Here is a 57,671-nt window from a genome sequence, read left to right as displayed (position 1 = left end):
ATCTGTGTGACTTAATGAGTCGAGCAGTCTGGCAATCAATTGAGCCGCACCAGGACTGGTTCGAATAATCACCATAACTTTGTTGTGTACAATATCGAGTACTAATTGTTTAACCGGGCTTTTTGCGGTGGGCATTCCAAGCTCTGGAGGCAAACAATATACCATGTCGCCGCGCGCATCCCTAGTGCGAACTGCGCCAAATTTGCTGAGCATTCTTGATACTTTGGATTGACTAATATTGTCAAATCCTAGGCTTTTCAATGCACTTACGATTTCTCCCTGCGAACCATAACTCTCAGTATTCAGAATTTCTCGGAAGGCTTTTATTAATTTATCTTGTTTGTTTGTCGTCATTATTTTAATAATTTATTTATTATTCAATTCCTTGCCAGTTTATATTCTGGTACAAGCGCGCTAGAAAGACAATTTTTATCCTTAAATTTTTGTTATCAGACTACAGGATGATTGAGATTTTCGCATAAATCCGCTAATCTTCGCGCTCATTTATCAATCTGTTTCAGGAGAAAACCCTATGAAAGTAGCCGTATTAGGCGCCGCAGGTGGAATTGGCCAAGCTTTGTCGCTATTGCTAAAAACGCAATTGCCAGCAGGTTCTGAGTTATCTTTGTACGACGTAGCACCAGTAGTGCCTGGAGTTGCAGTAGATTTAAGTCATATTCCAACTGATGTGAAAGTTGCGGGTTTTGGTAAAGATGACTTGGCCGCAGCACTTACTGGTTGTGACGTAGTTTTGATTCCTGCTGGTGTGCCAAGAAAACCAGGTATGGATCGTTCGGATTTATTTAACATTAATGCAGGTATCGTTAAAAATTTGATCGATGCGTGTGCTGATAATTGCCCAGAAGCTTGTATAGGTGTGATTACTAACCCGGTTAACACAACTGTTGCGATAGCTGCCGAAGCGCTAAAAGCTAAAGGTGTGTATAACAAAAACAAATTATTTGGCGTGACTACTCTTGATGTCATTCGCTCAGAGACTTTTGTGGCTGAGTTAAAAGGTAAAAGCACGGCAGATGTGCATGTGCCAGTTATTGGTGGCCACTCGGGTACCACAATTTTACCACTGTTATCACAGGTTGAAGGTGTAAGTTTTTCTGATGATGAAATTGCGAGCCTTACCAAGCGCATTCAAAATGCAGGTACTGAAGTCGTTGAAGCGAAGGCTGGTGGAGGCTCTGCAACACTTAGCATGGGACAAGCAGCAGCGCGTTTCTGTTTGTCTCTCGTGAAAGCCTTATCGGGTGAAGAAGTGGTCGAATATACTTATGTGCAAGTTGATGGTTCTGAAGACGCAGCGTTTTTTGCTCATCCAGTGCGTTTAGGCAAAAATGGCGTTGAAGAAATACTCACTTATGGTGAATTAAGTGCATTTGAAGAAAATGCCAAAAACGAAATGTTAGATGGTTTACGCGGTGATATTCAGCTTGGTGTTGAGTTTGTCAATAAGTAGCCCCTTTCAGTTTTACTGTTACGTTTAAAAAAACACCCCTCAAGGGGTGTTTTTTTTTTTGCAAATTTTTACCTATTGCTTGGCCTAATTTTTACCAGAAGCCATTGACTATTTTGCACTCGAATGTGTCAAATCGATGTGTTGTTATTTCTATCTCTGCTGGCTTTTATTAAATCATTGCCTTTTTCATAGTTAGATTTTGCTAAACGATCGTACAAAACAACATTAGCAGTGACGGCTAGGTTCATACTGCTTTGAGTTGGAATATACACAACATGCTCACATTTTTTTATGCATGCCATAGGAATAGACCCATCCTCTGGTCCTAAAATGTAAAATGCTTTTTCTGGATGCGCAAACTCAGGCAAAGGGCAAGCGCCTTCTGTTAGTTCAACAGCGACGCTGACAAAATCTTTCGGGATATTACTAAAAATATCATCAACGGCTGATAGTGGAATTGAATTTCGAAGTTTTTTAGTATCTTCTTGGAAGCCTTTTGCATACTCGTAACGTTTACCGGTATACACTATTTCATCAAGTCCAAAACATGCTGCAGCACGCAGAATGACCGCGACGTTACTGGCAGATTTGGGATTGATAAGTCCTATCTTAGGTGCAGTTACGGCTCGGTCTGCTGACATCATTTGCTTCCTATAAGGCTATTAACCGGTATTGCGCATACCTATGGCAATACCGGTTATTGCTACCATCATGGCTCTTTCTAGCACCGCTTTATCATCGTCTTTATAGGAAGACGCTTCAGCTTTTCTGATGCGATCTAGGAGTTCTATTTGCAAATAATGTAATGGCTGCAAGTAACCTGCTCTAATTTGCATTGAGTTTCTGGCGTTTGGATCATCTTCCATCATGTGTTCATGCCCAGTTATTTGCAACAAGCTTTGCATTGAAGCGCTAAGTTCATTGCGTAAGGCTTCACCAAAGTGAGCCAAAGAATCTGGCACCAAGCGCTTATCGTATGCCTCACTCACTTTAGGGTCAGCCTTTTGGAAAACCATGTCTAACATAGATAAGCGAGAAGCAAAAAATGGCCATTGTTCAATCATTTGTTGCACAGTTTGTTGGTTTTCTGCTGAATTAACCTCGTCGATAGCACGCATAACTCCCAACCATGATGGCAGTACTAGGCGTGTTTGTGCCCAAGCAAATATCCACGGTATGGCCCGCAGGCTTTCAATGCCACCTTTTGGGTTTCTTTTTGCGGGACGACTACCTAGAGGCAATTTACCTAATTCTTGTTCAGGCGTAGCGACTCTAAAATAAGGCACAAAATCAGGGTCTTTGCGCACAGTATGACGGTAGTTATCACGGCCTTTATTGGCCATTTCACCAATTATTTCGCGCCATTGTGGTTTGGGTTCAGGTGGTGGTAAAAGCATCGCTTCTAACACAGCCGTGGTATATAACGACAGGCTTCTTTTGGCTAACTGAGGCATACCAAATTTATAGCGTATGGTTTCGCCTTGTTCAGTGACCCTAAAACCACCATCAAGTGAGCCAGGCGGTTGCGAATGTATGGCAGCTTTAGCAGGTAAACCACCCCGTCCAATAGTGCCGCCTCGGCCGTGGAAAAGTGTTAGTTTTAAGGATTTTTTATCGGTTATTGCAACAAGTGCTTCTTGAGCTTGGTATTGTGCCCAACCAGCAGCAATAGAGCCAGCATCTTTGGCTGAATCTGAATAGCCAATCATCACGTATTGTTGGCCCTGTATGTAATTGAGGTACCAATCAATATTGAGCAGCTTGTCCATTACCTCGGGTGAATTGTTTAAATCGTCCAAGGTTTCAAAAAGCGGTGCAACCGGCATAGGCCAATCAACACCGGCTTCTTGTAATAATAGTTGCACGGCTAATACGTCAGATGCTTCACTTGCCATTGATATTATATAAATACCAAAACCAGCTTGGCTATTATTCGCAATAACATTGCAGGTATCTAGTACTTCTTGTACCTCATCTGAAGGTGTCCAATGTGTAGGAATAAGAGGGCGTTTGGATTGCAATTCCTCTAACAAAAACCTTTGCTTTTTTTCTTCACTCCATTGCGCGTAATCACCCATATCGAGATATTGTGTCAACTCACTTAACACATCGGTGTGGCGCTGGGAGTCTTGTCTGACATCCAACTTCAATAAATTGATGCCAAAACAATGCGAGCGTCGAATAGTATCGAGTAGCGCACCATTTGAGATGACTTTCATACCACAATCGACCAAAGACCGGTAGCAATCGAGCAGGGGTTGTTGAAGTTCGCTATTGCATTGGATCCATTCAGATTCATCACTTCGCCCTTCAAAGGTCAGTTCCAATTTTTGGATAAGCGGCCTCAGTATGGCGCGGTATGGTTCACGCGCATCACCAACAAGTTCTCTTAGGTAATCGTTGCAGTCGTTCATTGACAACTCAATGTAGAGTTTATTCAAATCTTCTAAAAATAGTTTGGCTGCTCTGCGTCTTGCGCGTAACAAAACCTCTTGTGTTACTTTAGCAGTAACAAATGGGTTTCCATCGCGGTCTCCGCCCATCCAAGAACTTATTTGTACTGGTTTTGCATCGTGAGGCAAGTCTTTTGAATAGTTGTGTTGTAAGTAATCTTCAAGATCTCTGAGGAAATCAGGCACAGCTTCCCATAAGGAATTTTCAATCACCGAAAATCCCCAGCGAGCTTCATCAACAGGTGTCGGACGCACAGATCTTATTTCTTCTGTATGCCACGCTTGGCTTATTAAGTCCGCAATGCGTTGTTTTGCGGCACGTGACTCAACATCACTTAGGCCTTTGCCATTCAGTTTTTGTAATTGATTCGCTAATTCTCGGTGTTTGTGAATGTTGGTTCTTCTGGTGACTTCAGTTGGGTGAGCGGTTAAAACTAAGTCAATGTGTAACTTATCTATGGCTTCTAACACGGCGCTTTTGTCTTTAACTGCATCTATATCTAGGTGCAGATTGTTCAATTGGTTATCTAGCGTGGCATTTTGATTAAGTGCAATATTAAATTCTTGTTCAGCGATGTTGGCAAGATTTAAAAACTGTGCAAATGCTCTTGCAATAGTTAATAGTGACTTGTTGTCTAGCTCCGCTAAGCTAGCTGATAATCGCTCTGTACTTTCACTCTCGCCTTTTGAAGAATGTCGCCCGTCGTGTCTAATTTGTTCTATTTTTTCTAACCAATCATTGCCCAGCTCGTCTTTGATGGTTTCACCAAGCGTCGCGCCAAAATATTTAACGTTTTCTTTTAATTGCTCGACCAATGCTTTGTTCATGATAAAAGTTCGCTTTTTTGTAGAGTTGAAGGCCAAAACCAAAGGGTGTTTAAGGACTGTGATATAAGACCAAAGGTTATTTTTACTGACAAGATATAAGGCGTTGTGTCTTATGTCTAACACTTTAATTCTATAAGCTACCATTTCTGATTATAACTTAAGTAAACTACGTGAAGAAACAGTATTTACTGTGTTATGATCATGTTTTTACTATTGAAAATCAAACGGAGAAAATGTGTCTAAAACTTACACAACTACAGAAGAACGCGCTAGTTATGGCATTGGCCACCAAATGGGGCAACAGTTAGCGTCTAATCCATTCGAAGGCTTGGATGTTAGCATAGTGATGGAAGGCGTTAAACACGGATTTGAAGGTGAGGCCCCAAGTGTAAGTAATGATGACTTACGAGCTGCATTTATGGAAATTCAAAGCAGAATGGAAGCGGCCAAGCAAGAACAATCTGCAGGTGTTATTGAAGCTGGAGAAGCTTTCCTTTCAGAGAATGCTAAAAAAGAAAGCGTAACCGTCACTGAGTCGGGTTTACAGTACGAAGTTGTGAATAAAGGCGATGGCGCTACTCCAAGCGCAGAAGCGACTGTGCGTGTGCATTACCATGGTACTTTAATAGACGGCACTGTGTTTGATAGCAGTTATGATCGCGGTGAACCAGCAGAGTTTCCAGTAAATGGCGTGATAAAAGGCTGGACAGAAGCTTTGCAGCTTATGTCTGTAGGCGACAAATTGCGTTTAGTCATTCCACATGATTTAGCTTACGGTGAACGCGGTGCTGGTGGCGCAATTGGGCCATATAACACACTAGTGTTTGATGTCGAATTATTAGATATATTGGGTTAGAGACCCGTTGGTGTTAAGTCAAGCCAGCCAAATCATAGATAAATTCAATGCTAGCATGGGCAAGTTTATTGCCTATGCGACCATTCTAATGGCCATTATCACCTTTGCCATTGTCGTGTTGCGCTATGGATTCAATGTAGGCTGGATTGCTATGCAAGAATCTGTCACTTACTTGCACGCTGCTGTTTTTTTGCTTGGAAGCGCTTTTACTTATCAACAAGATGGTCATGTGCGGGTCGATGTTTTTTATCGGAAAATGTCGGCAACTAAACAAACTTGTTTAAATTTAGCCGGATGCATTCTTTTTATGTTGCCAGTGAGTGCCTACATAAGCCTAATTTGCTGGCATTATGTCGCCGAATCATGGTCAGTTTTTGAGGGGTCTCGAGAAGCCGGTGGCTTGCCTTTTACTTATGTGTTGAAATCATTTTTGTTAGTATTTTCAATTAGCATGTTATTGCAGGCTATTTCTGAAATCATAAAACATACTTTGACCCTAATGAGAAATAACATGCAACAAACAGGTAAACAATAATATGGAGTATTTATCGATATTGTTGTTTGTTGTGGTGTGTGCTGTCCTGCTATTAGGCTATCCGGTTGCACTAACAATGGCGGGTGTGTCGTTGTTGTTTGCTGGAATAGGCATTTTATTTGGAGCCTTTGATGCGAGCGATTTGTTAAGTGCGCCGAGCCGTCTTTTTGGGATTGTAAATAATACTACGTTAATTGCAGTTCCATTGTTTGTTTTGATGGGTGTTGTACTAGAAAAGTCAAAAATAGCAGAAGACCTGCTTGTTACAATGTCAGCGCTAATGGGGCGTTTTAAAACGGGCTTAGGGGTCTCAGTTGTGCTGGTCGGGATGCTGTTGGCGGCGAGCACCGGAATCGTTGGCGCGACTGTTGTTACTATGGGTCTTTTGTCGTTACCTACTATGCTCAATCGTGGATATTCGCCACAGCTTGCCACAGGCACAATATGCGCTACAGGAACCCTTGGCCAAATTATCCCGCCTTCTATTGCCCTTGTATTATTAGGCGATGTGCTTTCTAGTGCTTATCAAAAAGCGCAGCTAGATTTAGGCAATTTCTCTCCCGACAGTATTTCAGTGGGTGACTTATTTGTTGGGGCACTAATACCTGGACTGATATTAGTACTCATGTATTTAGTTTATTTGTTCTTTGTGAGTCGATTTTCGCCGTCCCAAGTACCGACCAAAGGGCAGGAAAATGAACATGCTGATTTATTTCGTTTACTAATTGCTTTACTGCCACCTCTTTTACTAATATTTGCAGTACTCGGCTCCATACTTTTAGGTTTCGCGACACCGACTGAAGCAGCCGGAGTAGGTGCATTAGGCGCGCTATTACTTGCCGCTTTAAAAAAACAGATCAACAAAAAAAATACTGCTTATATTGTTCAAGAAACCACAAAAGTTACGTCTATGGTATTTTTAATACTAATTGGCGCGTCTATATTTTCGTTAGTATTTAGAGGGTTTGGCGGCGAAACCTTGTTAAAGGAGATATTTACCAACCTGCCAGGCGGCGTAGTTACCGCTATGTTAGTGGTGATGTTACTAATATTTTTGCTCGGTTTTATACTCGATTTTATTGAAATAACTTTTGTTGTAGTTCCTATTGTCGCGCCAATTCTTATTATTATGGGAGTTGATCCCGTGTGGTTAGGTATTATGATTGCGGTTAACTTACAAACCTCATTCTTGACACCTCCATTTGGCTTTGCCTTGTTTTATTTACGAGGAGTGGCACCGAAATCGGTAAAAACAGAACAAATATACAAAGGTGTTATTCCCTTTATTGGGATACAGATATTATTATTAGTGATAATGTCAATTTACCCAGAAACGGTCACTTGGTTAGTTGATATAGTTTATCCTTAAAATGTCTATTTATATTATTTTTACGCAAGGAATCATATGATGTTAACGATCAAAAAAATAGCAACGGTCGCACTTTTATCTTTGAGTCTATTAGCATGTAGCGGGGGGACTTCTGATGAACCTAATACTTCTCTGCAATCAACTGAAAAAATTAAATGGAAACTGGTAACCTCTTGGCCTAAAAACTTTCCTGGTTTAGGCCGAGGGCCTGAGACCTTTGCAAAATACGTGAATGAAATGTCAGGAGGGCGCCTAGAGATCACTGTTTATGGTGCGGGAGAGCTAGTGCCTGGTTTCGAGGTGTTTAATGCTGTTTCGAGCGGTAGTGCCCAGATGGGCCATGCAGGGGCTTATTATTGGAAGGGTAAGATACCCGCTGCGCCTATTTTTTCGGCTATTCCATTTGGTATGAATGCGCTCGAAATGAATGCTTGGCTACATCATGGTGGCGGCATTGAGTTATGGCGTGAATTGTACGCGCCTTTTGGCGTTATTCCATTCACTGGTGGAAGCTCGGGTGTGCAAATGGCTGGGTGGTTTAAAAAAGAAATTAACTCAGTCGATGACCTTCAAGGTTTGAAAATGCGTATCCCGGGGCTTGGTGGCGAAGTGCTCAAAGAAGTGGGCGGCTTGCCTATCACGCTAACAGGTGGTGAAATTTTTACTTCTTTGCAAAGTGGGGCAATAGACGCAACAGAATGGGTCGGACCATATAATGACTTAACGTTTGGTCTGCATAAAGCGGCAAACTATTATTATCATAGTGGCTGGCATGAGCCTGGTACGATGCTTGAGTTTACGGTAAACAAAGACGCATACGAAGCATTACCCGATGATTTGCAAAAAATAATCGAAGTCGCGACAAGGGCGGTTAATCAGGACATGCTCGACGAATACACTGCTCGAAATCACAACGCCATGAAACAACTGATTGAAGAACATGGTGTACAGGTAAAACCGTTACCACAAGACGTTTTAATAGCGCTTAAAAAGGCAACTAAAACTATTATCGACAGAGAAATCGCTGACGACCCTGTGTTCGCAAAAATTTATGCCTCGTATGCCGCTTTTTATGAGGACGTAAAAAGTTATCACGCACTTTCTGAAAAAGCTTACTACGAAAATAGGTAAGATATAGGCGCTTTAATAGCTGGACAGATATGTTTAGAGCAGCGGCTTGGTTACAATACAGTGCATATAGACACATTTGGTGCACGATGCACTATAGTTTTAACTAGTTAGGAGTTTACATGGTTATTAAACCAAAAGTTCGGGGGTTTATTTGTACAAATGCGCATCCAGTTGGCTGTGCTCAAAGCGTGAAAAATCAAATTGACTATGTAAAAAAACATGATGGCGTTGGCGTTACTGGCGCTAAAGGCCCCAAAAATGTGTTAGTGATCGGTTCTTCAACAGGGTACGGCTTAGCGTCGCGTATTACGGCTGCTTTTGGTTATGGCGCTAACACACTGGGAGTATGCTTTGAAAAAACACCTAGTGAACGTAAAACTGGCACTGCAGGGTGGTATAATACTGCCGCGTTTCATGAACAGGCTAAACAAGCAGATATGTATGCATATACCATTAATGGTGATGCATTTTCTGATGAAATAAAAACACAAGTCATCGATCAAATAAAAGCAGACATGGGTTCTGTTGATTTGGTGATATACAGTTTGGCTTCACCTAGACGCACCGACCCGGATTCTGGTGAAGTGTTTAAATCGACCTTAAAACCTGTTGGGCAAGCTTATACTACAAAGACCTACGATACCGACAAAGACAAAGTCCACGAAATATCTCTTGAACCAGCAAATGAAGAAGAAATAGCCCATACGGTTAAGGTAATGGGCGGAGAAGATTGGGAACGTTGGCTAACACAACTTAGCGATGCAGGCGTATTAAGTGAAAATTGCCAAACAACAGCTTATACGTATATTGGGAAAGAGCTTACCTGGCCTATATACGGCCAAGCGACCATTGGCAAAGCAAAAGAAGATCTTGATAGAGCTGCTGCCGCAATTATCGAATATGCAAAGACAAAATCTGTAAAAGCAAATGTGTCATCCTTGAAAGCGCTTGTTACACAAGCCAGCAGCGCCATTCCGGTTATGCCTTTATATATATCGTTAATCTACAAAGTAATGAAAGAAGAAGGTACACATGAAGGATGCATTGAGCAAATAGCGGGTTTGTTTAGTGAATGTTTATACGGTGACACGCCAACACAAGACGACATGGCTCGATTCCGTATGGATGGAAAAGAAACTAACGACGCAACACAAGCTAAAATAAAAGCCCTTTGGGACCAGGTAACACAAGAAAACTTTCATTCTTTGAGTGACTATAAAGGATATAATACAGAGTTTTTAAATTTATTTGGCTTTGAAATTCAAGGCGTAGACTATGAAGCCGATGTAGAACCATTGGTGGAGTGGGTTTAGCACTAATTTTGGACGTGTTTACAAAGAGTGGCATATTCTCTTCACAATATTGTGAAGAGAAATACTCTTTTAGTATAATTCCAATAGCCTTTTGTAGTGACTTAATGCTAAAATCGCGCCACAAAATCTAGGATAGAAGTCCTGATTTTGAAGCAGTAGAAAGACAATAAAAAAAATAAAGATTTACATCCCCCCATTATGGAATGTGGAGGGGCAATATACATACGTGTTGTTTTTTATACCTAACTAGATAGGCACCAACTTAGAATTGCATAGTTTTTGCAGGGTTAAATTGGTAACTATTTGAGAGTAGCTAATTGAATATGATTAAAATCAAAAAAGGCTTAGATCTTCCCATTAACGGTGCTCCAGAACAGACCATAGGCGATGCCTTGTCTGCTTCTAAAGTTGCTGTGCTTGGTGAAGAATATGTGGGGATGCGTCCAACGATGCATGTTCAGGTGGGAGACCTAGTTAAAAAAGGTCAATTACTTTTTGAAGACAAGAAAAATCCTGGCGTAAAGTTTGTGGCGCCAGCAGCGGGCGAAGTACTGGAAATTAACCGAGGAGCAAAGCGAGTGCTTCAATCGGTTGTTATTGGTATTAAAGGTGATGATGCCGTTGTTTTCGATAAAATTGATGCAGCAGATATTGATAATGCCGACAGGCAAGCCATAGTCGATACTCTTGTTGAATCTGGTTTGTGGACGGCGATTCGTACAAGGCCATTTAGCAAAGCTCCTGCTATCGACAGCACCCCAAATTCTATTTTTGTGACAGCCATAGACACAAACCCTTTGGCGGTAGATCCACAAATAGTCATAGCACAACGACAAACAGATTTTGCAGCGGGTCTTAAGGTATTAGCTAAGCTAACCGAGGGTAAAGTGTTTGTTTGTAAAGCAAGCGGAGCATCAGTTGAAGCGTCTGGTGAACGAGTTGAGGCTCATGAATTTGCTGGTCCGCATCCTTCTGGTCTAGTTGGCACGCATATTCACCATCTTGATCCTGTTGGTCCACAAAAATCAGTATGGCACGTCAATTACCAAGATTTAATTGCAATTGGCGCGACTATCACTAGCGGCGATTTAGACGTGAGTCGAGTCATTTCTATTGGTGGTCCGGTAGCGCAAAAGCCAATAATTGTAAAAACACAACTAGGTGCTAATACTAACGAACTGGTCAGTGGGCAGTTTGCTGATATTCCAGTACGTGTTATTTCAGGGTCTGTTTTGAACGGCACCAAGGCCTCTGGTCCTCACTCTTACTTAGGACGTTTCCACTTACAAGTTTCGTTAATCGCTGAAGATACAGAGAAAAAGTTCTTGGGTTGGATTACACCGGGCGGTGACAAACATTCGGTCACAAGAGCATATTTAGGCCACCTGAATCCTAAGAGATTATTTAATATGACGTCAACTACCAACGGCTCAGACCGTTCAATGGTGCCGATTGGTAACTATGAGCGAATTATGCCCTTAGATGTTATCCCTACCTTGTTACTGAGAGACTTGTTGTCGGGTGACACAGATGGAGCTCAAACGCTGGGTGCTTTAGAGCTTGACGAAGAAGATTTAGCATTATGTACCTATGTGTGTCCGGGCAAATACGACTACGGCCCGGTATTACGAGAAGCATTAACAACAATAGAGTCGGAGGGTTAAATCATGGGTTTAAAAACCTTCATCGAAAAAATCGAACCAGACTTTGAAGCTGGTGGAAAATACGAAAAGTTCTATGCGCTTTATGAGGCTGCAGCGACGATTTTTTACACACCGGGTAAAGTGAATAAAGCAAATACCCATGTTAAAGACAGTATCGACTTAAAACGCATCATGATTATGGTGTGGATGGCAACTTTCCCAGCAATGTTCTATGGCATGTACAATATAGGCGCACAAGCGCAAGACGCCATAGTAATGGGCTTAGGTACGCTTCCTGATATTTGGCAAGCAGGTTTATTTACTATGCTCGGCGGTACCCTCGACGCCAACACAGGCTGGATGGGTATGATGTTTTATGGGGCATGTTTCTTTGTCCCTATATATGCCACAACGTTTATTGTAGGCGGGTTTTGGGAAGTGTTATTTGCTTCTGTTAGAAAACACGAAATTAATGAAGGGTTTTTTGTTACTTCTGTTTTGTTTGCGTTAACCTTACCGGCAACCATTCCTTTGTGGCAAGTTGCACTAGGTATTACTTTCGGTATTGTAATTGCCAAAGAAATTTTTGGTGGAACCGGGCGTAACTTCTTAAATCCAGCGCTTTCTGGCCGCGCATTTCTTTACTTTGCCTATCCTGCACAAATTTCTGGCGACCAAGTATGGGTTGCAGCAGATGGCTATTCTGGTGCGACTTGGTTAACGCAAGCTGCAAATGGTGTGAAGGATGCTGCTGATTACGTCGCTACTGGCGCGCAACCTGCTGCCACTGAGTTGGTTTACACTTGGGACAAATTTTGGCAAGCCTTTATGGGTAATATTCCAGGCTCTGCGGGTGAAGTATCGACTTTAATGATACTCATTGGCGGCTTGTTCATTATTTACATGCGTATTGCGAGCTGGCGAATTGTTGCTGGTGTAGCGGTAGGCGCAGCTGTCTTTGGATATATGCTAAACATTATCGGTGGGGGTGATTCATCGAACGAAATGCTCAATATGCCTTGGTACTTCCACTTTGTAATAGGTGGTATGGCTTTTGGTATGTTCTTTATGGCAACCGATCCTGTTTCAGCGTCGTTTACCAATCAAGGAAAATGGGCTTACGGTATATTTATTGGCTTTATGACTGTATTTGTTAGAGCCCTTAATCCTGCTTTCCCAGAAGGCATAATGTTAGCTATTTTGTTTGCTAACCTATGGGCGCCGCTATTTGATTATTTTGTAGCGCAAAGCAATATTAAACGGAGACTTGCTCGTGTCGGCTAAAAAAGAAACCCTAGGAAAAACAGTCGGCATAGTAGTTGCCGTTTGTCTTGTGTGTTCAATTGTGGTGTCGGGTGCTGCCGTAGGTTTACGAAGCTTACAGAACACCAACGCCGCATTGGATAAAAAGAGTAATATTCTAAGTGCTGCTGGACTGTTAGGCGAAGCAAGCACAAAAGGTGAGATTACAGAAATATATGACGCTCGCGTTGAAGAAAAATTCATTGAACTTGCCACTGGTCAATATGTTGAGAAGCCTTCAGATGACTTCGATATGTATAAAGCGGCCAAGTCTAAGGAGTTTGGTGTTGCAGTAGAGGGCTCAAATGTTGGCTTTAAACAACGCTCAAGTGTCGCAGCTGTTTACCATATTAAAGATAGCTCAGGCGAAGTTTCACGCATCATACTGCCTGTTCACGGTAGCGGTTTGTGGGATTTGATGTACGGATTCTTAGCCCTTGATAACGACGGCCAAACTATCCGTGAATTGATTTACTATCAACATAAAGAAACGCCTGGATTAGGTGCTGAAATTCTCAACCCTGCTTGGCAAGAAAAGTGGGACGGGAAACAGCTCTTTAAAGATGGTGAAGTGGCTATTTCAGTAGCAAAAAATGTGGGTAACGATAATCAATATGCAGTTGATGCATTATCGGGAGCAACCTTAACTAGCAACGGTGTTGAAAATACACTTGTTTATTGGGCTGGTGAAAATGGTTACGGCGCCTATTTGAAAAATCAATCTTGGAAATCATAGGATACGAACATGGCTGATACTAAAGAAATGAAAAAAGCCCTGTTTGGGCCAATCCTCGATAGCAACCCTATCGCTCTGCACGTGCTAGGTATTTGTTCAGCACTTGCAATTACAACGAAACTTGAAACAGCATTAGTAATGTCACTCGCGTTAACAGCCGTATGTGCATTTTCTAACCTGTTTATATCAATGATACGGAATCAAATACCTTCAAGCGTTAGGATCATTATTCAAATGACCATTATTGCTTCGTTGGTGATTGTTGTAGACCAAATCCTTAAAGCATATTCTTACGAAATATCTAAGCAACTTTCGGTATTTGTGGGTTTAATCATTACAAATTGTATTGTAATGGGTCGAGCAGAAGCATACGCAATGAAGTCGCCACCTTTTATGAGCTTGCTTGACGGTATTGGAAATGGTTTAGGCTATAGCTTTATTCTTATCGTTATTGGAACCGTTAAAGAGTTGTTTGGTTTTGGTACAATTTTAGGATATGAGATTTTACCACTTGTTCAAAACGGTGGTTGGTATACAGGTAATGGTTTACTTATTTTACCTTTTAGCTCATTTATCTTAATTGGCTTAATGATTTGGGGTATCCGAACCATTCGTCCTGAACAAGTCGAACCTAAGGAATAAGACATCATGGAACAATATGTATCATTGCTTATTAGAGCGGTATTTGTTGAAAACATGGCACTCACCTTATTTTTGGGAATGTGTACGTTTTTGGCAGTATCTAAGAAAGTAAAAACGTCAATGGGTTTGGGGGTTGCGGTAATTGTTGTATTGGGTATTTCGGTCCCAGTTAACCAAGTTATTTATACCAGTATATTAGCGCCTGGTGCGTTGGACTGGGCAGGATTTCCAGATGCTGATTTAAGCTTCCTTAGCTTTTTAACCTTTATTGGTGTCATTGCTGCGCTTGTACAAATATTGGAAATGACCTTGGATAAATTTTTTCCAGCGTTGTATAACGCCTTGGGTATTTTCTTACCCTTAATCACTGTTAACTGCGCTATTTTCGGTGGGGTTGCATTTGCTGTTCAACGTGAATACAACTTTACAGAAAGTATTGTCTATGGCATAGGCTCAGGTATGGGTTGGGCTATTGCTATAGTATTATTGGCTGCAGTGAGAGAGAAGTTAAAGTACGCGGATATGCCCGACGGTATACGAGGATTAGGTTCAGTATTTATGATTGCTGGACTAATGGCTCTTGGTTTCCAATCCTTCACAGGTGTATCGCTGTAAAGCGGCGAGGAGAAAATAATGAATCCAGTAGAAATTTATTTAGGCGTTGGGATGTTCATCGCCATTGTATTGATTTTGGTTTTTGTAATCATGTTCGCCAAATCAAAGCTTGTGCCAAGTGGTGATGTTAAAATCATCATCAATGGTGATCCAGAAAATACCATTACTACACAGCCGGGTGGAAAGCTTTTAGGTGCGTTAGCCGATTCTGGTATTTTTGTGTCGTCTGCTTGCGGTGGCGGTGGCTCATGTGGTCAATGTCGCGTTGATATTAAAGACGGTGGTGGTGAAATTCTGCCGACTGAGTTAGACCACATCACTAAACGTGAAGCCAAAGAAGGGTGTCGCTTGTCGTGTCAGGTTGCGATTAAACAAGACATGAATATAGAGTTACCAGAAGAAGTGTTTGGTATCAAGAAGTGGGATTGTGAAGTACTTTCTAATAATAACGAAGCCACTTTTATTAAAGAACTTAAACTCGGCATTCCGGATGGCGAAAGCGTGCCATTCCGTGCTGGCGGTTATATTCAAATTGAAGCACCTGCTCACCATGTTAAATATAGTGAGTTTGATATTCCAGATGAGTATCGTAAGGACTGGGAACACTTCGGATTCTTTGATGTTGAATCAAAAGTAGACGAAGAGACAATTCGTGCGTATTCAATGGCAAATTATCCTGAAGAAGAAGGCATAATTTTGTTGAATGTTCGTATTGCAACGCCTCCGCCCAATAATCTGAGCCTGCCGGCTGGAAAAATGTCTTCATTTATTTGGTCGTTGAAGGCGGGTGATAAGGTGACAATTTCGGGTCCATTTGGTGAGTTTTTTGCAAAAGATACAAATGCAGAAATGGTTTTCGTTGGCGGTGGTGCTGGCATGGCGCCAATGCGTTCGCATATCTTTGATCAATTGCGTCGTATCAAAACCGAGCGTAAAATTACCTTTTGGTATGGAGCCCGCTCTTTAAGAGAGATGTTCTACGTTGAAGATTTTGATATGTTGCAAAAAGAAAATGAAAACTTCAATTGGCATGTTGCTCTTTCTGATCCTCAACCTGAAGATAATTGGGAAGGTGATACTGGCTTTATTCACAATGTGTTGTTGGAAAACTATTTGAAAGACCATCCAGCGCCAGAAGACTGTGAGTTTTACATGTGTGGTCCTCCAATGATGAATGCTGCAGTTATCAATATGCTCAAAGATTTGGGTGTAGAGGATGAAAACATCATGCTTGACGATTTTGGTGGCTAAGCTTAGTCATCTACAAAAAAGGGGCGTTTGCCCCTTTTTTATTATTGTTTAAGATTGAATACATAACACAAGCATAGAGTGTAGCTTATTAGCTAGTTCAACTGAACAAACTGAATGGGAGTATGATGAAACATCTTTATTTATGCTTTTTAGCGGCGTCGGTTTTACTGTTGTCTAGTTGCGACAATGCAGATAAAACAGCCAAACTTGTCACACTAAACGGTTTAACGATGGGAACAACATACGAAGTAAAATATGTTGAACCGGTAGGAAGTCAGGCCCAATTTGGCAGTATGCAATTACACAGTAAAATTGATGAGCTGTTAATTAATATCAATCAACTTATGTCTACTTACATTGCGGACTCAGAGCTTTCTTTATTGAATCAAGCCCCAGCTGATATTACTTTTCCAATATCAGAGCAAACAAATTATGTTATTCAGGAAGCTCAGAAATTAAATGTGTTAAGTGAAGGTATGTTAGATATTACAGTTGGCCCCTTAGTTAATTTGTGGGGATTTGGTCCAAGTGCTAAACCTGAGAAGGTGCCAACATCAGAGCAACTTTCTAAAGTGAGTCAGTTTGTAGGAATAGATAAGTTTCGCCTAGAAAATCGTGGTGTGACCAAATCTCACGAAAATGTTTATATAGATTTGTCGACAATTGCTAAGGGCTACGGTGTTGATGCTATTGCTGAATTACTCGAGTCGTTTGGTATTAATAATTACTTAGTTGAGATTGGTGGTGAGTTACGAGTATCTGGATATAAGTCAGTGGGTCAAGACTGGTTGATAGCCATAGAAAAACCGATTAGCGATAAGCGCGCTGTGCAACGTATAATATCAATTGGAGATGGAGCTTTAGCCTCTTCTGGCGATTACCGGCGGTATTATGAAGAAGATGGTATTCGTTATTCGCATTTAATCGATCCAAAAACCGGCTACCCAATACAACACAAATTGGTTGCAGTAACTGTAGTTAGTGATAAATCGATACATGCCGACGGATTAGCAACTGCTTTAATTGTGATGGGCAAGGAGAAAGGCATGGAATTGGCAAATAAAGAGGGTATAGCCGCGCTATTTATTACGAAAGAAATGAACGAATTTGTCGAATATCAATCGGAAGTTTATGCAAGCAGGGTTAAAACCATTCAATGAAAATACAAACAGGGGAAAATAGGTGAGTACTTTTATTTTAGCCTTCGGGTTTTTTCTATTAATGTCATTCGCTATGGCTATTGGTTACATTCTGCAGAAAAAAAGCATATCGGGCTCGTGTGGTGGTTTAGGTGCTTTAGGTGTTGAAAAGGCTTGCGATTGTCCTGAACCTTGCGATCGTAAAAAGGCCCGCTTAGAAAAAGAAGCGCTGAGAAAAGAAAAATTAAAAGACTGGAAGGATAACCAGATCCTTTAGGAAGTTCCCTTATTTCTCGTTATCTACGGACACTTACCCAGTTAGATCCGCGTAAGTGAAATGCCATTCGTTAAACATTGTTATCTCAGCGGAAGCTGAGATATCCTAAAATAGCCCTTATTAATGGGGAGCCCTCAGTGCCTCCGCAGGAAAGACGATTCCCGCAACCGATAAGTAAGACGATATCCAGAAATAATATTTTTCTTAGATGTCAGCTTTAATTGTTTGTTGCTGAAAGCACTGGATAATTTAATAAAATTAATGAATAATACTGGTTATATATACAGCTTAAGGTGTTTTACTTAGCTAATGCGGAAATTTATTCATGTCGATATGGACGCATTTTATGTGTCTGTTGAAATACGAGATAACCCTATCTTAGCCAATAAGCCTGTTGCGGTGGGTGGTAAATCATCCCAAAGAGGCGTGCTGTCAACTTGTAATTATTTAGCAAGGGAGTTTGGTGTGCGTTCTGCTATGCCTAGCTCACATGCAAAAAGGCTGTGTCCAGACCTGATCATTGTGCCCGGCAGAATGCAGGTTTATCAGGATGTAAGCACTAAAATTAGAGAGATTTTTCAGCGTTACACTCAATTAATCGAACCATTGTCCCTCGATGAGGCCTATTTAGACGTCTCAGATTGCTCCATGTTTGCAGGGTCAGCTACCCTAATCGCCCAAGATATTAGACTTAAGATTCATCAAGAATTGGGGCTGACTGCTTCTGCAGGGATCGCACCTTTAAAGTTTTTAGCAAAAATTGCGTCAGACATGAACAAACCCAACGGGCAGTATTTAGTTAAACCCGATCAAGTTGTGCCTTTTATTGAAAACTTACCATTAAATAAAATACCGGGTGTTGGAAAAGTGACCTTTGCAAAATTAAATGAACTGGGTTGGACCACCGGGAAAGATATCAGAGCCTTGACGGAGGCAAAATTAGCCGATAATTTTGGTAAATTTGGTTTGAGCTTGTGGAAAAAGTGCCAGGGTATTGATAATAGAGGAGTGGAAACCAGCCGGGTGAGAAAGTCAGTCGCAGTTGAACGTACTTTCTCAGAAAATATTGCAAGTTTAAGTGTGCTCGAAGAGTATTTGATAGATAATTTGTATCCGTCGTTGTTAGGTCGTGCTCAAAAACATATTGAAAAGCGACAAATTGATAAACTGGGTGTCAAAATTAAATTTGCAGATTTTAGGCAAACCACGAAAGAGCATAAAAGCCAAACATTGGATAAAGCGGTTTTTTTAAGTTTATTGCAAGAGGCTTGGCAAAGACGTAATAACAAAGATGCTCGCTTATTGGGAATATTTATCGGTTTTACTGATAAAAAAACTGCTTCTGCCCAATTATCTTTAAACTTGGAGTAATATATTAATGTTTAAAAAAGGCTTATATCGTCATTTTAAGGGCGGTAAATACGAAGTGATTGATGTTGTAAAGCATTCAGAAGATGAATCCACCTTGGTCCTTTACAGGCCCTTATATGGTGAAAAAACACTTTGGGTAAGGCCTTATGACATGTTTTTTGAAAAAGTGGAACTAGAATCGGGAACTGTCGAACGATTTTCTTTTGTCTCGACTACCTTATGATTGTTCTAAAAGGTAGCTATTTTGCCAAATAAATTGTCTGCAAAAAAAGTACTTTCAAAAGAAGTGCAACTCATAAAAATCAGTAAGGCACGTTATCGTAGTCATTTAAGATATGTCTTTATTGCTTGTATCGCGCTGTTGGCAATAGGCAGTTTGGTAATTTCTCAAACATTAATAGCGTTTTTTCCTAATGAAGATGGCAGTCATTTTCATTGGAATTTAAGCGGTGTTATGTTGACTAGCATTTTTATTGCTTGGTGTCTGAATAAGAGCAGACAACACCCCTTTATGTTAGAAGTTGTTTATGTATGGGAGCTAAAACAAGCGCTAAATAAGATTACGCGCAAAATGCATAATATAAAGAAATCAGCAAAAAAAGGGGATGTTAATGCCTTAACAGCTTTACAATTTAGCTATGCTGGCTCGCGCCTATTATGGGAATTAGATGACAACGCAATTGTCATGGATGAATTAGCGATAGAACAGTTGGCACTTGATACGTTGATGCAAAAGTACCAACTGAGTATTGACCCCAATAACTACACACAATCCATGCTAGATGCATTTTAACTAGCATGAAGTAGCGTGAAGACTGAAATCCGTAAAGCCTAATCTATAGCATACACCAAATTGCCGTTGACGTAGGTTGCTAGCACTTGGATATCGCGTATTTCAGAGGCTTCGATTTCAAAATAGTCTTTATCTATCACTATAAAATCAGCTTTTTTGCCAACTTCAAGGCTGCCCAGCATGTTTTCTTGAAAAGCGGCATAAGCTGCATCAAGAGTGAATCCTTTTAAGGCCGCTTGTCTTGAGACACGCTCATTTGCAATCCAACCGTCTTTTGGCTGTTTTTGGTCATTTTGTCTAGTGATAGCGGCGTGTAAACCATGAAAAGGGTTCGCAAGTTCCACCGGAAAATCTGAACCAAACGCAATTGGTGTGCCTTGGTTTAAAAACGTTTGCCAAGCATAAGCACCTTTCAAACGCGCTTTACCTATTCTATCTTCGGCCATATTCATATCGCTAGTAGCGTGTGTGGGCTGCATCGAAGGGATGATGCCAAATTCTTCAAAGAGGGGAATGTCTTCAACCGCTATAACCTGGGCATGTTCTATTCTATGTCTTGACTTGTTTTCAGGGAAATTTTCAAAAGTACGTGCAAATTGTTGCAAGGCAAGTCTATTTGCGCGATCGCCGATAGCATGAAAATTCAGCTGAAAATTTGCGCCTATGATCGTGTTAAATAAACTGGGTAGTTTTTCCTCAGCAGTTACTAATAAGCCGCTATTGTCAGGATCGTCAGAGTAGGGTTTAAGCAAGGCGGCGCCTCTACTGCCTAATGCGCCGTCGCCATATGCTTTGACGCTGCGTATACTCAAGGTATTGTTACTATCTTCATAATGTCCATCTTTGAGCATTTGCAATAGCTGAGGATCAGTCGCTGCTAACATTGCGTATATACGCATTGGTATTTGCTCACTTTCAGCTTTATCGATATAAAAGTCACGGATTGTTTTATTTATGCCAGCATCGTGTGCACTGGTGATACCCAAACTGATTAAATGATTCATGGCAGCTAAAAACTGTGCTTCTATAGTTGCTTTATCAGGCTTTGGAATGAGTGAGGTAACTAAGTATTCGGCGTTGTCAATAAGAACGCCAGTCGGCTCGCCAGTGGCGTCTATGATGATCTCGCCTCCAGACGGGGATATTGTTGATTTAGTGATATTTGCGAGGGTTAAAGCCTTTGAATTGACCCAAGCAGCATGACCGTCTATGCGCGACAGGTAGACTGGTACATCTGGAAAAAATTTATCTAACGAGGCCTTGGATGGAAATGATTTACTTGGCCACAATACTTGATTCCAACCTCTCCCTATCACCCATTTAGGAGCAGTATTGTTAGAGGCTTTATATTTACTTACAAAAGCAAGCACTCGCTGAACGGCTTCTTGTTCGCTTTTTGTATTGCGTAAATCCACTTCGAGTAAGTTTGCACCTAATCCTAAAATGTGGCCATGTGCATCGATTAAACCAGGTAAGACTGTTTTTCCTTTTAGATCAACAATATCTATATTTTTACTATGCTCACTTCTTTCATCAATCGATACAATTTTGTCGTCTAAAACCACAAACTGCCTGAAGCGAAGAAGTTCACCACTATCATTTAAGGTGTAGCCATTTGCATTAATATATTTTGTTTTTTCTTGAGCGCTAATTGAAAAACTCAACAGGGCACAAGATAGTAAAAGAAAAGTGAGAGAAGTTGCTTTCATTGTTAACCTATTTATTTGATAAATTATTCAAGTGAGTTTGGCCCAAACTAGGTAATTTAGTTAAGTGATCATGGGCCCACACGTTTTGCATGCTTGTAGCGCTTATATTTCCGCCAGATATTATTACCATAACACGTTGTGGCGAAACTTGGTCATTCAACCACTCTGCGACGGCTTGCATCGTCATGGCACAGGTCGGCTCAATATGCATTTTTAATAGATGATGCAACCATTGAGTCCAATACGCAATGTCTGTTTCATTTACTTCATAAAAACCGTCGAGTTGCTGTAAAATCTCGTAAGTATGATGTCCAACCGATGGTGTTGCTGCGCCATCAGCTAGCGTTTTTGGCGTTTGTTGTAGGCTAATTATGCGGCCATTGCGTAATGATTGGGCTGCATCATTTGCAGCAAGTGGTTCTGCGCCAATCACCTTAATTTGCGGATCAAAATGCTTAGCGCACACATAAGTACCCGATAGTAACCCTCCACCTCCACAAGGCGCAAACACGGCATTTATATTGTCTATACTTTGTAAGGCCTCTAGGCAAGCGGTTCCTTGTCCTGCAATAATGTCCGGATGATTAAAAGGCGGTATCCATACGACATCTTTTTCAGACGCCGCTTCTTGAACAGCAGAATCTGCTTGTAATCGAGTATCAAAAAGTTTCAGTTCAGCACCATAATGCTTTGTCGCGGCAGCCTTAATACTCGAGATATTACTCGTTGCGTAAATAGTAACTGGTATATTGAATTGTTTCGCTGCAAACGCGACCGCCTGCGCATGGTTTCCTGACGAGTTTGCAACTATGTGCTTTGGTAGGCTCTCTTGTTCAGCAAGTTTAGCTAAAAAGTTACTTGCGCCTCTAAGCTTAAATGCACCGGTGGTTTGCATGCATTCGACTTTGAAAAAAATCTCATGGCCCATCCATTTATTTAACAGTTTAGAATGTACGACTTCGGTATGTTTAACGATAGATTTTATACGAGCATGAGCTTGTAAAATATCATTAAATTCAATCATTTATGACGTTTCCTATTTCAGGTTTTCAAAAGACATAATAATAGTTTGGTTTATATTTGAGACATCTAACTCTAGCACAATTTACGCTTTGGATTGCATCTTATGTCAACATGTTCTAGCGTATGTCATTCACCAGCAAAACACTAAGGAATATTTATGGGTTTATTAGACTCTTTAATGGGCAATGCAAGTGAAGCAGATGCCGGCGAAATAAATGAAGAATTGAGTGCTGTTTTAGCAGATAACGAGCAAGTAATGCATGCTTATAAAATGGTACGTGACTTACACGTGTTTACTAACAAACGTCTTATCAATATTGATAAGCAAGGCATGACTGGTAAAAAAGTTGATTATCTAAGTATTCCGTATAAATCGATTACGCAGTTTAATGTGCAAACTGCAGGAAACTTCGATTCAGATTGCGAGCTTAAAATCTGGATTTCGGGTCAGGGTTCACCTATTGAAATCGAAATTAAAAAATCGCTAGCTGCAGATGTGCAAAAAACCCTAGCAAATATGCTTTTCTCCTAACAAATGGCGGCAAAAAAACAATATACAGCAATTGTTTTAGGTGCTTCAGGTTTAGTTGGTAAGGCATTGCTTTATCAACTATGCCAGGATGATAAATATAGTAATATCACTTGTTTGTTGAGATCTCCCTTAGCTCAACGTGACTATCATGATCCACTAAATAAAATACAAGCTATTGTTATTGATTTCGATTACTTACAAGACTACCAAGGCTATTTTACTGTCGATCACGTTTATTGTTGTCTAGGAACGACAATTAAAAAAGCCGGTTCTAAAAAAGCGTTTAGACGTATTGATTTTGAATTTGTCCATGTGGCTGCGCAGCTTGCTAGAGCTCAACGTGCGAGTAGTTTTGTTTGGATATCTTCAGTGGGTGCTAATGCCAAAAGTAATAATTTTTATTTGCGAGTGAAAGGCGAGTTAGAGAATGCGATATTGACTATGCCACAGCTTGACAACGCTGCAGCAGTGAGGCCATCAGTTTTGCTTGGTGATAGAAAAGAGTATCGTCAGGGAGAAGCTATTGCAGCCAATATTCTTAAATTAATATCACCTATTATGCTAGGACCATTGGCAAAATACAGACCTGTTCATGCCCAACAAGTCGCTGCTCAAATGATAAGTTTGCAAGTGTTTAAATAATTAAACATCAAGCAATTGGCGCTATTTGAAGAGAATTTTGCAAAAGGGGCTAAAGAAAAACGTCAAAGTGGTGGATATATAGATATACAGCGGCGCTAGATTTTTTGAAAACACAATCCATTAAACCTAGTTGTCATATTATCAAAGAACAACATTTTCATGTTGAGTAAGCACCAGAGGTAGCTAATGAATACTGTTATTCCAGAAAGCGTGTCAAGCTTGTTTAACAAGGTAAAAGTTGAGCGCTTTTGGTGGGATGGTGTTCAAGTTAATATCCCTTTTCATTGCATCTATGCAACTATTCCGAATCCAGTCCCTAATCACTACACTGAAATAAACGGGATTAAAGTGCCTATCTTAAAATTAGGTACTTATCATGTTCCTATATGGGATCCCATGCACAATGAACTTACTCAAATTCCTAAATACGCCATTGTCTTATCTCATCAAGAGGGCGAAAAATTTGGCTTATACGCCTATCCAGCAGACTGCAAGGATGAAAGCTATTTTTTGAGTTATGACGAGTGGTTTGCACGTCAAAAAGCGGCTTAGTAAGGCCTTTTTTCAAAATAGTGTAAATCACGGCTAGTAATCTCACACAATTTCTGCATAATACCGCCCCCTTAATTTTGCTATCTTCTACATTGGAGTTGTGATTGTTTGCTAGTGAAAACTTAATTGCTGAGTCTTTTGGCGCTATTGCAGTAATCTTCAATTTTATTGGTTATCGCCAACAAGATATCAATCGATACCGACTCATTTCGGCTATAGCTTTGGCATCAATAAGCATCCATTTCTTTTTACTAGGCGCTTTAGCGGCTGGGTATGGGTGTGCTTTGGCTTGTATAAGAAACATCGTTGCCATGCGCTTTAGAGGCAAGAGCATACTCATTTTATTCATATTGGCAAACTTGGGCTTTTTCATTTATGAGTGGTTTTATTTGCAAAGTGCTTGGATTATATTATTTGCCTATACTTCGTCCATGATTTTTACCGTTGGCTCGATTGTGTTGACGAGTGCTTTACGCATTCGGCAATGGTTTATTTTAGCTGAAGTGTTAGGCTTACTTTATGCGGTGTTGGTTGGCAGTATTTTTGGTACGATTTTCAATACAATTAATTTAAGCAGCATTTTTTACACACTGTATAAAGAGAACCGAAAAACCAACAAGGTGTGTTGACATTAATGACTTTTACGTCAAACAAAAAAAGCCACTTATTGAGTGGCTTTTTTTACTAAATAGATAAATGAATTTCCGTTATTTTTTCACTAAAACGGATACGTTAACTATACCCGCTTGTTTTACTTGATCCATTACGTCTACCACAATACCGTGTTCTGTATCTTCGTCGGCTTGTATTGCGGCTGTATCAGTATTATTTTCAGCCAAATAAGTTTGGGTGTTTGCCACAACCCTGCGAATGTCTACAACACGACCGCCCATTTGAATTTGCCCTGTTGCATCAATGCGGATAGACAACGCTTTACTAGGTTGGTTGGTTGGTTGTTGATCAGGCGGTGGCCTGTTCGCTGCTAGGCCTTTCTCATTTGAGAAAGTCGTAGTAACAATAAAAAATATCAACATAATAAACACAATGTCGAGCATTGGTGTCATGTCTATCTGCGCGTCATCATCGCCAGAGGTGTGCTTTTTTCTCTTCATTATCTACAACTCTTTTTTTATTAATATCCATAGTATATCGATTCAGAAAAAAATGGGTAGGGGGTAAATGCAAATTTTGTTAAATATTATTTAATTGTTCTGAAAGTTGCTGGCACCATTGTTCTATTCGCTCATCAGTTTGATCGTATTGATTTTCGTCGTCAAGGGATAAGCCTACAAAAAATTGTTCGTCTTCAGTAAGCCCTTTTGATGCGGTGAACTCATATCCAATATTTGGCCAATAACCTATTATATCGCAACCCAATACAATGACTTCGTCATGCAGCATACCTAGCGCATCTTGAAACCAGTCGGCATACCCAAGTTGGTCACCTAACCCAAATAAGGCTATGGTTTTATCGAGCAATGATATTTCTTTTATATCATCCCAGGTCGATTCCCAGTCTTCTTGCAATTCACCAAAGTCCCAAGTTGATATACCAAATAGTACAAGGTCATATTCCGATGCTTTGCTTAAGGCAGTATCTTTAATATCAAAAAGGTCAACAGGTGTTGATAATAATGCGACTAATTGTTGTTGAATTTTTTCGGCAGCCATTTCGGTGTAGCACGTGGTAGAACCATAAAATATGGCTGCGCGAGTGTGTTGAGTCATTTTATTCCTATAACGAACTTGTTTTATTACGCTTTCTCAAATGTTACCTGAGAACCGTCTGCAAGGATCAGTTTACAAGCTTCTTCCGTACCTTGGTCTGTTAATATCAAGAGACCTAAACTACTCGCATTCACGATATCTCGCTTATCAACACTAGACTCTCGCTCCTTGATGGACATATTCCGTCTTTTCGTTAGCCAGTTTAAGGGTGAGCGATGTCCATACAGCCATTTGTTCGCTCGTTCAAAGCGTCTAATTAATTTATCGGGGAATTCATTGTGAATGCCAGAACAGGTAAATTGCACCACTTTTGGACTGTTTTGCCTAAATCGTAAGCTGACATCATAGACAAAGGAGTAGTGTACATCGCCCGACAAAATAATAAAATTAGGTGGCGTTTTTATGTGCCTGAATATATTTAACATGACAGATGCAGTGCCTTTGTGCGCCATCCAGTTTTCTGCATCAACCATTAAAGCCCCGCCAAATACAGTAAAAACCTTTTGAATAGCTTCAATTAGTTTTACACCATAAACAGGAGCGGCTGACACCATAATAACCGATTCTTTGCCAATAATTTGTTGCTGTAGTTCGCACAATGCTTCCCAATCCATCAAACCTGAAGGTTTATTCTTATTTGATTCACTTCTCCACCGTTGTGTACGAGTATCCAAAACTTGAATGGGAGGATAGGTTTTTAACCCATAATGCCAATGTTTATGCTCTAAGAGTCTATCTATTAAAGAATCATGCTCGTATATTCCCTCATTAGTAAAGGTATTATTTAGCTCGTTTTGTAAATTTTCCCAAGTATATTTGGGGTTGCCGATACCTTGGCATAAAAGGTATGCGCACAAAGCATTGCCGATTATTCTTTTAGAGAATGGGTTGCCGTATATTTGCTCTTCCCAACCGCGGGTTAAATTCCAATCATCAGTCACGTCATGGTCATCGAATATCATATAAATAGGAACATGAGCAAATGCTCTTTCAACTTGACCAATACCTGCTTTAAAATCAGCAATCAGCTTAATTTCGTGTTCATACTTGGCAGAATATTCGCTTGGAATCTGGTATTTATTGATATCATCTTTGCTGATGTGTACAAACGGCCATATTCGACTTGACCATGATAACAAATACAAGGCGAGCATTTCGTTTAGAGCAATTAAATGGTTAAGCGCATTAACCGATGTGAAAACAGGCTTCTTTTTACTTTTAAAAAAGGCATCCGATAAATCGTCATTTGATTTATTATCGGGTAGTAATTGTTCACGTTTGTAGTAAGAATCTTTATGTGCAAATAGTTCTGCAGAATCCTTTATGGTGCTTCCTGTAAATTCTTCGTGGTACAAACCAAGTATATCAATTACTTGCTTAATTGCGGTTAGCATAGGACCGGCAACATCATCTATGTAGACTTGATCGCCAGTAAACAGGACAAGGTCAGGGCGTTCATTGGCTTGTGCTTTACTCACGCTGTTTTCTAGTAATGTATCAAGTTGTGGCAGCGCATCCTGCCCTTCATAATGCGCTTTGCGACATGAGCCATGAATAACTTGTTTCAGTGTTTGACTATATTTAAATGAAAACCGATTTTCACCTTGATAGAGGAGTTCAGGGCATTCTTTGGACAAAACTGTTTTTGACTGGTCTTTTAGTGTGAGTTGTAAATCGTAGTAATAGAGTTTTTGATCTTCCAACAAAGCTTCTTGACTAAGCGATATATGTTGAATAAAACACCGTTCACCAACGGGCGTCTCTGTTTGTGTTAACTTGCTATTATCTACAATATTGTGTAACTCATCAAAAGGCAGTTGTTCGTTTTTGCTATCTTTTTTATCAGACATTAGCAAAGTAAAGCGAGTTGAAGCCGAAGTGACCAGCCACAGTGTAAAAGTATTTTCATTGATGTGTCTGACAATCGGCCCTGCAAGGACTTTGGGCAGATTCAGTGCGTTGTTTGTCATATATGACTTAAGGTCACCGCGTTGGTTATTTCTGCCTGACATCACATCAAACTTTTACAGGTGAGTCAATTATCAAGATGTAAAATGTTGTCTTATTTTGGTTTTATTTTACTAGGTTTAACTATACCCTACGGTAGATATGTAAATTTACGGGAATAAAACCAACTCTATGCGCAACTCTCCACTTTTCATTTTGATTGCTTTTGTATTCGCCATTGTCGCTTGCACAGACAAAGGCCAAGACTATCCGAGTGAAATAGTACTAAAAGGCACTTGGATACTAGAGCAAGACGGCACTACGATGCTTGATCCACAACCATCGGGCTTGAGTTTTCTCGGAGAACGTTTATTCAGTGTATCGGATGCCAGTGCACATGCTACTCAAATAAAACGTCTGCATGAACTCGATCCCCTCTCTGGCAATATTTTACAAAAGCATGGGCCAATCAAAATGTCTAAGGCTTTAACCAGTAGCTGTTTTGTTGATTACTTGTCCTCGAGCCCTGATTATGAAGGATTAGTAGCAATCAATAATAATTCGGCCAGCATGAGTCCAGAATGGTTATTGGTGACGGAGGATGCCACCCGTTACCCTGGGCTTTCGAAAGCCTGTAAGACCCAATATGGTGGTATAAATAATACAGGAAACACGAAACATCCTACTTTGCTGGTTAAGATTTCTCTTATCAACGAAGTATTACTAGTCACAGGCATTAGGGCATTAAGGTTTGATCAATCTGATGGCCTCGGTGACTACCCTAACGATGGGATTGAAGGTCTTGCACTCACGCGTGATGGTAGGCTATTAATTGGTTTGGAAAAAGACGCCCAAAGCGCACCAAGAGTTTTTGAATTTGCATATACGCCCTCATTGTTTGACGCCGTAGACGAATTTATTGATGTTAAAGATGCACAATTATTAATACCTGATTTAAATGAGGGTTTAGCTGAAAAAGCCAATCATCCAATTAATGGTATGGAAGTTTATTATCCTTCTCCCAATCATAGCGGATTTTTAATTGCGGCTGCTCGCAACGATAATCAGTTATGGATCATTGACTTAGGAAGAACTAAAGCGACTAAAATAGTATCTCTACAATATGAAGTAACTTCTCAGCAATCTGAAGAATGCGAGTCTACTCATAAAATGAATAATGCTTCCATAGAAGGCGTGGCAGTGAAGGGAAATATGCTGTATTTGATTAACGACCCATGGCGTAAAAATTATAACAAAAATATTGTGTGCGAAGCAGATAGAGAACGCTATGAGAAAATGTCTCCATTGCTTTTTACACTAAAAATGCCTTCTACATGGTTTGAATAGGGTTTGTTTATTCCGATTTTTCGTTCGTAATGTTTACTTATTAGTTGCCAGTATTCACTTTAAACGTTTTGCAAAGGTTTGTTTAAACTTAGCGAGTTTTGGCGCAACTACCATATTACAGTACATATTTTGTGGGTTGTTACTGAAATAATCTTGATGGTAATCTTCTGCTTGGAAGTAAACTTTTAAAGGTTCAATTTCAGTGACTACTGGATTCGGCCATATTTCTGTATCTACTATTTCTTTTACAATAGTTTCTGCTGCAAGTTTTTGCTTGTCATTGTGATAATATATGCCACTGCGATATTGCGTGCCCGTGTCGTTACCTTGTCTATTTAATTGTGTAGGATCATGCAAGGCAAAAAATATTTCTAATACTTCTCTAAGGCTAATGATTTCATTGTCGAACGTAACCTGAACAACTTCATTGAATCCAGTATCACCAGAACAAACGAGCTCATATGAGGGAGCATTATTGCTATGCCCGTTTGCGTATCCACTAAATGCATTGATTATACCTTCCACACTGTTAAATGCCGTCTCAATGCACCAAAAGCAACCACCTCCTAAAGTAATACTCTCATTTGCCATGCTATTCTCCTATGTTGGGCGGTAATTTTTGTGGTGTAAACATAAGTGTATACGAATAAAAATAATTCAAGACATCTAATGCACATTTATCTACGTACAAGTTCTACAAATCCGATGGGAAGATAATATGGCATTTACAATTTTTTACGATGGCTCTTGTCCTTTATGTGCAAAAGAGATGAATCAACTCAAACGGCGAAATACGCAAAAGCAACTTGCATTTGTTGACATTATGCAAAGTTCCTTCAGCGAAGAATATCCTGAATTAGACTGGCAAGCATTAAACGACCGTATCCATGGCATGCTGGAAGACGGTAGTATGCTAATTGGCTTAGATGCTACTCATAAAGCATGGAGTTTAGTCGGCAAAGGATGGTTATATGCACCTTTACGTTGGCCTATCATACGTTTTTTTGCAGACAAAGCTTATTTGGTATTTGCGCGCAATCGGTATCGTATATCGTATTGGGTGACTGGCAAACAACGCTCAGACTATACGGGTGCAAAAGAATGTAAAGATAGCTGTGAGGCGAAATTAAAATGAGCCATCATATTCTAATAATCGGCGCCAATGGCGGCATCGCTAAAGCGCTTATTAAGCAATATTGTCAAAATCAAGATACTGTCACTGTGCATTCTGTGTCGAGAAGCGACGTTGTGCATAGCTATGCAAATCAAAATCACTCTGTGTTTGATACCAGTGCCGAATCAGAAATAATCAAGTTTCTACAAGCAACCACCCAAAAAGGTATTCGTTTCGATAAAGTCATATGTACAACGGGCGTACTGCATCGTGTATCTGAAGATACTAATATAGGCAGTTTGAAACCGGAAAAAAGACTAGAAGACATCCAACAAAGCGCTTTAGCTGAGTATTTTGCAGTTAACACCATATTACCTGCGTTATGGTTAAAGCATTTAGTGAAGTCAGTTAATAAAAATCGAGCATGTTTGATATTCTTTAGTGCCAGGGTAGGTAGCATTAGTGAAAATGGCTTGGGTGGATGGTACGGATATAGAGCCTCTAAAGCAGCGCTAAATATGATAGTAAAAACCGCTAGCATTGAATATAAGCGCCGCACGCCTAATAGCGTGCTTGCCTGCTATCACCCTGGGACGGTAGACACTGAGTTATCAAAACCATTTCAAGCAAACGTAAAGCCCGGTAAACTTTTTACCGCGCAGTATACAGCCGAAAGATTACTAGAACATATTGAACAATTAGACTGTGAACAATCACCGTATTATTTTGATTGGGATGGCCAAAATATACAATACTAAAGATGAGTGGTTTTTAGACTAATCTGCCTAGGATAAATTTTTAAGACAATTTACGTTCACATTGCTAATATATGGTTGAATAAGCATATTCGATAAAGCATTGCTCAGTACATATGCAAAACTGTTCCAGACTAATGCGACTGACCAAAAACAAACAATATGCTCATAATAAAAATAATAAGGAGTTCTCATGGCGGGTTCACGCGAGCAATTTGGCTCAAAAATAGGTTTTATATTGGCAGCAGCAGGTTCTGCAGTTGGTATTGGTAATCTTGTTGGTTTTCCCGTAGGGGCCGCAAAAAATGGCGGTGGTGCGTTTTTATTAATGTACGCAATATTTGTTGTGGCCATTTGTTTACCGGTAATGATTGCTGAAATGTCTGTGGGCAGGGCAAGTCAAAAAGATCCCTTAGGCGCTTACACTAATTTGTCGAAATCGAATCCCTTATGGCGTTTTGCCGGATGGTTGTCGGTTATTACCCCTTTCATGATCGCGGTATTCTATTTAGTGATTACTGTGTGGATATTTGGTTATTTATTTGAATCACTTATAGGCAATTTAGACGAACTTGCAAAACCAGAAACTTTTGGTGGATTTGTTTCTGGAAACAGCTTGTTTGTTTACATGATAGGTGTGCTACTTGTTGTTTATGCAATCTTGCAAGGCGGTGTTAAACAAGGTATTGAAAAGGCCGCAAAAATACTCATGCCGGCTTTATTCGCTATGTTGGTGTTGTTAGTCATTTTCGTGCTGTTTCAAGATAACGCCATGGCTGGCGTTAAATTCTATCTAGTCCCTGACTTTGACAAAATAAACGCAGGTGTCGTGAATGGCGCGCTTTCCCAGGCATTCTTTTCCTTGTCGTTAGGTATGGGAATAATGATTACTTATGGTAGCTATATTAATAAGAAAGCGGATTTACCTGAATCAGCAAAACTAGTTGCTTTAACGGATACAGCCGTTGCTTTTACAGCCGGCTTAATGATATTGCCTGCGATATTTTCGTTTAACCCCGAGGTAAATACTAACGAACTAAGTGAGTCATCGATTTCGATGATATTCTCTTATTTGCCGCAAATCTTTCTAGAGCTACAGTCGAGTATAGGCTATGTTGGCTCAAGTATTGTGGCAAGTCTTTTCTTCTTATTAGTCTTCTTTGCCGCGATCACTTCATTGGTTTCAATTTTTGAAGTGCCGGTATCTAGCTTAATGAGTGAAAAAGGAGTGAGCCGCAAAAGCTCTTTATTTATATGCGGGGCTTTGCTGGTTGTTTTTGCGTTAATGTGTGCATTTTCTTTTGGTTTCTTTGAATTTTTCACAAGCTTTATTAACTATGCTGGCGCCGACAAATCATTTTTTGATGTTGTATATGATGTATTTTACGACACCATATTACCTCTAAATGGCCTTTTGATTTGTATGTTTGTCAGCTATCGTTGGAAGAAGCTTGGTTTTAATGCAGAACTAGAACAAGGTGCTCCAAACTATAAAACGAGCTTGTTAGCAAAATATGTTAATTTTTCTTTAGGGACTTTCATTCCCGGTATATTGGCGCTTATTTTTATCAATACAGTTGCGCTTAAGTACTTTGGGCAAGCTATTATTGGGTAATTATCTAAAGCCCAGTTGATAAGGGTCATATTAGAGCAGCATTTGGCTGCTCTTTTGTGCTAGCCTTGTTTCAGCATTTTATAAGGGCTATTGTAATTAGGCACCAATCCCAGCAAAGAATAAGTATCTGAAGCGTCAATTATTTTTCCTATTTGGCGCTTTTTATTATCTTCTAAAAAACCTGGTATAGGCAAATTTAGCTGTTTGGCGCACCATTCATAGTAGTCTTTTCTTGTAGGATGCTCGGTGGCACTAACATTGAGCGCTTGTCCAGTGCATTTTTGCTCAATAGCCGCAACTATTACTGCAATTACATCATCTAAATGCACTAAATTAACAGGGTCATTGCCTTTTTCAATATTGGTTTTGTGACACAAAGTATAAATTGGATGTCTAAATTTCGGAACTGTCGAGGCAATATCAATTTCTGCAAAATTCTGAGTTGGGCCTACAAGGCCAGCCGGCCTTATAATGGTCGTAGCATTAAAATAGTTGTTTAATAAATAATTTTCTATTTTTGCGTGGGCAACGCCTGATGGCGTATTTGCATCAGCGAGTGAAGTGTTGGTAACAATGCTATGGCTGTTAGAAAACACACCGGTGGTACTGACAAAAACTAGATGCTTACAAGCGTTATCAAAAGCTCGCTGAATCAAGCCTTGCATATTCTTGATGTATAATTCAGCATTAAAGTTTTTTCGACCGGGAGGAATGTTAATAACAACAACTTCTGAAGCCGCTAGGCTCTCGATCATAGGCTTTTCATCTGCATTTTGTTGTGCTTGTGCGTACAAATCAAATCGCTCTATCTTGGAATTTAGCATTTTCGCTATTATTTTTTGTTTATTTGGCGAGCGAACCGTTCCTTTAATGAGGTATTGTTTAGATTGTAGGTGTTTGGTCAAAGGAAAGCCTAACCAGCCTAATCCAATAATACAAATAGAAGACATAAAAAAAGTGACTCTGCGATTTTTGAGTTGGCCGCAGTGTCACTTGTTTTTGTTCATCGGTCAATAAGCATCTTCTGTAAAAAGAAGATATGTCTTTTGTTATGCTTTTTGCTGATGTGTTTCTATCATATTAAGATCCTTAAGACCCTTGATTGATTGAAGTTCGTTTTCAGTGTTATCAATGCGCTGCAGAGTTTCACATAAATCTTTAGCTGTTTCTTCTAACTCTTCAGCAAGCGCCTCTGCTTTGATTTCAATTTCTTCACCTAGTTTTTCCATTCGCTGTTCAAAGTTTGAAAAGTCTGTATCGCCACTTATCATAGCTTTACCTAGAGCCATGAATACTTCTCCCATGGCTGTTGACATGATTTCTTCTTGAATAGCCTCAATCTCTTCATCAATATTTTCGTCAAACCCGAGGTCTTGTTCAAAGTAGGTACTATTAAAAGTGAGTGAGTCTGTATCTTGATAGACATGCTCTTCAATTGCAGTGCTAATTTCTTCTAGTTTACTACCAATCATCCTAGGTAATTCACTATCCTCACCCAATAAACCTGTAAATGCTGCTGTCAAAGCGATATTGGTCACTTCCAAAGCCTCAACGGTAACATTAACTACCATGGGTATGGCTGATTCAACATCTTGGAAATAGCGCTTAGCTAATTGTTGTTGCGATGCATTTAGATTTAGCGATTCTCCGTCAACACTAATGTAGCCGGCTTTATCGAATGTAATAGCTTGCTTGTTTTGCGTCCAAACAGTAAGTTGGTTGTTAGCAAAATTCATCTCAGATTCTATATTTGTATTGCAGTCTGTACTAAAGCCATCGTGAGCAAGAACTGCCGGCGTATATGCAGCTTGTGCGATTGATACTGCGGTTATAAATGAAAGGGTGATCATATTTTTCTGACTCATGTTGACTCCTAATGGGTATTAATATTGTTTATATAAAGCAAGCGCAATGCCAAAAATAAATTCATTTTAAATCAATAGCTTAGTTTTTTATGGTGAGTATGTGAGTCAATCTTACGGAAGTTATTAATTAAGCTGGCGACTAATTGGTCAAATTGACTAACGAATTATTTATCTTATTTTAAGCAGTCATTTATTGATTTAGGCCAAATTAATCTTACAAAATACCTAAGTAGCATAGGTTTGTATAAAACAATAAGGCATAATGTCGACAAATAAGTAGGGTTATAATTTTTTATCTTGGAGAAGCGAATATCATGGCGATATTGATCGAAATAGGCAACATAGTTTTATTTGCTGGGCTGTTGCTTACATTAATTCTAGGCTTATCTTGTATTGTGATGGGCGTTATCAGCACCAAATCAGGTGCTGAAGCAATAAAAGAACGCATTGAGTATGGGTTTTTAGGTGTATCTAGTCTAGCGATTATGGGATTAATAGCATACGCCATTAGTTAATTTTGAGTGTTTAACAATATGCGCGTAATTTAGCCGGTCAAGCCTAACGATATTCATCCTGAGTTACCGCTACGTTTTGGCCTTTATCGTTTGTCACTCGTTGATAAGGGCGTAATTCAAACATTGGTAGTATCGCAAGTAAATGGTCAAAAATTTCTGATTGTATATGTTCATAGGCGACCCAATCTTTGTTGGCACTAAAACAATAAATTTCCAATGGTAAGCCAATTTCACTTGGTTTTAACTGCCTGACCATGCAGGTTAATTCTTTGTTGATGTCGGGGTGCGCACCAATATATGCGCTCACGTAGGCTCTAAATGTCCCAATATTTGTCAGCTTTCTAGAATTCACGAGGTCTTCTGCTTCCTTTTGACAACGTTCGGCATCTTGCTCAAGTTCATTTTCTTTTTTAGCTAAATAGGTTTTTAGTAACTTAAGCTTCCGCCATTTTGACAACATGTCGTTGTTAGCAAAGTTTATTGAACGCATATCAATGTTAATCGCTCTTTTTATTCTTCGGCCACCTGACTCCTGCATTCCCCGCCAATTTTTTACTGCGTCAGAAATTAAAGTATAAGTAGGGATAGTAGAGATTGTCTTATCCCAATTTTGCACTTTAACCACATTTAGGCCGATTTGAGTAATGTCCCCGTCGACACCATATTTAGGTATTTCTATCCAATCACCAGTATTGAACATGCGGTTAGCAGCAATTTGTATACCCGCCACAAAACCGAGTATTGTATCTCTAAATATCAATAGTAAAACCGCGGCAACTGCGGTCAAACCAGACAATAAATAGATAGGGCTTTTGTTTAGTAGTAGTGAGATGATCATAAATATCACCCCTAAGGTAACTAACAACCGTGCAACTTGGACAAAGCCAGTAATAGGGGCTTTTTTGGCTAATTCTGATAACTTATATATTGCTTCTGCTGCAGTGAGAGATGCTTGAATAACAAGAAACACGGTGATAATAAGATACAGACTTATTGATATCGAAATAGCTGCAAAATAAGGTGTAGCCGGATCGAAAAAAGCTGATTTAGTGCTATACATAACGATGCCGGGGACTAAGTGAGATAACCTTTTAAAAACCCCATGCTCCATTAATTGATCATCCCATTGACTTTTAGTCAGGGCAATTAGTCTGGCGACCTTAAAAAAGAGGATAAAACGAACAATTAGGTAACTCAAAACAGCTAATAAAAGAATGCTAATTAAAGAAACTAAAGTAAACAGTTTTGAATCGATATCGATATTAACGCCAATATATAATAATACGTCGAGCAAAATCGTTTGAACTTCAGTGTGACTAATTAACATATGTTTAATTCATCCATTGTTGCATTCTTTTGTTTTTATCATGCCATAGTTTGTTTATCCAAACTTGAAAACTATTTTTAAAGTGTTCATTTTCAAAATAATTACCAATCAATTCGTTGCTTAACTCAATGGTCTTTACATCAATGATGATTGTAGTCATTCTGCCGCTCAACATATCCATCATTGGGTGGCGAGTATTGGGATAAGCAATAGTTATGTCCAAGATATTACTAAATAGCTCTCCCATTGCCGTTAGGGTAAAAGCGATACCACCAGCTTTCGGTCTCAATAAATGTGAATAGGGGCTCTTACGTTCAGCATGCTTTTGTAGTGTAAACCTTGTGCCTTCTACAAAATTGATAACCGTTGTGGGTGTATCAACAAATTTTTCACAAGACCGGCGCGTCGCTTCTATATCCTTGCCTTTCAAATGTGGGTGCTTTTGCAAAAAAGATTGACTATAACGGCGCATAAAAGGCATATCCATCGCCCATGCTGCTAAACCAACGAAAGGCAACCATATTAGTTCTTTTTTTAGGAAAAATTTGGGAGGAGGAATGCGGGGAGCACAAAAATCAATGAGTAATATGATATCCAAGTAACTAATGTGATTCGCAGTAATTAAATACCATTTTTGTTTATTTAATGGTTCGTCAATATCAATTCTAATCTCTATTCGATTAAATATTTTAATCATTGCTACGCTAATAATAGCGAACGTAAAATAGAGTCTATGCATCACTTTGAGTAAGGCTTTATTAACTGTTCTGATAGGCAATAGAAATCGAATTAAACCAAAAATGATTATTAAACCACCCCAAAACCCCATATTACTGAGTTGTAATACAAGATGAATAGGAAAAATAAAGATTGATCGAAGCAAGTTTATTTTCACAATATTTCCTTCTGTATTGCTTCGATCATGTCGTCTTTTTGCTTCCATATGGTATTAAGCCAATCTTGAAAGATCTGTTTCTGTGCAGGTTCAGTGAAGTATTGAGAAGAGAATGTTTTTTCATTAAGTAGGGTGTTGATATCTATTACATTAATATCTACAACGATGTTCTCTACTTTACCACATACAAAATCCCAATAACTAGGGATTCCTTGAGGGTAAAAAATAGTAACGTCAACGAGTTTAGATAATCTATCTCCCATAGCACTCAGTACATAGGCTATACCACCAGTCTTTGGCGCTAGAGTATGCTTCAACGCGAGTCTTTGGGTGTATGTGGAGTTTACCTTATCCTTATTAAATCGGGTTCCTTCGACAAAGTTCATGATGCTAACTGGGCTATTTTCATATTTTTGACAGGCTCGTTTAGTCGTTTCCAGATCTTTGCCTTTCAGAGATGGATCCTTTGCAATAGCGGCTTTACTGTAACGTTTCATAAATGGGAAATCTAGGCCCCACCAGGCCAAGCCCAAAAAGGGTACAAAAATCAAATTCTGTTTAAGGAAAAACTTTAGAAATGGAATTTTTCGGTTAAAAACCCGCTGCAATACTAATATGTCGACCCAAGACTGATGATTCGCGATAACTAAATACCAACTATTTGGACCTAACAAAGGGTCTTTTCTCAAGGTATATTGCGTTCTTGAAAAAATGTTTTGATTTATGCGATTGACAGATATCCAAGCACTAGCAGATTTATCAGCTATTGAAGACATCCAGGTTTGCCATTGTTTTAAAGGAATCAATTTAAAGAATGATGCGACCATGATTGGGATAAACCAAAACACGGTATTCAAGAAATAAAAGCAAGTAGACAAAATGCCATTAATTGAATAAAACAGTGTTTTCATAGTAGCAAAAAGTCCTTTAAAGTCTAACCTGAAACCGCGCGGAGTATAGCCTAATTCGAAACTTTATCCAATAAAAGCTATTAGCCGATGGTGCTAATTGAGACTCTGTCCCGCCCATTTCGTTTGCACTTATACAGTTCGTCGTCAGCAATATTAATTAATTCAGGTAATTCGAGACCAACACCTGACATTACAGTACATACACCAGCACTCACTGTGAATTTTACCTTCTTATTATTGCTCTCATTGAATATTTCTAAAAAGTGTACTTTTTTATGAATGTCATTAATGATGTGGTGTTGTGATTCGATATCACTTCCCGACATAAAAATAATAAATTCCTCACCACCATATCGGCCAATGATATCGGTTTCTCGTTTACAGTGGTTTTGCATTAAATTTGCAAAAGCAATAAGGCACTCATCACCAATTAAATGACCATGTGTGTCATTGATACTTTTAAAATTATCTAAGTCGAGCAAGATGATACTGAAAGCTTGATTCAAACGATAACTTGTTTTGATAGCATTAATTGCTAATTCATTGAATCCAGACCTATTGTATAAGGATGTAAGACCATCCTCCCTAGCTTGAGCAGCGAGTTGTAAATTAAGTTGTTCTAGTTGTTCTGTTTTCTCTTCTACCTGCATTTTGAGGCGGCTTTCAAATGTTTTGACCAAGTATGAAGAACGCTTTAACTTTTTTGCCATATCAGATATTTCTTGACTTGTATCTTTCCCAGCGAGCATGTCGTTGGTCACACTTTTTTCATCTTGTAACAGTGCAATAAGCGGCGCTGTGATGCGTTTCGACAGATTGTAAGCAAGCACTAGAAAGACGGATATAACGATCAACAGCCCTAAGCCGACTATGATAAATTGATCCCTCAACCCAAGACTTATTTTTTGAGCGTCTTCAAGCAAATAAACGTTCCAGCCATAACTAGTGGTGATTTTATTATAAGCGTATATTTTTCCATTTAATTGCATGATATCTAAGTCTCTCAATACACGACTGTCAGCGATATCAAAATAGAGAGGGGTTAGCGCTTTATAAATCTCTTGTTCCGACGAATATACAATAGTGTTTTTTGCGTCGGTAATAATAACCAACATTTCTTCCCTTGCTTGGGATATTTGTTCATCAAAGTCATTTATTCCATTTAAATTTATCGCGCCGTAGAGAATGCCATTAAACATACCTTGGCTCAAAATAGGCGCGGCAACTGAAATCATGGGCGCTTCGACAACACCTCTGCTTAAAATCGCATCTGAAATATAAACATTCAAATTACGTTTCGTTTCAGAATAATACAGTCGATCACGGACATATTGCTGTGCATCGGGCAAAGCTCTAATCTGCTGAATATATTTAGTTGGGGCAAAAAAATCTAAACGGCCAAATTTATTGACGGTTGTTAAATTGAAAAACATTGGGTTTTCCACTTGCATTTTCACCATCAAGTCTTGATATATTTTTTCTTCTACATCGGCGGATATTACATTCGCTAAATTTTCCACAACAGATTGATATTTCAGTATGAACTCAGATGTAAGTTGTCCTATAAATGCTGATTTATTCTTTATAGCGTCGTCTAAATTATTTTCTGTTTGTTGAACATTCTGGCCAATAAATAAAAAAGACAATATGAGCAAAGGTGAAACAAGTATTGACGCACAAAGGGCAAAAATATTACTTGATAAACGATGCTGTTTAGGCACCCTAGAAACGAGCCATTTGTTAGGTAAACAAGCAAATATTGTGGATGCGAATGCAGCATTAAGCAAACCATTAAAACAATACTGCAATGTAATAATTAGGCTACTTCCTTGAAGATCAGCAGCATTAAAGTAGCTAAAAAACCATAGCGTGGGTATACCAATCGTTATCCAATATAAAATAGAAGCGAGTAAGATGAACAATACTCGGTGCCGCAATATGGCTATTATAAAAACTTCAATTAGGAACAGAAGACCCATCGGCCAGGGTTGCCCTGACATGACTTGTGAGAACAGGCACGAAACGGCAATGACTAGCACATAGCGAAAAGGCAGCAGTGCCATGCCAACAAATACAAATAACGAACCAAAAAATAGAAGAAAATCGCCGACAATATTAATTTGAACAAAAAAGTTCACGCTAATCGCAAGTACGGACAACAACAAAGTAAGTTGGACAGATTCAAGAAAGGAAGGTTTTACGTCGGTCATCTGTCTTTATGTCTCAAAATATTTTTGGAAATTAGTGAGCTACTTACTCACTACACTTATTTTATTTCGACCTCCACGCTTGCTGAGATAAAGTTGATTGTCAGCGAGCTCAAGAACGTCTTCATAATCAATTGAAAAATTATTGTCGAGACTACAAACTCCGGCACTTATCGTCATACTAGACACTTCTTTGTTATTTTTGAAGCGTAAATTTTGAATCTCGTTTTTTATTAACTCGATTCGCTGCGTGTGTTCTTCTATTTCGCCACCCACTATCATGATAATGAACTCTTCACCACCATAACGACCAATAATATCGGTATCTCGCTTGCAGTATTTTTGAATCACTTTAGCCACTGCGATAATGCACTTATCGCCAAAAGGGTGGCCGTGAGTATCATTAATGTTTTTGAAGTGATCGATGTCAATTAAAATCAGGGACATTTTGATGCTATTACGAATACAGTTTCGATATGAAGTAAGGGCTAGCCGGTTAAAGCCCGCACGGTTTAGCAATTGAGTTAGAGAATCTTTTTGGGCAATCGAATAGAGCTCTCTATTTAATTGTTTTAGTTGTTTAGTTTTATTATTAACTTGTTCTGATAACTGTTCTTGAAAATTTGACATAACTTCATGAGAATCTATTAACTTACGCGTGAGTTTGACCATTTCAGAGCTAACATGAGACTCCTTGATAATTTGAGGATGAAACTCTTTATCTGGAAAATGCTCGGTAATATCGACTAGTGGTTTTGTGATTTTTCGTGAAAGCGCTTTGGCTACTAATGCAAATCCAAGCAGTACAACAAAAATACCAACAACGAACACAAAGAAATAGTTAACGATCATCGATGTAACTGTTTTAGGTGAAGAAAGAACCGTTATTTGCCATTCATTAGCTGCTTCAGCTTGCGCATAAATAAAAGTTTCTTGTTGGAACTTCATTACATCTAGCTGCCTTATTAAGGGATCAATATGCACTTCATAATCAAAATTTGACAAGATAGGGTAATACAAGTCATTACTTTTACTCAGGATTCGACCGTTTTTATCGGACATAATAAATTGAATATCTTCTGGGCGAGAACTCTCATTATAGTCTGAAAATTCATCAAGCTTGATTGCCCCTTGAACAATTCCGTTAAAATTTCCATTTACCGACATTGGCACAGAAAGGCTAAGGATGAGATTGTTTCCAAAGCCTCTTCCAATAAACGCTTCTGAAACAAATGGCTCCATTGTGTTTTTTGTTTGTTTAAAATAGTCTCTGTCGCGCACATTTGGCGAGTTTAGATTATTAAGCATTTGCGAGTACATGTTGGGTGAGGCTTTTGTGACGATACCGTCTTTATTGGTGATAATTACAGAAGTAAAAAGTGGATAATTATTATAAATTGCATCTAACAGTGTTTGTGATTCAGCATTCGGGTGAGTTTCAAGATAATTCGCGACCGTATTTAACCCATTGATATGTCTAGCAAATTCGACATCTATCATCGTAGTTGTTTGTTCCGCTACAGACTTTAAGTTGCGGGCAATGTTTTGTTCGTTGTGGCCAGTGGATTGATAAATAAAAAATAATGCGATAACCATGGCCGGTAGGGTAACAGTAAGCATGCAAAGTGAAAAAATCAGTGACGCTAATTTGGGCGGCTTGGATACATACTTTCTGTAGGTGTAATCAGACGGTAAAAACCAACTGCCGATTGCAACGACAGACACTATAATCAAGCCATTAATCGCCCGGGTAACACCATTTATGAAAAGTTCTTCAGCAGACGCGAATGACGTCAAGGCATGTAACACTAATAGCAAAGGGATTCCAATGAGCAGCCAATATGACATTGCTGACTGAAACAGAAAAAAACCTTTTCGCATTAATACATGCACAACAATCATTTCTAATGAAAAAATCACAACTAAATAAGGATCATTAGCATATATTGCGGCACTAACGGAGGTGAATATTACGGTAATGATTGCAGCATTCAATCCTTTAGTGACTAAACAAAAAAGAACAAAAAGTTGGCCAAGGAATAAGGTGAAATTACCGAAAAAGCTGATGTGCAAAAAAGCATTTGTCATTGCGCCTAACAGGCCAAAATTAATGCCATATAAAAATGTACGCAACGCAAAAAAAGGCAAATGCTCTTTATTTGACAGGTTAACCCTACCAAGGTCGATATATTTGTGATCTTGCTTAAAATCCATCTTTATCATTATTATTCTTATATACTCATACACAAACAACATGACTTTTGATTGATTATTCAAATCAGCAATCAAGCCTAGCGCCAAATATGCAATTGAAGATGAAATCCGTCCAATATCAATTCATATTTGTGCATGAACACTTTATTTAATCGAAAACTAACGTAACAATAATTCACCTTTTACTGACGAGTATAGCAACAAATTTACATTTTTAATATGTCAATGATACTTCACGCTAGTATGCTCATAAAGGGAGGTATTTCGATATAATGCAGGTGCTTGATTTAAGTCAAAAAAAAACCTCCAAATGGAGGCTTTCTCAACTAATATTTTTTTACTGTACGACTTTCGCTAGCGTAGCGTCTTTATGAGCTACAATATTAATTTCCATCAGCTTTGGGTTGAACGTCATGGATGCCAATACTCTGTCACTCGAACCGTTGATGTTATCATACATGTTGGATTCTGCTTTTTTGAAAACTAAATTTGACGAAATATCTAACTGCATACAATTACTATTTATTTCAAATGATTGCTTATTCATACATTTGAATGCCTTAGTTTCACCTTGTAAAGCAGACTCCGCCAATAAAGAATTTGATGCCAACACTAGTAATATCGACATAGTGGTTTTTAAAAACGAGGGCTTCATATATACCTTCCTGTTAAGTCTTGGGTGAATTCATTACAGAAAAGTATAAAACAAAATAACTATAAAAGCAAGTTGGGATCATACCAACATTACAGAAATATGACAAAAAGTTTAAACTTATGTTTCAATGCTTGGAAGCGACTACACGTTTTTAGATACCATCGCCATCACCAAACTCATGAAGACCACATTCTCTTTTCAGGCCAAAAAAACGAGTATCCTCCTCGTTCATACCTGCTTCAAGTTTGCGTGTTGTATGCCAATCACCAATAGATACATACCCATGCTCCCATAGCGGATGATATGGTAAGTTGTTTAATGTCATATAACGATGTAACTGTTGATTGTTTAAATCAACAATAGGATGCACCTTAAACTGTTGTGCTTGTATTTGCAGAATATCTAAATTTTTCCTACTACCTGACTGGCTTCTTCTTAAGCCAGCAAACCAAGTTTTTGCATTTAATTCGTTTAATGCAGCTTTCATTGGGGTAACTTTATTTATTTGATTATATTTTTCTATACCTTTAATGCCGTTTTCCCATAACTTTCCATAACGTGCTTCTTGCCAAGCTGGGGTGATGTCTGCTCTGTAAACCTTAAGGTTAAGGTTTAGTTGTTCACTGAGCTGGTCAATAAATTGATAGGTCTCTGGAAATAAATAGCCGGTATCGGTCAGCACAACCGATATGCCAGGCGCTACTTGGTTGAGCAAATGTAGCATAACAGCAGACTGAGCACCGAAACTGGAAGATACTATATGGGTGCCTGGTAAATTCTCCATAGCCCACTCTACTCTTTCAGTAATGCTCTTGCTCTCCAAAGTAGTATTCAGTTGTGAGATATCGGTTTCATTTATGTTTAAAACAGCGGGAGATATTACCTTGTTTTGTTTGGTGTTTTCTTTGTATGCTACATTATGCATAAAAATCCTCCGCAGAGTTGACTACAGGCGCAACTATTCCAGCTCGGATTACAAAGTCACCAAAAGCTTCATTTTGTAGACGTTCTTTGGACCAACGGCCGATCAATTCGTCAATTATTTGCATAATTTCGGTATCTACTATGTTTTCTTTGTACATTTTAGGGATACGGGTTCCCTCACGATTTCCACCGATATGAAGGTTATATTTGTTTGGTCCTTTTCCGACCAAACCAATCTCGGCAAGCATCGCTCTGCCACATCCATTAGGGCAGCCAGTTATCCGATAAATGATACTTTCATGTGCCAGTCCATGCTTACTCAGAATGCTCTCTAATTGGTCTACAGCGCTTGGTAAATAGCGTTCCGCTTCTGCCATTGCAAGTGGACATGTGGGAAGCGAAACGCAAGCCATAGAATCTTGCCTTTGCTTGCTGGTATTGGCTTCTAACAGGCCATGTTGTGTGGCGATTGCTTCAATAAGCGCTTTTTGGTCTTCAGGTACACCCGCAACAATTAAATTTTGATTAGCTGTTAGTCTAAAATCACCTTGATGAACTTTTGCAATCTCTGCACAGCCTTTTTTTAATGATTTGTTTGCAAAGTCTAATATTCGGCCATTTTCAATAAACAAAGTAAGGTGATGCTTACCATCTATCCCTTTGACCCAGCCAAACCGATCGCCACGAGATGTCAGTTTAAAAGGGCGGCTTTCAGCGAAAGTCATACTCGCTCGTTTTTCTACTTCTTTTTTGAAGGTGTCTACGCCGACACGTTCAAGTGTATATTTGGTTTTTGCATTTTTACGGTTGGTTCTGTTTCCCCAATCTCGCTGAGTTGAAACAACTGCAGCGGCAACATCGAGTGTTTTGTCTAAGCTAACAAATCCAAAATTATCTGCTTTTCTTGGAAAGGTAGTCATATCACCATGTGTCATAGCTAAGCCGCCACCCACTAATACATTAAAACCGACTAATTTGTCGTTTTCTGCAATGGCAACAAAGTTCAGGTCATTAGCATGCACGTCAACATCGTTATGTGGCGGAATGACAACAGTGGTTTTAAATTTTCTGGGTAAATAGTTATCGCCCAGGATAGGTTCTTGTTCTTGCGTTGACTCTACTTTCTCACCATCTAACCAAATTTCTGCATAAGCGTTAGTTTTGGGGAGTAAGTGTTCACTTATTTTTGCTGCCCAATTCCATGCTTGTTTATGCAATTCAGACTCAACAGGGTTTGAGGTGCATAACACATTTCTGTTTACATCTCCTGCAGTGGCAATAGAGTCGATGCCAGTTGAATTCAATAGTTGGTGCATAGGTTTTACATTGGGTTTTAAAACACCATGAAATTGAAAGGTTTGTCGAGTCGTTAAGCGAATACTTCCATACATCGTTTTCTCTTCCGCGAATTTGTCGATAACTAGCCATTGTTCTGGCGTAATTACACCTCCGGGTAGTCTTGCTCGCAGCATAACGTTATGCAGTGGCTCAAGTTTTTGCTTGGCTCTTTCTGCTCTTATATCACGATCATCTTGCTGATACATGCCGTGAAAACGTATAAGTTGGAAGTTGTCGGCGGTAAAACCACCGGTAACATCATCAGCTAAATCGGTGGTAATCGTGCCCCGTAAATGCTTACTTTGTGCTTTCATGCGCTCGTTGTCTGCAAGCTTACCTTCTACTATTAGGTTTTTGTTGTCAGCCATTAGTAAACATCCTTTTGATATCGTTTAGCTTTGCGCATCTCTAGTAAGTATTGTTTTGCTGCTTTCTCATCTTTGTTACCGTATTTCTGAATAATAGATAGCAGCGCTTGCTCAACGTCTTTTGCCATACGCATTGCATCACCACAAATATAAAGGTGCGCACCTTGCTCCAGCCATTCGAAAACTTCCTCGCCTTGTTCAAGTAATTTATCTTGTACATATATTTTTTCTGCTTGGTCACGCGAAAAGGCTAAACTGATTTTGTTTAATAAACCTGACTTTAAATATGCTTGCCATTCAACTTGGTATAAAAAGTCTTGCGTGAAATGTGGATTACCAAAAAACAACCAATTTTTCCCAGTTGCTTCAGTCACATCACGTTCTTGCATAAATGCTCTAAATGGGGCGATTCCAGTCCCCGGGCCAATCATTATAACTGGTGTATTTGTGTCCGAAGGAAGTCTGAAGTTATCATTTGACTCAATAAATATTTCGACTTCTTCGCCCTCTTGTAGGCGGGTCGATAAAAAGCCTGAGGCACCACCTTGATGACGGCTACCAAAAGCTTGGTAATCAACATGAGCGACGGTTAAATGGACTTCGTCTTCAACTTCATTTTGACTTGACGCAATAGAATACAGACGCGGGCTAATGGGACGAAGGGCATCGACTAGCGTTTGAGCCGATATCACATTCGGATATTGTTCAATAATATCTACAATTTGGCGTTCTTCCAAAAATTTTCTGAGTGCTTTTTTGTCAACTAATAGTTCGTGAAGTGCAGTATCATGGCTAGCGTTTTGATAAGCCTTTACAAATCCAGGATAGCTTAAGGTTAATTCTAACTTATTTGTCAATGCTTGGCTTAACGTCATGACTTCGTTTTTAACAGAAACCTCTTCTTCGGCTTTAGTTTGTGTAACTCTTAATATACGTTCAACTATTTCAGGGTCGTTTTTAAAGTAAATACCTAAAGCATCACCTACTTGATATTTTAATCCAGAGTCTTCAAGCATAATCTCAATGTGCCTGATATCTTTCACTGAGTCTCGGCCAGTAATTTTAAGACAAGCGCCCAAATTCGCCCGCAAGGGGTTTTGTTTTGTGTACAGATTACTAATAGTATTTATGGGCATAGATGTGTTTTGAGCACTAGTCTCTGCATTAGAAGCTGCATTAGCGGTTAAATCACTTACCAGTGAGGCAGTCATTTGTTCCGCCCATTTGCTGATAGTATCGGCATAATCTACGTCACAATCAAGTCGCCCTGCGAGCGAAGTAGCACCTAGCTTTTGTAAACTAGCATCAAAATCTTTTGCAGTTTGGCAAAAGAATTCATAGCTAGTATCACCTAAGCCTACTACCGCATATTTTAAGTTACCTAATTTGGGCGCTTTTTTACTGTGCACAAATTCGTGTAATTCAACTGCGTCATCTGGTGCATCACCCTCGCCATGTGTGCTCACAAATATTATAAGATGCGTTTCATCTTTTAATTTTCTTGGCTTATAATCGCTCATGCTGATAACTTTAGGTGCCAAGCCTTTTGTTTTTAATTTCTCACCAAAACTAGTCGCTTCATGTTTGGCATTGCCTGTTTGTGAGCCATATAAAATCGTCAGGGTTGCTTGTTCTGTGCTTGTCAAAGCTTGAGACTGTTGCTGATTGTTTGCACCCGCTGCTACGCCAGCGACAAATCCACTCGCCCAAATAAGTTGATCTTTACTGAGTCCTGAAACCGCTTGTGACAGGCGAGACAATTGAGCTTGGTCAAGCGGTGTTATTGGGGAATTACTGTTATTTTTAGTCATTAAAAAAAAAATCGCTAGGCTTATAATTAAAATAAGCATAACGATTAATTTTGATAACTGGAAAGAATAAAAACTAATTTTTTATTCTGTTTTGTACTGAAACAATTTAGAAATCGAATTCGATACCTAAAAATGCGCCATCAAACTCTAAATTAGCATAAATGTCATCTAAGTCTTCGATATCTAATTCGGTAGACCTATAACCAAGTTGTATCGTCATATCTATCGCTAGGGTTTCGACAAAGTTGTAGCTAATGCCTGCCTGATAATCGGTAAATGAATCGTCATCTATTGACAAAAATGTACCTTCAGCAAAAACACCAAGCCCCGTCAATGGTAAGCCAAAAGCAACCTTGGCATATGCCATGGGTATCATGCCATCAAACTCTTCTTCTGCCATGTTACCATCTTGATCAACAACAACAATGTCACCTTCAAGTTGTTTTGCTGCTACACCTATGTCGAGTGTAGCTATATCAGAATCTAATAATTCATAATATAAAATATAGTCTGTCGCAGTCATTTCAATTTGGGTGTCTAGCGTAGCGTTAGCAAGAAAGACTTCATCACCAAAATTAAATTGTGTGTCGAGTGTTGTTGAACCTTGTGTATCCATTGTGGTTCGGGCCAGCTTAATGTTTGGCACGAGAGGAATTGGGTGTTCAAGCGCAGCGTAAAAACTTGCGTTTTGTTCTGACTCAAAGGCAAAACCAGCGATATTTTCGTTTTCAGAGAAACCGCCTGTTGCATCCATATTCCACGCTTGGGCGCCTAAATAGCCGCCCAGCAAAGTATCGGCATTTGCTTGTGTACTCAACAATAATGCTGAACTAGCAATAACAATTGCACTTAAGTTTTTTACATTTTTCATATTTAACCCTGGTTTAGTAATTCTGAAAGTTCGATTAACGCGGCATTAGCCCGTGAAATATAGTTAGCCATCACCAAAGAGTGATTAGCCAATAAACCGAAGCCGTCTCCATTTAATATAACGGGACTAAACACAGCTTCTTGAGTCGCTTCTAGCTCTCTTATTATTTGTTGCAAGCTGACAGTTGCATTTTTTTTGCGTAAAACATCACCAAAGTCAGTCTCAATAGCCTTTAAAAAATGCAAGAGAGCCCAACTAGCACCGCGTGCTTCATAGAAATTGTCGTCTAACTTAAACCAACTCGTTTTATTTATCATTACTGACGCTTCGGGAGACGAGTTACTCGCAGCACTGTCGCCCGCCAAATTAGTATTAATTACTTCTGTACCCACACTGGCACTTAGCTTTTGTGACAGACTACCTAATCGTTTTTCGACTTGTTTTAAATAATCTCTTAAATTGTCAGCTCTAGCATAAAACTGGTTGTTTGTGGCAGTTGGGTCACCTAATTGATCGCGATATACATAAAGTTGTTCAAGTGCATCTTCGTATTGCCCTTCACTAGAAGGAAGAATCCAGCGATTGTTGTCAAAGTTTAAACTGGGTTGGGCCTTAGTAAGAGCTGGGTTTTCAATAGATTGAGACTGCGATCGACTGAAATCTTTCCGCATAGCTAGCGCTAGATCTCTGCTCATTTCAAGCACACCAAATTCCCAACTTGGGATGTTATCCATAAAAACACCAGGAGGAGTTACGTCGTTTGTTATGTAACCACCAGATTTATATAATAATTTTTCTAACACTGCAATCAGTGTATTGGTTGTTGTATACCCCGTGACAACTCGCTGGTTAGTCTCTTTTGCTTGCTCATCTGCGGCTACGTTGACATTAAAAGTATTGGGTTCAAATCCCCACCAGAAACCAACTACACCAATGATGAGGAATATGGCAAAAATAAAGCCAAGAATTGATTTGGTATTAAATAAAGTATTCATTAGAGTCCTTTTGACTTGATATATCGCAACGCATATCCATCAGAATATAAAATAAAGCGACAAAGCCTAATAGGCGTAGTTTACCTTCGACAAGGACGATTAGAAACCGCTTATTCACATAAACGGATTAAAAATGATAACTATTAGGCTGTTTATCGGGCTATTTACCTATATTGCGTATCGGATTGTGTATTTAAGTTGCCAGAAAAGCCTAAGCTTTATAACGAAGTAGTAATATGGCCATTACATATGCTAGGCCAATTGCGAATGGTAAAAAGCAAAACGCAACAGCAGCTATGCCTCTCACAATCCACTCGTTGATATCGAAATATTTTGCCATACCTGCACATACGCCTGAAATGAGCGCTTTATGGGGATCTCTAAAAAAGCGTTTTTCGTTAATTACCGTTTTCATATGTTTTCCTTCTAATTGACTAAATGTCAGCCTTGATTATTTTAAGATGCGACAATAATAAAAAAACACCTGCCCCACACATATAAAATAAAACAGGCGATAGGACTAAACTAAGTAAATCGATTTGTGCCAGCATTATCTTGCTCCTTTCCGCTAAATACTTCAGTGTTCTTGTATTAGTCGTTTATTTTTTCGTTTTGGTTTGCATCTTCCTTAAAATTATTGGCAACTTTCACAGGAAGATATGTTCACTATGGTAATGTCATAGCTAAAGTCGTGCCAAAATCCGATGAATTGATAAAAACACAATGAAATCAATAGCATATTAGGTTTTTATATGTAAATAAGGAGTGTGCTCAAGAAATTTAATGAGCAATTTGGTCTATTTAACTAATAATAATAGTCAATTTAACCAGTTTTTAGTTTGAAGTTTTCAGCTTTATGTTGTGCGATGCTAACCTGCTCATAGGCATCAAGTAACAAATTTGGATTGTTGTGTTTACCTGTGCCATTTTGGCTTAAGTAACGACGCCATATTTTACCGCCAATTTGACCTTGAAACAGACCAAGTATGTGACGCGCAATATGCCAAACTCGAGTGCCTTTGGCGTGTTCTTGGTGGATATAAGCGGTCATATCCTCAATGATGTCTAACCGGGTTCTAGGTTTAGGGTGATGGGTTTTGAAAATATGATTATCCACATCATTGAGAATAAAGGGGTTTGCATATATTTCCCTGCCAAGCATAACGCCGTCAACATACTCAAGATGGCACTGAGCTTCTTCAAGGCTGTTGATTCCGCCATTGATACTAATAAACAAGTTTGGGTTGTCATCTTTCAATCGATAGACTCTTGAGTAGTTGAGCGGAGGAACATCTCGATTTTGCTTGGGACTTAAGCCCTGTAACCACGCTTTTCTTGCATGAACAATAAAGTGTTCACAACCGGCATCTTTAATTGGCAAAATAAAATCTGAAAGGCCTTTATCGTCGTCCATATCATCTATGCCTATGCGACACTTGATCGTTACAGGGATATCTACCTCTTTTTGCATAGCACTAAGACAATCGGCAACAATAGATGGGGTAGACATTAAACATGCGCCAAAACTACCATTTTTAACTCTATCCGAGGGGCAGCCAACGTTTATGTTTATTTCGTCGTAGCCTTTTTCCTGCGCAATTTTTGCACATCGAGCCATATCAGTAGGGTCGCTACCGCCTAATTGAAGTACAACAGGGTGTTCTTCTTTGTTGAAACTTAAATAATCACCTTTGCCATAAATGATAGCGCCAGTAGTCACCATTTCAGTATACAACACTGCTTGCTTAGATAGCAGTCGCAAGAAAAACCGACAATGGCGGTCGGTCCAATCAAGCATAGGGGCGACTGAGAAACGGTGATCAATATTTAGTTTTGAATGCATCAAGGTGGAATAAGGCCGGTTAATTGCAACATTATGATTATAACACTAGCAAATCCGGAAGGAAAAACAGTCTTTTGAAAGAACAAACGTTTCTAACTAATAGGGTTTTAATTCTATTAACTAATAGTTAGTTATTTTGACCAAAATTGGTAGTGAAAAAGACTAAGGGATGAACGGTGTCTTCCTCATTATTTATAGTTAGCATGTATATTTTCCAAATAAGTGCATGTAAAAATTGATATTTTTAAAATTAATAATAGTTTGGCACAAGAATGGCTAAGGCTGGTATCAGTATAGGGTTATCACAAAATAGTAACCATTGAGATTAAGATTTTTTATGTCGTAAGCAAAATCTTGATCATTAACCATACATTTAGAGGAACATATAATGAAACTTTCACGCAAATTACTTGCAACTTTGCTTATCACTGCTTGCGCATTTTCAACTATGGCGAATGCAAGCTCGGTCAAAGTTGACGAAAATAGTGTGGTGTATCAAATCACCGCAAATTTTATCAATAATAGTATTCGCGAAGTCAAAAATGAAATCAATATTTCGATCAAAAACACTTTATTAACCGTTTCACATCAAGTTGATATTGATCCAAACTTACCGCAAGGGAAAATTCAAATTGTTGATTTAGCTAAAATCAACCAAGTTGAACCCAAAAAATCAAAAGCGGATTAATTATTTCACTAAAAATAGAATATACGTCTCTCCCAGACAATAAAAAGGCATTCTTATGAATGCCTTTTTTGTTATGAAACAGGGCTTAAGCGCGAGCTGGCTCTAAGTAAAAGCTATAAATAGACTGCCACTTTTCTTTTTGTAAGATGACCGACTGTTTAAGCTCTTTATACTTAAAATCAAGTTCTAGTTTTTCGTAATTCTCTTGAAGAGACTTCTTTTTCAAAGCAACTAGGGCCTTTCTAGCTTTGTAATATTCACTCATGCGTTGTACTAAAATATCGTATTCAGCTTGCATTTTTGCGAGCACTTCATCTGCATTCGGCAAAAGCAATAGTTTCGTAGTTGCGTATTTTAATTCCATAGCTAAACGAGCTTTTTCGATACGTTCTTCAGGTGTAGTGCGTAAATTTTTCGCCAAATTGCACAATGATAATGTTTTGATGAGCCATTTGGTTGGATCATAATGCCACCATTTGATGCCGTTTCTGTAATCATATTCAAAAATATGATGAAAATTGTGATAGCCTTCGCCAAAAGTGAAAAATGCAAGTATCCCATTGTCTCTAGCAGAATTTTTGTCAGTGTAAGGTCGTTTACCCCAAATGTGAGCAAGAGAGTTTATAAAGAAAGTTACGTGATGAACAGCTACTAATCGAGCTACACCAGCTACTAGAATCATGCCAATAATACTGCCATTTAACCATCCTAAAAAGCCTGTAATTCCGAAATTAGCAATCAAAACAATGGCCAAATAATATTTATGTTGCCACATGACAACTTTATCTTTTTGTAAGTCTTTGCAGTTGGCATAGTCGCTATAACGCTTTGCCTGATATTCTCGTAACATCCAACCAATATGCGAAAACCAAAAACCTCTTTTTGCCGAATATGGATCCATGCCATTTTCGTCAACGTGGCGATGGTGGACTCTATGATCGCTGCACCAATGCAGAATACTATTCTGTACTGCCATGGCACCACCAGTTGCCAAAATAACCTTGATTACTGGATGTGCATCATAAGTTTTGTGTGACCAAAGGCGATGATATCCCGCAGTTATCGACATACCCGTAAAGAAAAACAAACCGACTGCAACCGCAATTTCTACCCATGAAATACCGTATACATAAGCCCATATTGGTATGCCCAAAAGAGCAATCAAAGACGTTACAATAAATAAGGTTACATTAAGCGTGATAAGGGGTGGTTTTTTCAAAATATATTACTACTCAAAGTTCAGCGTACAACTGTACGCAAATTTATCTTTTTGGTCATTAAAGTGCAAGTATTATCTTTCAAAGCCTTGCCTTGTTTGTCTGTATCTAATAACCTTTTGTGAGTTTACTTTTCTGCCAAATTTTAATGAATAGACAACAGCAAAAACAAGAAACTCGCCAGCGCATAATAGCTGCTGCTTTCGCTTTATTGGATGACAACAAAAGCTTTACCAGCATAAGCCTGCGTGAAGTTGCGCGTGAAGCTAATATCGCGCCTACTTCTTTTTATCGTCACTTCACTGATATTAATGAGTTAGGATTGACTCTGGTCGATGAATCGGGCTTGGCATTAAGACAACTAATGCGTCAAGCGCGCAAAAGAATATCCTCTGGTGGCAGTATTATTACTATTTCTGTCGATACCTTTATGGAATTCATATTACAAAATCCTAATTTATTTAGACTTTTGTTGCGTGAACATACCGGCACTTCTTCTTCGTTTAGAGCGGCCGTTATGCGGGAAATCAGACATTTTACCAAAGAGTTAAGCGACTACATCGTGTTACGTTTAAATGTGCCAACTTATATCGCGTCTTTGCAAGCAGAGGCTATGGTTAAGTTGGTATTTAATGCTGGTGCAGAGGCGCTTGACGCTAATTCTGTCGATATTAAAGATATAGCAGACAGGGTAAAAGTGCAGTTAAGATTTATTCAGTTTGGTGCCATACAATACGCTGCACTTAATAAAACTTAGTTTATTTATTATTTTTTGACAATATAACACCACTTTCTATGTGAGGAGTGAATGGAAATTGATCAAATATTGCGGCTGCTTTTATTTGATGACTATTAGACAATTGTTCTAAATTTTCAGCCAAGGTCTGTGGGTTGCAACTAATATAAATAATATGTTCAAACTGTGAGATGAGTTTAAGGGTTCCTGGATCTAGCCCTGCACGCGGTGGGTCAACCAAGACACTAGTAAAATCATAAGTGTCCAATTGTATAGCTTTGAGTCGTTTGAATTCTCTCACCTTGTTATATGCTTCAACAAATTCTTCGCTCGACAAACGAGCAATTTCTATATTGTTAGCGTTATTTGATTTAATGTTCTCATGTGCAGCGTTTACAGATGTTTTGGAAATTTCTGTAGCAAACACTTTCCTAAATGAGCGACCTAAAGGAATAGTAAAATTGCCAGCGCCACAATATAGCTCTAATAAGTCTGTCTGGTTTTGTGATGCATTTTCAGCCACCCATTCAATCATGTTAACGTTAATACTAGCGTTGGGTTGCGTAAAACTATTTTCAATTTGCTTAAAAACATAAGTTTGGCCATTTATTGATAGGCACTCATTGACATAATCGCTACCAAGCACCAACTTTTGCTTTTTCGCCCGCCCGATAATATTTATTTTCCCTAAATGTGCTAAATGAGTTTGTAAATCCTCGGCTGCGCTAATCCATTCTGGGGTCAATTTTTTGTGATAAATCATGCTTATCACTAGCTCATTAGTTGTGGATGACAAATAGTCAATCTGAAATAGTTTTGTGCGCAGTTCTTGGCTACTGATAACTTTTTCAATGACTTCTTTCATAGCCATGTTTATGAGTAGATTAGCGGCAGGTAGGTTATCAACTTTGTACTTTTCTTTAGTTTGTTGATTAAACATAATATGAAAAGTATCTGTACCTTCATGCCATATTCTGAACTCCGCCCTCATTCTATAATGTTGAGGTGAAGATGCGTATGTTGTTATTGGTCCCGAGTAGAACGGGTTGAGTAAATTTGCCAGCTCTTTTTGCTTATTAATAAGTTGCAAATCGTATTGAATTTGGAGGTCTGAAGACATATTTGCTTAGTGTGATAAAAATATTTGCTGAGGATTTTAACGTAATTGAAAAATTTACCAACTCTTTGCTAAAGAAATCGCCCTGTTTGGCCGATATCTATGTTGAGGATAGTGAGGTATCTTTTTATGAACACGTTACAGACACAAAATATTTTGTCGTCGAAAGCTGTGGGCGAGCCTTCCAATAATGGAATTCGGCAAAGCCAGCTAGTCGACAAACCGGCAAGCAATATCGCTTCAGCAGATGACACTTATAGCGCATCTCATCAAAGCGATGCTGTTATTGCAAAAGTAGTATCTTTTTCCTTGAAAAAGAATGTTGGCGTTTCTGTTGGTGTCCCTAGCACGATCAATACAGAAAAAAATCTTAATGAACGGTTTGATGTAGAAAAAGGTGCGTCTTCATTTGAGGCGGGCATTGATAAAATTACCGCTAATGTGGTTAGTTTTGTCGGTAAGGCTCTACATAATTTGGCTAGCCAAAATTATTCTGAAGAACAACTTAATTTTTATAGAAACGAAGCAATCAAGGGCGTAGAAGTGGGTATTGATCAGGCCAAGATCGAATTAATTGGACTTGCTGATGAAAATACCTTCGATAGTATCGACCAAATAAAAAATGCCATTTTGCAAGGCGTTGATAGGTTGAGCTTAGATAATATTATTTCAAATGCTAGCGCAACTGACACATCAAATAGCAATGAGGCTTATAACGAAATAGATATTACACTGAGTGATTATAGTCGGGGCAGCTTGAGCTTTGACAACGTGCTGATAAAATCTGAGGTTTCAGCTTCGACAAAAAGCAATGAGAAAAACTTTACCACTAGCAGTTCGGGTATTTCGTTTTCAATAAACGTAGCCGAGAGCAAAATCAGTAGTATTCAAATGAAGCACGAATACGAACTTGGTCAAGTTGATAGACTAGCTAATCTAGTGAATCAAACGGATGCTCTATTAGACAGCTTCTACAGAGGGTCTGTTGAAGATAGTTACGCTAAAAGTCAATTAGAAGGGTATTCTGATGAACATCTGCTTCGTTCTGCAAAAGCAATTGTTAACTCTTCAACAAACTTGAAAAACGATTTACCCGAGTCGCCTAAACAAGTTGCAGATTATCTGAGTAAGTACTTAGGCGTTATTGACTCAAGCAAACAAATACTAGAGGACGAACAGGATTTTAATCAAATTATCAATGGCCTTGTCAATCAAATGAAAGACGTTCAAGTGCCGGATTTATTGCAAGCTATCAATAAATTTCATAGCTTTAATCGCAAATTTGATTAGTACTTACGACTACTATGTAAAGTAGTCGTACTATGTTCATTCAACTGTCTTTATTAACGTAAATGTGGCTAAAGAAAGCCTAATATTGTTTGTCGTTTGCTAAGCGAACGATCAAGTTGCGTTCCATAAATATGGAATCATTGAACTTTTTAATAAATTTAGGCTGATCCTTAGCGGCTACTTCAATAAATCCAAATCCTTTGCGTCGGCCAGTCTTTTTATCTTTTACCAAGCGTACTGATTTAACAAAACCTATATTTTCAAAATGCTCTTGGACAGTTTGTTCGTTTGCCTTGTAAGCAAGATTTCCAATATAAAGAGTGGCAATATTATTATCTTCTACATCAGCTTCGCCAACTGCTGCTGACTCTTTGTTAATAAGCATAGAGAGCAACATCAAACTCAATCCAAAAAGTAATATTAAGATACTGGGTAAAAAATAAGCTATTGATGTATCGTTAAATTCTAAGTTGATAAAATAGGTAACTACCGCAAATAATAGCGTTATTATAGCAACCAATGGCATTTTTAACGTCAACATTGTACCTCCCATTTGGGCATCGCTTTGAAAATATGTGGCAATATATTAAAGCCTTAGAAAAATATAGCTAGCAGAAGATGTAAATATTTTTATACAAATTATAAACAAACAATTTACCAATATAACGTTATTGAAATAAATCTATGGGTTTTACAAATTTAATGTTTGATTTCAGCGATTAATTTTAGATATGGGCTTGTTAAGATGTTTTAGATCTGTAGAATGCGCGCTCGCTTACTTAAAGTCGGTCGGTTAATATTTGTACAGGCTTTAATGGCTAGGGGTTTGGAAGAAATTGACAGATAAATTTTTTATCCAATTTTTAACAAAATATCCTTGACAAAATTTGCGATTGCAGTAGTATTCGCATCCCGCTTGAGGCAGGGTCTTTTATCCTCCTCCAGCGCAGTGTAACGACGCGATGTTGGTTTTACTCCTCAGAGTAATGTTTGTCCTCATTGCGCAAAATTACTCCTAGGGAGTAATTGTTGCACGGTGTTCTTTAACAATTAGTAGCAAGACAATCTGTGTGGGCACTCATTAAGAGTGTCTACGACAAAAAAAGGGGTCAGTGTCATATATGATACTCGCCTTTAAAAGAAACGCAAAGAAGTAAGCGTGACGAGTCATTTACTCTGACCTCTTATTTCGCCA

56 protein-coding genes (1 of these 56 running past the window's edge) are annotated in these 57,671 nt (G+C 39.0%); 29 read left to right on the top strand and 27 right to left on the bottom strand.

The genetic code is table 11. The annotated features are described in order from the left end of the window. Positions 1–354: the 5' portion of a transcriptional regulator ArgR gene (argR, locus tag RM552_RS17050; protein ID WP_311370091.1), read on the bottom strand. It extends 111 nt beyond the left edge of the window; 354 of the gene's 465 nt are visible here — the first part of the coding sequence; it begins with the start codon at positions 352–354; the stop codon falls past the left edge of the window. 178 nt (positions 355–532) lie between these two features. On the opposite strand from argR, the gene mdh reads away from it, so the two are divergent. After that, positions 533–1,471, top strand: a complete 939-nt coding sequence (gene mdh / locus RM552_RS17045) for a malate dehydrogenase (RefSeq protein ID WP_311370090.1) — start codon at positions 533–535, stop codon at positions 1,469–1,471. A gap of 128 nt (positions 1,472–1,599) precedes the next feature. Here mdh and RM552_RS17040 read toward each other — a convergent pair whose 3' ends face one another. Continuing rightward, positions 1,600–2,115, bottom strand: a complete 516-nt coding sequence (locus tag RM552_RS17040; protein WP_311370089.1) for an RNA methyltransferase — start codon at positions 2,113–2,115, stop codon at positions 1,600–1,602. 18 nt (positions 2,116–2,133) lie between these two features. Next, a complete protein-coding gene (gene ppc, locus RM552_RS17035) occupies positions 2,134–4,752 on the bottom strand; it encodes a phosphoenolpyruvate carboxylase (protein WP_311370088.1) in 2,619 nt (872 codons plus the stop codon). 292 nt (positions 4,753–5,044) lie between these two features. Between ppc and bamJ the strand changes: the two genes are divergently transcribed. From bamJ to RM552_RS16955, 16 genes are all read left to right on the top strand, one after another. After that, the gene (bamJ, locus tag RM552_RS17030; RefSeq protein WP_432277243.1) at positions 5,045–5,608 is read left to right on the top strand and encodes a BamJ family beta-barrel-assembly machinery protein; all 564 of its coding nucleotides are present in this window, start codon (positions 5,045–5,047) and stop codon (positions 5,606–5,608) included. A 10-nt stretch (positions 5,609–5,618) separates the two neighbouring features. After that, positions 5,619–6,143, top strand: coding sequence for a TRAP transporter small permease subunit (locus RM552_RS17025; RefSeq protein WP_311370086.1), 525 nt, complete (start codon positions 5,619–5,621; stop codon positions 6,141–6,143). A 1-nt stretch (position 6,144) separates the two neighbouring features. Beyond that, a complete protein-coding gene (locus tag RM552_RS17020) occupies positions 6,145–7,512 on the top strand; it encodes a TRAP transporter large permease (RefSeq protein WP_311370085.1) in 1,368 nt (455 codons plus the stop codon). A 39-nt stretch (positions 7,513–7,551) separates the two neighbouring features. Next, on the top strand, positions 7,552–8,643 hold the full coding sequence (locus RM552_RS17015) for a TRAP transporter substrate-binding protein (RefSeq protein WP_311370160.1): 1,092 nt from the start codon (positions 7,552–7,554) through the stop codon (positions 8,641–8,643). Between the two features lie 119 nt (positions 8,644–8,762). Next, on the top strand, positions 8,763–9,956 hold the full coding sequence (gene fabV / locus RM552_RS17010) for an enoyl-ACP reductase FabV (RefSeq protein WP_311370084.1): 1,194 nt from the start codon (positions 8,763–8,765) through the stop codon (positions 9,954–9,956). 323 nt (positions 9,957–10,279) lie between these two features. Next, positions 10,280–11,620: a Na(+)-translocating NADH-quinone reductase subunit A gene (locus RM552_RS17005; RefSeq protein WP_311370083.1), complete on the top strand. Its 1,341-nt coding sequence runs from the start codon at positions 10,280–10,282 to the stop codon at positions 11,618–11,620. 3 nt (positions 11,621–11,623) lie between these two features. Further along, entirely contained in the window at positions 11,624–12,883 is a 1,260-nt protein-coding gene (locus RM552_RS17000) for an NADH:ubiquinone reductase (Na(+)-transporting) subunit B (RefSeq protein ID WP_311370082.1), read from the top strand. Continuing rightward, entirely contained in the window at positions 12,873–13,637 is a 765-nt protein-coding gene (locus RM552_RS16995) for a Na(+)-translocating NADH-quinone reductase subunit C (RefSeq protein ID WP_311370081.1), read from the top strand. Before RM552_RS17000 ends, RM552_RS16995 begins: the two co-directional genes overlap by 11 nt. Positions 13,638–13,646: 9 nt before the next feature. Then, on the top strand, positions 13,647–14,279 hold the full coding sequence (locus tag RM552_RS16990; RefSeq protein ID WP_311370080.1) for an NADH:ubiquinone reductase (Na(+)-transporting) subunit D: 633 nt from the start codon (positions 13,647–13,649) through the stop codon (positions 14,277–14,279). Positions 14,280–14,285: 6 nt separating this feature from the next. Next, positions 14,286–14,894, top strand: coding sequence for an NADH:ubiquinone reductase (Na(+)-transporting) subunit E (gene nqrE / locus RM552_RS16985; protein WP_311370079.1), 609 nt, complete (start codon positions 14,286–14,288; stop codon positions 14,892–14,894). An 18-nt stretch (positions 14,895–14,912) separates the two neighbouring features. Then, a complete protein-coding gene (gene nqrF, locus RM552_RS16980; RefSeq protein WP_311370078.1) occupies positions 14,913–16,145 on the top strand; it encodes an NADH:ubiquinone reductase (Na(+)-transporting) subunit F in 1,233 nt (410 codons plus the stop codon). 125 nt (positions 16,146–16,270) lie between these two features. Beyond that, positions 16,271–17,305, top strand: a complete 1,035-nt coding sequence (locus tag RM552_RS16975; RefSeq protein WP_311370077.1) for an FAD:protein FMN transferase — start codon at positions 16,271–16,273, stop codon at positions 17,303–17,305. 22 nt (positions 17,306–17,327) lie between these two features. Beyond that, positions 17,328–17,561 carry a (Na+)-NQR maturation NqrM gene (gene nqrM / locus RM552_RS16970; protein ID WP_311370076.1) on the top strand — a complete coding sequence of 78 codons (234 nt, stop codon included), beginning with the start codon at positions 17,328–17,330 and terminating at the stop codon, positions 17,559–17,561. Between the two features lie 309 nt (positions 17,562–17,870). Then, positions 17,871–18,932 (top strand): DNA polymerase IV, encoded by a 1,062-nt coding sequence (gene dinB / locus RM552_RS16965; protein WP_311370075.1) that lies wholly within the window; start codon positions 17,871–17,873, stop codon positions 18,930–18,932. A gap of 7 nt (positions 18,933–18,939) precedes the next feature. Next, positions 18,940–19,155, top strand: a complete 216-nt coding sequence (locus RM552_RS16960) for a DUF1653 domain-containing protein (RefSeq protein WP_311370074.1) — start codon at positions 18,940–18,942, stop codon at positions 19,153–19,155. A 63-nt stretch (positions 19,156–19,218) separates the two neighbouring features. Beyond that, positions 19,219–19,725, top strand: coding sequence for a DUF3087 domain-containing protein (locus tag RM552_RS16955; RefSeq protein ID WP_311370159.1), 507 nt, complete (start codon positions 19,219–19,221; stop codon positions 19,723–19,725). Positions 19,726–19,763: 38 nt separating this feature from the next. Here the strand turns inward: RM552_RS16955 and RM552_RS16950 are convergent, their stop codons facing one another. After that, positions 19,764–21,434: an amidohydrolase gene (locus RM552_RS16950; RefSeq protein ID WP_311370073.1), complete on the bottom strand. Its 1,671-nt coding sequence runs from the start codon at positions 21,432–21,434 to the stop codon at positions 19,764–19,766. Positions 21,435–21,441: 7 nt separating this feature from the next. Next, on the bottom strand, positions 21,442–22,458 hold the full coding sequence (locus RM552_RS16945) for a serine/threonine dehydratase (RefSeq protein ID WP_311370072.1): 1,017 nt from the start codon (positions 22,456–22,458) through the stop codon (positions 21,442–21,444). 156 nt (positions 22,459–22,614) lie between these two features. On the opposite strand from RM552_RS16945, the gene RM552_RS16940 reads away from it, so the two are divergent. From RM552_RS16940 to RM552_RS16925, 4 genes are all read left to right on the top strand, one after another. After that, on the top strand, positions 22,615–22,989 hold the full coding sequence (locus RM552_RS16940) for a PH domain-containing protein (protein WP_311370071.1): 375 nt from the start codon (positions 22,615–22,617) through the stop codon (positions 22,987–22,989). A 3-nt stretch (positions 22,990–22,992) separates the two neighbouring features. Then, entirely contained in the window at positions 22,993–23,631 is a 639-nt protein-coding gene (locus RM552_RS16935; protein ID WP_311370070.1) for an NAD(P)H-binding protein, read from the top strand. A gap of 186 nt (positions 23,632–23,817) precedes the next feature. After that, positions 23,818–24,183 (top strand): hypothetical protein, encoded by a 366-nt coding sequence (locus RM552_RS16930; protein WP_311370069.1) that lies wholly within the window; start codon positions 23,818–23,820, stop codon positions 24,181–24,183. A gap of 104 nt (positions 24,184–24,287) precedes the next feature. Then, positions 24,288–24,812, top strand: a complete 525-nt coding sequence (locus RM552_RS16925; protein WP_311370068.1) for a YgjV family protein — start codon at positions 24,288–24,290, stop codon at positions 24,810–24,812. A gap of 78 nt (positions 24,813–24,890) precedes the next feature. Here the strand turns inward: RM552_RS16925 and RM552_RS16920 are convergent, their stop codons facing one another. The 3 genes from RM552_RS16920 to RM552_RS16910 all read right to left on the bottom strand — a co-directional run bounded on the left by RM552_RS16920 (position 24,891) and on the right by RM552_RS16910 (position 27,923). Continuing rightward, positions 24,891–25,295 (bottom strand): ExbD/TolR family protein, encoded by a 405-nt coding sequence (locus tag RM552_RS16920; protein ID WP_311370067.1) that lies wholly within the window; start codon positions 25,293–25,295, stop codon positions 24,891–24,893. A 79-nt stretch (positions 25,296–25,374) separates the two neighbouring features. Beyond that, positions 25,375–25,911 (bottom strand): flavodoxin FldB, encoded by a 537-nt coding sequence (fldB, locus tag RM552_RS16915; protein ID WP_311370066.1) that lies wholly within the window; start codon positions 25,909–25,911, stop codon positions 25,375–25,377. 26 nt (positions 25,912–25,937) lie between these two features. Then, positions 25,938–27,923 (bottom strand): metallophosphoesterase family protein, encoded by a 1,986-nt coding sequence (locus RM552_RS16910; protein ID WP_311370065.1) that lies wholly within the window; start codon positions 27,921–27,923, stop codon positions 25,938–25,940. A gap of 127 nt (positions 27,924–28,050) precedes the next feature. Here RM552_RS16910 and RM552_RS16905 point away from each other — a divergent pair, with 127 nt between their 5' ends. Next, positions 28,051–29,205: a hypothetical protein gene (locus RM552_RS16905; RefSeq protein WP_311370064.1), complete on the top strand. Its 1,155-nt coding sequence runs from the start codon at positions 28,051–28,053 to the stop codon at positions 29,203–29,205. Between the two features lie 54 nt (positions 29,206–29,259). Here the strand turns inward: RM552_RS16905 and msrA are convergent, their stop codons facing one another. Next, a complete protein-coding gene (gene msrA, locus RM552_RS16900) occupies positions 29,260–29,796 on the bottom strand; it encodes a peptide-methionine (S)-S-oxide reductase MsrA (protein ID WP_311370063.1) in 537 nt (178 codons plus the stop codon). 127 nt (positions 29,797–29,923) lie between these two features. Here msrA and RM552_RS16895 point away from each other — a divergent pair, with 127 nt between their 5' ends. From RM552_RS16895 to RM552_RS16885, 3 genes are all read left to right on the top strand, one after another. Further along, entirely contained in the window at positions 29,924–30,340 is a 417-nt protein-coding gene (locus tag RM552_RS16895; protein WP_311370062.1) for a thiol-disulfide oxidoreductase DCC family protein, read from the top strand. Then, positions 30,337–31,077: an SDR family NAD(P)-dependent oxidoreductase gene (locus RM552_RS16890; RefSeq protein ID WP_311370061.1), complete on the top strand. Its 741-nt coding sequence runs from the start codon at positions 30,337–30,339 to the stop codon at positions 31,075–31,077. Before RM552_RS16895 ends, RM552_RS16890 begins: the two co-directional genes overlap by 4 nt. Positions 31,078–31,267: 190 nt before the next feature. Continuing rightward, positions 31,268–32,689 (top strand): sodium-dependent transporter, encoded by a 1,422-nt coding sequence (locus tag RM552_RS16885; protein WP_311370060.1) that lies wholly within the window; start codon positions 31,268–31,270, stop codon positions 32,687–32,689. Between the two features lie 59 nt (positions 32,690–32,748). On the opposite strand, the gene RM552_RS16880 is transcribed toward RM552_RS16885, so the two are convergent. Together RM552_RS16880 and RM552_RS16875 are read right to left on the bottom strand one after the other, a co-directional pair. Beyond that, on the bottom strand, positions 32,749–33,639 hold the full coding sequence (locus RM552_RS16880; protein ID WP_311370059.1) for an NAD-dependent epimerase/dehydratase family protein: 891 nt from the start codon (positions 33,637–33,639) through the stop codon (positions 32,749–32,751). A gap of 99 nt (positions 33,640–33,738) precedes the next feature. Next, complete coding sequence (locus tag RM552_RS16875) at positions 33,739–34,554, bottom strand: DUF2884 family protein (protein ID WP_311370058.1); 816 nt, start codon at positions 34,552–34,554, stop codon at positions 33,739–33,741. Between the two features lie 314 nt (positions 34,555–34,868). On the opposite strand from RM552_RS16875, the gene RM552_RS16870 reads away from it, so the two are divergent. Beyond that, positions 34,869–35,069, top strand: coding sequence for a hypothetical protein (locus RM552_RS16870; RefSeq protein ID WP_311370057.1), 201 nt, complete (start codon positions 34,869–34,871; stop codon positions 35,067–35,069). A 43-nt stretch (positions 35,070–35,112) separates the two neighbouring features. On the opposite strand, the gene RM552_RS16865 is transcribed toward RM552_RS16870, so the two are convergent. The 13 genes from RM552_RS16865 to dusA form a co-directional block, all read right to left on the bottom strand. Further along, complete coding sequence (locus tag RM552_RS16865) at positions 35,113–36,396, bottom strand: mechanosensitive ion channel family protein (protein ID WP_311370056.1); 1,284 nt, start codon at positions 36,394–36,396, stop codon at positions 35,113–35,115. Between the two features lie 4 nt (positions 36,397–36,400). Continuing rightward, positions 36,401–37,285, bottom strand: a complete 885-nt coding sequence (yihG, locus tag RM552_RS16860) for a 1-acylglycerol-3-phosphate O-acyltransferase, YihG family (RefSeq protein WP_311370158.1) — start codon at positions 37,283–37,285, stop codon at positions 36,401–36,403. Positions 37,286–37,287: 2 nt separating this feature from the next. Beyond that, positions 37,288–38,202 carry a 1-acylglycerol-3-phosphate O-acyltransferase, YihG family gene (gene yihG, locus RM552_RS16855; RefSeq protein WP_311370055.1) on the bottom strand — a complete coding sequence of 305 codons (915 nt, stop codon included), beginning with the start codon at positions 38,200–38,202 and terminating at the stop codon, positions 37,288–37,290. Between the two features lie 80 nt (positions 38,203–38,282). Then, positions 38,283–40,412 (bottom strand): diguanylate cyclase, encoded by a 2,130-nt coding sequence (locus RM552_RS16850; RefSeq protein ID WP_311370054.1) that lies wholly within the window; start codon positions 40,410–40,412, stop codon positions 38,283–38,285. 39 nt (positions 40,413–40,451) lie between these two features. Further along, complete coding sequence (locus RM552_RS16845; RefSeq protein ID WP_311370053.1) at positions 40,452–42,632, bottom strand: sensor domain-containing diguanylate cyclase; 2,181 nt, start codon at positions 42,630–42,632, stop codon at positions 40,452–40,454. A gap of 328 nt (positions 42,633–42,960) precedes the next feature. Further along, a complete protein-coding gene (locus RM552_RS16840; protein ID WP_311370052.1) occupies positions 42,961–43,278 on the bottom strand; it encodes a pyridine nucleotide transhydrogenase in 318 nt (105 codons plus the stop codon). Positions 43,279–43,429: 151 nt separating this feature from the next. After that, complete coding sequence (locus RM552_RS16835; protein WP_311370051.1) at positions 43,430–44,203, bottom strand: phosphoadenylyl-sulfate reductase; 774 nt, start codon at positions 44,201–44,203, stop codon at positions 43,430–43,432. After that, positions 44,196–45,908 (bottom strand): assimilatory sulfite reductase (NADPH) hemoprotein subunit, encoded by a 1,713-nt coding sequence (gene cysI, locus RM552_RS16830; RefSeq protein WP_311370050.1) that lies wholly within the window; start codon positions 45,906–45,908, stop codon positions 44,196–44,198. The genes RM552_RS16835 and cysI overlap by 8 nt, the downstream gene beginning before the upstream one ends. Next, positions 45,908–47,719 carry an assimilatory sulfite reductase (NADPH) flavoprotein subunit gene (locus RM552_RS16825; RefSeq protein ID WP_311370049.1) on the bottom strand — a complete coding sequence of 604 codons (1,812 nt, stop codon included), beginning with the start codon at positions 47,717–47,719 and terminating at the stop codon, positions 45,908–45,910. Before RM552_RS16825 ends, cysI begins: the two co-directional genes overlap by 1 nt. Positions 47,720–47,825: 106 nt before the next feature. Beyond that, the gene (locus tag RM552_RS16820) at positions 47,826–48,590 is read right to left on the bottom strand and encodes a TIGR04219 family outer membrane beta-barrel protein (RefSeq protein WP_311370048.1); all 765 of its coding nucleotides are present in this window, start codon (positions 48,588–48,590) and stop codon (positions 47,826–47,828) included. A gap of 2 nt (positions 48,591–48,592) precedes the next feature. Further along, complete coding sequence (locus RM552_RS16815) at positions 48,593–49,585, bottom strand: DUF2333 family protein (RefSeq protein ID WP_311370047.1); 993 nt, start codon at positions 49,583–49,585, stop codon at positions 48,593–48,595. A 211-nt stretch (positions 49,586–49,796) separates the two neighbouring features. Continuing rightward, positions 49,797–50,000, bottom strand: a complete 204-nt coding sequence (locus tag RM552_RS16810; protein ID WP_311370046.1) for a PspC domain-containing protein — start codon at positions 49,998–50,000, stop codon at positions 49,797–49,799. 408 nt (positions 50,001–50,408) lie between these two features. Continuing rightward, complete coding sequence (gene dusA, locus RM552_RS16805; RefSeq protein ID WP_311370045.1) at positions 50,409–51,428, bottom strand: tRNA dihydrouridine(20/20a) synthase DusA; 1,020 nt, start codon at positions 51,426–51,428, stop codon at positions 50,409–50,411. A gap of 388 nt (positions 51,429–51,816) precedes the next feature. Between dusA and RM552_RS16800 the strand changes: the two genes are divergently transcribed. After that, positions 51,817–52,116 carry a hypothetical protein gene (locus RM552_RS16800; protein WP_311370044.1) on the top strand — a complete coding sequence of 100 codons (300 nt, stop codon included), beginning with the start codon at positions 51,817–51,819 and terminating at the stop codon, positions 52,114–52,116. 85 nt (positions 52,117–52,201) lie between these two features. On the opposite strand, the gene RM552_RS16795 is transcribed toward RM552_RS16800, so the two are convergent. Then, positions 52,202–53,335, bottom strand: coding sequence for an acyl-CoA desaturase (locus tag RM552_RS16795; protein ID WP_311370043.1), 1,134 nt, complete (start codon positions 53,333–53,335; stop codon positions 52,202–52,204). Between the two features lie 146 nt (positions 53,336–53,481). Here RM552_RS16795 and fabR point away from each other — a divergent pair, with 146 nt between their 5' ends. After that, positions 53,482–54,090, top strand: coding sequence for an HTH-type transcriptional repressor FabR (gene fabR / locus RM552_RS16790; protein WP_311370042.1), 609 nt, complete (start codon positions 53,482–53,484; stop codon positions 54,088–54,090). A 1-nt stretch (position 54,091) separates the two neighbouring features. On the opposite strand, the gene trmA is transcribed toward fabR, so the two are convergent. Next, positions 54,092–55,189 (bottom strand): tRNA (uridine(54)-C5)-methyltransferase TrmA, encoded by a 1,098-nt coding sequence (gene trmA / locus RM552_RS16785; RefSeq protein WP_311370041.1) that lies wholly within the window; start codon positions 55,187–55,189, stop codon positions 54,092–54,094. A gap of 126 nt (positions 55,190–55,315) precedes the next feature. Here trmA and RM552_RS16780 point away from each other — a divergent pair, with 126 nt between their 5' ends. Continuing rightward, the gene (locus RM552_RS16780; RefSeq protein WP_311370040.1) at positions 55,316–56,476 is read left to right on the top strand and encodes a DUF5610 domain-containing protein; all 1,161 of its coding nucleotides are present in this window, start codon (positions 55,316–55,318) and stop codon (positions 56,474–56,476) included. Positions 56,477–56,555: 79 nt separating this feature from the next. Here the strand turns inward: RM552_RS16780 and RM552_RS16775 are convergent, their stop codons facing one another. Then, positions 56,556–57,017 carry an RNA recognition motif domain-containing protein gene (locus tag RM552_RS16775; protein ID WP_311370039.1) on the bottom strand — a complete coding sequence of 154 codons (462 nt, stop codon included), beginning with the start codon at positions 57,015–57,017 and terminating at the stop codon, positions 56,556–56,558. Between the last annotated feature and the right edge of the window lie 654 nt (positions 57,018–57,671).

The organism is Glaciecola petra (assembly GCF_031846345.1).
Lineage (GTDB): Bacteria > Pseudomonadota > Gammaproteobacteria > Enterobacterales > Alteromonadaceae > Glaciecola > Glaciecola petra.
The sequence above is the reverse complement of the archived record's forward strand: the minus strand, read 5'-3'. Positions and strand labels throughout refer to the sequence as shown.

Excerpts from the sequence above, each read along its gene's own strand:
- mdh (WP_311370090.1), top strand. The coding sequence starts at position 533 with ATGAAAGTAGCCGTATTAGGCGCCGCAGGTGGAATTGGCCAAGCTTTG.
- RM552_RS17040 (WP_311370089.1), bottom strand. The coding sequence starts at position 2,115 with ATGATGTCAGCAGACCGAGCCGTAACTGCACCTAAGATAGGACTTATC.
- ppc (WP_311370088.1), bottom strand. The coding sequence starts at position 4,752 with ATGAACAAAGCATTGGTCGAGCAATTAAAAGAAAACGTTAAATATTTT.
- bamJ (WP_432277243.1), top strand. The coding sequence starts at position 5,045 with ATGGGGCAACAGTTAGCGTCTAATCCATTCGAAGGCTTGGATGTTAGC.
- RM552_RS17020 (WP_311370085.1), top strand. The coding sequence starts at position 6,145 with ATGGAGTATTTATCGATATTGTTGTTTGTTGTGGTGTGTGCTGTCCTG.
- RM552_RS17015 (WP_311370160.1), top strand. The coding sequence starts at position 7,552 with ATGTTAACGATCAAAAAAATAGCAACGGTCGCACTTTTATCTTTGAGT.
- fabV (WP_311370084.1), top strand. The coding sequence starts at position 8,763 with ATGGTTATTAAACCAAAAGTTCGGGGGTTTATTTGTACAAATGCGCAT.
- RM552_RS17005 (WP_311370083.1), top strand. The coding sequence starts at position 10,280 with ATGATTAAAATCAAAAAAGGCTTAGATCTTCCCATTAACGGTGCTCCA.
- RM552_RS17000 (WP_311370082.1), top strand. The coding sequence starts at position 11,624 with ATGGGTTTAAAAACCTTCATCGAAAAAATCGAACCAGACTTTGAAGCT.
- RM552_RS16990 (WP_311370080.1), top strand. The coding sequence starts at position 13,647 with ATGGCTGATACTAAAGAAATGAAAAAAGCCCTGTTTGGGCCAATCCTC.
- nqrE (WP_311370079.1), top strand. The coding sequence starts at position 14,286 with ATGGAACAATATGTATCATTGCTTATTAGAGCGGTATTTGTTGAAAAC.
- nqrF (WP_311370078.1), top strand. The coding sequence starts at position 14,913 with ATGAATCCAGTAGAAATTTATTTAGGCGTTGGGATGTTCATCGCCATT.
- RM552_RS16975 (WP_311370077.1), top strand. The coding sequence starts at position 16,271 with ATGAAACATCTTTATTTATGCTTTTTAGCGGCGTCGGTTTTACTGTTG.
- dinB (WP_311370075.1), top strand. The coding sequence starts at position 17,871 with ATGCGGAAATTTATTCATGTCGATATGGACGCATTTTATGTGTCTGTT.
- RM552_RS16960 (WP_311370074.1), top strand. The coding sequence starts at position 18,940 with ATGTTTAAAAAAGGCTTATATCGTCATTTTAAGGGCGGTAAATACGAA.
- RM552_RS16950 (WP_311370073.1), bottom strand. The coding sequence starts at position 21,434 with ATGAAAGCAACTTCTCTCACTTTTCTTTTACTATCTTGTGCCCTGTTG.
- RM552_RS16945 (WP_311370072.1), bottom strand. The coding sequence starts at position 22,458 with ATGATTGAATTTAATGATATTTTACAAGCTCATGCTCGTATAAAATCT.
- RM552_RS16940 (WP_311370071.1), top strand. The coding sequence starts at position 22,615 with ATGGGTTTATTAGACTCTTTAATGGGCAATGCAAGTGAAGCAGATGCC.
- RM552_RS16935 (WP_311370070.1), top strand. The coding sequence starts at position 22,993 with ATGGCGGCAAAAAAACAATATACAGCAATTGTTTTAGGTGCTTCAGGT.
- RM552_RS16930 (WP_311370069.1), top strand. The coding sequence starts at position 23,818 with ATGAATACTGTTATTCCAGAAAGCGTGTCAAGCTTGTTTAACAAGGTA.
- RM552_RS16920 (WP_311370067.1), bottom strand. The coding sequence starts at position 25,295 with ATGAAGAGAAAAAAGCACACCTCTGGCGATGATGACGCGCAGATAGAC.
- fldB (WP_311370066.1), bottom strand. The coding sequence starts at position 25,911 with ATGACTCAACACACTCGCGCAGCCATATTTTATGGTTCTACCACGTGC.
- RM552_RS16910 (WP_311370065.1), bottom strand. The coding sequence starts at position 27,923 with ATGTCAGGCAGAAATAACCAACGCGGTGACCTTAAGTCATATATGACA.
- RM552_RS16905 (WP_311370064.1), top strand. The coding sequence starts at position 28,051 with ATGCGCAACTCTCCACTTTTCATTTTGATTGCTTTTGTATTCGCCATT.
- msrA (WP_311370063.1), bottom strand. The coding sequence starts at position 29,796 with ATGGCAAATGAGAGTATTACTTTAGGAGGTGGTTGCTTTTGGTGCATT.
- RM552_RS16895 (WP_311370062.1), top strand. The coding sequence starts at position 29,924 with ATGGCATTTACAATTTTTTACGATGGCTCTTGTCCTTTATGTGCAAAA.
- RM552_RS16890 (WP_311370061.1), top strand. The coding sequence starts at position 30,337 with ATGAGCCATCATATTCTAATAATCGGCGCCAATGGCGGCATCGCTAAA.
- RM552_RS16885 (WP_311370060.1), top strand. The coding sequence starts at position 31,268 with ATGGCGGGTTCACGCGAGCAATTTGGCTCAAAAATAGGTTTTATATTG.
- RM552_RS16880 (WP_311370059.1), bottom strand. The coding sequence starts at position 33,639 with ATGTCTTCTATTTGTATTATTGGATTAGGCTGGTTAGGCTTTCCTTTG.
- RM552_RS16875 (WP_311370058.1), bottom strand. The coding sequence starts at position 34,554 with ATGAGTCAGAAAAATATGATCACCCTTTCATTTATAACCGCAGTATCA.
- RM552_RS16870 (WP_311370057.1), top strand. The coding sequence starts at position 34,869 with ATGGCGATATTGATCGAAATAGGCAACATAGTTTTATTTGCTGGGCTG.
- RM552_RS16865 (WP_311370056.1), bottom strand. The coding sequence starts at position 36,396 with ATGTTAATTAGTCACACTGAAGTTCAAACGATTTTGCTCGACGTATTA.
- yihG (WP_311370055.1), bottom strand. The coding sequence starts at position 38,202 with ATGAAAACACTGTTTTATTCAATTAATGGCATTTTGTCTACTTGCTTT.
- RM552_RS16850 (WP_311370054.1), bottom strand. The coding sequence starts at position 40,412 with ATGACCGACGTAAAACCTTCCTTTCTTGAATCTGTCCAACTTACTTTG.
- RM552_RS16845 (WP_311370053.1), bottom strand. The coding sequence starts at position 42,632 with ATGATAAAGATGGATTTTAAGCAAGATCACAAATATATCGACCTTGGT.
- RM552_RS16840 (WP_311370052.1), bottom strand. The coding sequence starts at position 43,278 with ATGAAGCCCTCGTTTTTAAAAACCACTATGTCGATATTACTAGTGTTG.
- RM552_RS16835 (WP_311370051.1), bottom strand. The coding sequence starts at position 44,203 with ATGCATAATGTAGCATACAAAGAAAACACCAAACAAAACAAGGTAATA.
- cysI (WP_311370050.1), bottom strand. The coding sequence starts at position 45,908 with ATGGCTGACAACAAAAACCTAATAGTAGAAGGTAAGCTTGCAGACAAC.
- RM552_RS16825 (WP_311370049.1), bottom strand. The coding sequence starts at position 47,719 with ATGACTAAAAATAACAGTAATTCCCCAATAACACCGCTTGACCAAGCT.
- RM552_RS16820 (WP_311370048.1), bottom strand. The coding sequence starts at position 48,590 with ATGAAAAATGTAAAAAACTTAAGTGCAATTGTTATTGCTAGTTCAGCA.
- RM552_RS16815 (WP_311370047.1), bottom strand. The coding sequence starts at position 49,585 with ATGAATACTTTATTTAATACCAAATCAATTCTTGGCTTTATTTTTGCC.
- RM552_RS16810 (WP_311370046.1), bottom strand. The coding sequence starts at position 50,000 with ATGAAAACGGTAATTAACGAAAAACGCTTTTTTAGAGATCCCCATAAA.
- dusA (WP_311370045.1), bottom strand. The coding sequence starts at position 51,428 with ATGCATTCAAAACTAAATATTGATCACCGTTTCTCAGTCGCCCCTATG.
- RM552_RS16800 (WP_311370044.1), top strand. The coding sequence starts at position 51,817 with ATGAAACTTTCACGCAAATTACTTGCAACTTTGCTTATCACTGCTTGC.
- fabR (WP_311370042.1), top strand. The coding sequence starts at position 53,482 with ATGAATAGACAACAGCAAAAACAAGAAACTCGCCAGCGCATAATAGCT.
- trmA (WP_311370041.1), bottom strand. The coding sequence starts at position 55,189 with ATGTCTTCAGACCTCCAAATTCAATACGATTTGCAACTTATTAATAAG.
- RM552_RS16780 (WP_311370040.1), top strand. The coding sequence starts at position 55,316 with ATGAACACGTTACAGACACAAAATATTTTGTCGTCGAAAGCTGTGGGC.
- RM552_RS16775 (WP_311370039.1), bottom strand. The coding sequence starts at position 57,017 with ATGTTGACGTTAAAAATGCCATTGGTTGCTATAATAACGCTATTATTT.